Below are 41,587 nucleotides of genomic sequence, written 5' to 3' on the forward strand. Positions count from 1 at the left end.
CGGACATGAATGAGAGTGCTGGCGAGAGCAATCAAAGAGGTAGGGAAAGGCTTGCTAAAATTTGAATTTCCAACACGCAGCCCCCATTGTGGCACAAGCCGCTACGCCGGCACTGCCACTCCCAAAACCGCATGCATAGGCTTCTCACCTTCATTTTGCTACCGCTCTTCGCTCTGCCGTCAGCAGTAGCTGCTTCCTCCGTTTTAGTGGATCTTGAAAGCAGTCAGATAATCCTCTCTGATAGGCCAAGAACACCCGAAAATGCTTCCAGCATGCTTCCATTAATGACGGTCTATACGACTCTGGAGCTTCTGAAAAATGGGACGATTGAAAATAAGCTCTTTGAGTCAGTCAAAAATCCTTGGGGCGGCCCGGATCTAACTCTTGCAGATCTATTACAGGGACTTCTGATGACTGGAGATCCTGAGGCCGTGGAAGCGGTTCGTCAAACTCTCAAATTGTCAGAAAAAGACTTTTCCCATCAACTGAACCAAACAGCCAATGCACTGGGTATGTTCGCCACGGAATTCACTTTTCCATGCAACGAAAATACTCCGTGTATCAGCACCGCTCAAGATATGGCGCTACTGGCAGAAAGTCTCTACACACACCATGCAATATCGCGTATTTGGGGAGCATCGCATAGTCTTACCCTGCCTGATGGCAAAATACTTCACACGGAAAATTTTTTCCTTGAAAAAAGTCCAGCCATAACAGGAGTTTATGTTTCACCTAAGAGGAAACATATCGCATCAAGTGCTGCAGTTCTTTCAGAAAATCCTAAAGGCTCAGATGGCCGCTTGCGCCGACTGTTAGTAGTATCACTCAATAACAACGATCGAGATTCGCTACGTCAGGAAATTTCCTCTTTACTACTTCGCGGCTACCGTGACTACGAAACACTAAAACTCTATTCAGATGGTGATTTTGTCGCAAACGTCCCCATATATAAGGGGGAGGAAACGGATGTTCGTGCGGTTGTACCACAAACCGTCTTCATCACAATGACTACTGAGCAAATGCTTACTGCGGGAGCTAAAGCTTTGGAAGTTCGAGTGCGTTACGCCTCTCCTCTGATTGCTCCAATTAAAGCTGGTCAATACGTCGGCACCCTTGAAATACATGCTGGACTGAAGCTTGCTCAAACGATTCCGTTGGTTGCTCAGTCCGATGTAGATGAAGGAAATTTTTGGAAAAGGTTTCGAGATACTGTTCGTATTGCGTTGTCCCAAGAGATCCTGCATCAATAAAGGAATTGAAATGTCTGAAAAAATTCAAGAAAAATCAGAGTATAAGATTGAACATTTAGAGGCTGAAGATGCTGAAAAGGTAGCAATGACAGCCGAAAAGAAAACCCTTGAAAAGGCCTGTGAAGATGCCGCCCCGCTTGAGGGAGCTGTTGACGAAGCCTCATCTGTAATGAAGTTCCCAATGGACTTCCCTATCAAGGTGATGGGACTGGCTGCACCCACTTTTCCAAAGGTAGTCGCCGATATTGCCCGTCTTCACTGTGATGATTTTGATGATTCCAAAACGACGGTTGAATACTCTCGCACTCGCAAATATATGTCGGTGACTGTGGAAGTAATCGCCCGCTCAAAGGAGCAGCTTGATGATCTTTACCGCGCTTATACCTCTAACCCAATGGTTAAGATCGTTCTCTAACTTAATCGACAGATGACGCCTCCCCAACCTTTGTCACCTCCATCCGAACAGCCGCCTTCCCCCGCCTATCCTGGCAGACTCGGTGCGTGGCTTGCTTTTACGCGTCCAAAGACATGGCTTCTGGCCGTAGCTCCAGTTTTAGCTGCATTAGCACTAGCTTGGGCAGAAGCACATGCTTTTTCCCCTGTCGTTGCTCTGCTAACACTGACTATTGCCGTCCTGATGCAGGCAATCTCAAATATGGAGAATGATCTCGGCTACAGCAAACGAAAAGCAGAAACGGGCAATCGACGAGGACTTCCTCGAGCTACAACCATGGGGTGGATTAGCAACCATGCAGCCGAATGGGCAATTCGAATGGCGGCAGTTCTTGCACTGATCAATACAGCAGCGCTCATTTATTTTGGCGGCTGGCCCTTTGCTCTTGTTGGTGTAGCCTCCCTAACCGCAGCCTATTGTTATATGGGAGGTCCGAAGCCAATTGCCTATACCCCATTTGGAGAGGTTTTGGTTCTTCTCTTTTTTGGCCTTACTGCTGTCTGCGGTACGTACTATCTACAAACATCAGAACTGACAATCAACTGCATCCTGCTTGGCGCTGCATTAGGCACTATCGCGTCTGGCGTGCTGGCCGTCAATAATTTTCGAGATAGAGAGCATGACGAAAGCGTAGGTCGTCGTACGCTGGCGGTCCTAATTGGAGAGAAGAGTTTTCTGAGGCTCTTTGATGCTTTACTTCTTATCCCATATGCACTTGTCGCACTGATGGTTGTCACCGATATCAGCCGTTGGCCCTATTTTCTGGTTATTCTGAGCTTGCCGCTTGCAATGCGCGTATCTCAACAAATCCGCCGCAGCCAACATGAAGCTCTTAATGAAGTAATGTTTGGCTGCGTTCAGCTTGAAGCGCGCTTTGCTCTACTCTTTGCAATCGGCGCCTCTACACAGGCTGTACTAATGAGCCTCACGCTATCTAATATGCTCAATTAAGTTTCTGGCTATTCCTATCGAACTGTAAACTAAAAGAAGCACCCGCTATCCTTTTACGTCTTCAAGCGGGCACTTCATTTTCAAACTCAAACGTTCTACTTATTCATCTGAAGGTTTTGCTTGCTGCAAATCCTTCATACGGTGATCAATCTCTTCTCGAGTAGCAATTGAGAAACAAGTTACTACTTTCTGCACTCCCGAAACTTTAGCCGCAGTTTGCGCTGCAGTCTGAGCTTCTTCACGCGTCACTACCCCCATCAGATAGACGATTCCGCGTTCTACAGCAACTTTCATTTGATTGAGCGAAATAGTACTGTTACCAATAATTGAGGTACGAACCTTAGTAGCAAGCACCGTATCGGACAGCCGAGTCGAAACGGATGAAGGATCCATAACTGCAATCTCGTTGATAACACCCTGAACGTCAAGGCTTTTCACCGCGATTTCTTCAGCCTTTCTGCGATCTTCAAGGGAGGTAGCTTCACCGGAAAGAAGAACTCGTCCTTCATAAGCTGTGACATTGATGTGATAGGGCTTGTTTTTTAACGCCTGAGATACATCATACGCAATACGTTTTTCAACGACCTCGTCACTCACAATGGTTCCTGTCGTGCGACGATCAGTCATAACGGTAGTAGTAGTCACGGCAGCTCCCCCAATTACTAAAGGAGCAATGCAACCGCTCACCAGGAGCGTTGCTGCGGACAGCACTGTCGCAACTACAGTACAACGAAAGATAGTAAGAGAATTCATGAAGTGCCCTGAAAAAAAGAATGTTCTCTGAGTCTAGTCGCCTAACAAGTGACAAGTCATAGCTCACTATGAAGTTCCAGATCTCTTACAGGCATTTTTATGGGGAAACCGGGTTCGGTTGCTGCAACCGTTCGTAAAACTGGTTCGACACGATTCCAAAAAGCGGCAAATCACGGTCGAGATAACAGAATTTTGTGCGACCGCCAACGTACGGTATCCTCTTGTAACCACCGCTGGAGAACTCCACGTATCTTCGCTCGATTGGCAGAAAGAAGAACCTTAGCTACATGCATTGATGGGAGCACAGGTAACGGTACCCATTCCACTGATGGATCTCGGAAACGCTCAAGAAACTCTGAATCCGTCGAAAGAGAGGAAGCGATCATTAATACCCCAAGTCGTTCTTCTAACGAAGTTGCATGGGTTACCAGCATACCCAGGCGATCGCTGAGAGCACAAATCGCAGAATAATTGCTGAGCTCACGCTGCCAAAGTGGATTTTGATCGCAGATGCGAAGTAATAAGTCAGCATTCACAACATGCACATCAACGGATGTCATGCACCAATGCCGACGCACCATTCGATCTTGTACATAAAGTGTTTCACAACTTCCGCAAAGAGCCCTCGGTCCACTAAGCGATACAAGGAGCGGGTCCGCGTGTAGTGGATCCATTAATGCACGGGCGACGATTCCGCGCCGAACAAGCATTAATGGTCGGAAAAAACCTGGAGACTCATAGAGAACCTCACCTCGCGTGTAATGCATCTCATGCCCCAAATTATTGAGCACTCCGATCATTGGGCGTGAGAGTCGAGGAGCAAACCAAGGGAGAAGAGAGGAAGCAGCAGGCATAAATAATGACAGCTTTTTTGCTGTCGTATATGTGGATAAAATATGTTGTTAACTTTTTTGTTTTATGAAGGAAATGTGGATAACTAGCGCTTGCCCACAACTACATGAAAAGTTGCTCAACATCTATCCCTCGTTTTCCACAGAAGATTCAGAAGGCTGTCCACAAATAAATACATGCTTGATCTAATTGAAAAGTATAGCAAAGAACAAGTTATCCACAGAAGGTGCAGTTCCCTACTACAAACAACTACTTATTAAATATAAAGAATAAGAAAAGATAGGGAAGAATCTTGATGATAAGGACCTATCACTAAAAGTATCTTAAATATTTATATATGCAATACATAAATACTAGAATGAAAATCGATAAGTCGTGGATTATTTGTGTGTAAGCTGTGTATTTTACTGGTGTTTGTTGTGGGTTATTAGTGCTAACTATTTAATTTCATTGATATTTTCGTTATGTATGCCAAACGGTACCAAGACACTAGGGATCTTTGTATGAGTGCTCTCAAGATTGCGTGCTTGGTCGTCAAAAAAGATATGCGGTCTTATAGCTTCAAGAATTGGTGTCTTATCCAACCCATCGAGAAGAAAGAGCTCCGCCGCACTCATACCAAAAGTTTTGAGAGTTGTAATCAATCGTTCTTCACTCTGAGCTCCACGTGAAGTGACGATAGAAATGCGAATAGCGGGTTTGAAGTAAGGATCGGATTTGCCGCGTCGCTGTGAATCAAGCCTTTGAAATTTAGACAACTTAGCGAAAAGATCCATAAGAGGTCCAGGTGCATGAGGGGTTTGAGCTTTTTCGAGTTCAAGTTTTTGGAAGGCCTTGAGCCCCTCTTTTTGATATTCACGCTCAGCCTCGTCGTCGGCAAGCACACCGTCAAAGTCAAATGCGATGCGAAGCGTCTTGTCATCTTCATCAGCATCCAGCATTTGACCAGGAAGAACAAGTCCTCCAGGGAGGCCAGCTTCAATGGCATGTGTCACGTTCTGGGCATTGGCAGACAGAAATAACGACACCTTAAAGGCCGAGATGTAAGGCAGTGTAGATTGGCCTGAAGTAAACGCTCCAGCATCAATTGGAAGGTTGTAATGCCGACATGAGTTAAAAAAGCGCCTTGCAGTCACAGGGGAGTTGCGGGAAAGCGCTACAACGCGAAATGGTTCTAGATCTGGGAAAAAGGCATTCAATCCTATGAGACGTTTTACGAAAGGAAATGCGACACCAGGCTGCAATGGATCGTCACAGTGCTCAACTTGGTAATCTTTGAAGGCTTCATAGCCTTCTTTTTCAAAAAGTTGATGCTCTTTCTCCAAATCGAACAATGCTCGGGATGAAACAGCTACGACGAGTTGATCGGCAGTAATTGACATGGTGGGATCCTATCGTTCACAGAAGAAAAAAGCGCTGGGGGGACTTAACTCCCTAGCGCTTTGAAGATTATGCGTCGATGTTGCCAAAGAGCGCATTACTTTCGATAAAGGCTCGACGAGGTTCAACTACATCGCCCATCAACATCGAGAATATTGCGTCAGCATTAGCAGCATCCTCGATTCGAACTCGTAGCATGCGCCGCACTGCCGGATCCATCGTTGTATCTCGTAGCTGCTCAGGTGTCATCTCGCCCAGCCCTTTGTAACGTTGCCGGATGAGCCCCTTCTCTGCTTGGCGCATTAGCCAGCCAACTGCTTCTGCAAAATTTTTAACAGGCTCTCTTTCTCCGCCTCGTTCAATTTCAGCTCCTTCTTGAATCACTCCCTGAAGCATCAAGGAACTTTCGCGGAGTTTTTGATAGTCGGCAGAGAGAAGAAATTCCGGCAGAAGCGTTGTTGTTTTAATGTTCCCATGGCGAGTGCGATGAATTTTTAGAACATGTTTTTCTTCATCTTCATTCCAATAAGCTTCAATTTTGACATTCGGGTCCCGCATCTCTTTTTCAAGACGCTCGGCGCTTTGTTGAGCTGCAAATGTGTTTTCGAGAGAAAGTTCTACACCAGCAGCGATAGCAAGAAGAACCGCCCGGTCAATAGCTCCGCCGAGACGAGATATGACTGCATTGGCTTGCAAGTATTCCCCAACCAGCGTCTCGAGTGCCGTGCCGCGAATGGGTTCCTTTGCATTTGTGCTTGGATACAGAGCCGCACCAGAGAGAGCTAAGTCCTTAAGATAAGCGTTCATCTCAGCTTCATCTTTCAGGAAACGTCCTTTATCTTTGCTGTTTTTCTGTACTTTGTAGAGCGGGGGCTGAGCAATATAGACGTAGCCGTTTTCAATTAGCTCAGGCATTTGGCGGAAAAACAGTGTGAGGAGCAACGTGCGGATATGAGCTCCGTCAACGTCCGCATCAGTCATGATGATGATGCGGTGATAACGGAGTTTTTCAATATCGAACAGTTTGCCGATGTTGGTACCAAGAGCAAGCGTAAGCATGCGAATCTGCTCGGAATCCAGAAGTTTATCCTGAGCAGCTTTTTCCACATTAAGAACTTTACCGCGCAAAGGCAAAATTGCCTGATATTGTGAGTTACGCCCTTGCTTAGCAGAGCCGCCGGCTGAGTCCCCTTCTACCAGGAAAAGCTCGGAGTATGCAGGATTCTTTTCGCGACAGTCAGCGAGTTTGCCGGGAAGTCCGCCACCCATACCTGTTTTGCGAGTAAGGTCGCGTGCCTTTCGTGCAGCTTCACGTGCTCGAGCTGCCGTAATAATTTTTTCGCAGATCAGTTTGGCATCAGCAGGATTTTGTTCGAGGTAGAGCTCCAGCTCACGGGAAACAACATCCTCAACAGCAGGTCGTACTTCGCTCGAAACTAACTTGTCTTTGGTTTGAGAGCTGAACTTAGGCTGTGGGATTTTCACGGAAAGAACGCATGTGAGTCCCTCTCGCATATCGTCGCCATCGGGGTCCACTTTAGATTTTTTCGCCAGTTCGTTTTTTGCGATGTAATTTTTCAAAACGCGTGTCATGGCCCCACGCAAGCCAGTGACATGCGTTCCTCCGTCGCGTTGCGGAATATTATTTGTATAGGCTGTGAGACTTTCGTTGTAGCTATCCTGCCACTGCATAGCGACTTCAACTTCGACAGGGGAACCGTTGGACAGTACAGTTTCCTTGGCGTGGAAAATCTTCGGGTGGAGAACCGTGCGAGACTGATTTTTATACTCGACATAGGCGATCAAGCCCTTGTCCGTCTTGAGTTGAGCCTCATGCGAAGTTCGTAGATCTTTGAGTGTTATAAAAACACCAGAATTTAGGAAAGAGAGTTCTCGCAGCCGCGAGAGTAATGTCTCATAGCTGAACTCTGTGACCTGTTCGAAAATCTCGAGATCAGGAAGGAAATGTACTTCTGTACCGCGCCGATTAGTAGGCCCAAGAAGAGCCATAGGCGAAATGCGCACATTTTTTCCTGTGGCCGGATCAATGGCATTTTCAATGAGACGGTTAACAACTTTTCCGCGTCGGAATTCGAGCGTACGAGCTTCGCCATCGCGGCGAACCACGAGGCGAAGCCAGGTTGAAAGAGCGTTTACACAGGACACGCCAACACCGTGCAACCCGCCAGAGATCTTGTAGCCGTTGTTGTCGAATTTACCACCGGCATGAAGTTCGGTCAGCGCGATTTCTGCGGCACTTCTCTTTGGATCGTGCTTATCATCCCACTTAATTGCTGTTGGAATTCCACGGCCATCGTCTGTAACTGAAATGGAATTATCCGTGTGAATTGTTACTTCAATATGTGAAGCAAAACCAGCCAATGCTTCGTCGATAGAGTTATCAACAACTTCATAAACAAGGTGATGAAGTCCAGAACCGTCAGCCGTATCGCCGATGTACATGCCTGGACGTTTGCGGACGGCCTCTAGTCCCTCAAGAATCTGAATGCTTGCGGCGTTATAGGCGTTTGGATTCTGGTCGGGTTGCACTTCGTCGAGCGACTGCACCTGCGGCAATGGCTGCGGGGCTTGATTAGACGAATTTTCCGCTTCGGTCATGAAATACGTTCCTTGCGGCTGGATGCGTTAAGCATCCGCGCCGTTGTTGAAAAAATCATCCGTTCACTCCTTATTCATTAGGAGTGGTGTTTCATCATCAGATACGCATCGGCATGATGAGATAACGGAAGCTCGAAGATTCCGGCATCGTCACGAGCACGCTTTTTGGCGTCGCAGCGAAGTGGAAGTTAACTTCAGAGTTTTTGAGATTATTGAGGAGCTCGATCATGTAAAGAAGATTGAAGCCGATATCGAGATCGTCCCACTCCCAGTTGACAGCGAGCTTTTGACTTGCTTCTTCTTGTTCCGCATTACTACCCTGAACTGTGAGAGAGCCTTTAGTGAAAAGCCAGCGAATGCCGTGGAATCGTTCATTAGTCAGAATCTGTACGCGGCGAAGAGCAAGAAGTAGCTCCTCGCGGTTGATTGACACACATTGTGGGTTGGTATCAAGTGTGGGCATTACTCGCTGATAATCTGGGAATTTACCTTCAATAAGCTTGCTAACAAATTCAATTCCTGCAAAATTGAATCCAATTTGTGTATCGCCAACGTTGACAGTAACCGGCGTATCGTCTTCAGGGAGAATGCGAAGTAATTCACGGACAGTTTTACGTGGAACAATCGCCTCAATCTTTGTTTCCTGATTGAGACCATCGATTTCAGCTTCACAGTATGCAAGTCGATGTGTGTCTGTTGCGACAGCAATGAGTTTTGCTCCTTCCACTACGAAAAGTACCCCCATCAGGAAGTAGCGAATATCTTTTGGAGCCATTGCAAAGGCTGTCATCGTGAGCAGATAACGAAGCGTCTTAGCGGGCAACGTAAAGGTGGTTGTCCACGGCATGATCTTCAATACCGGAAAGTCTTGAGCCGGGAGTGTTTGCATGGAGAAATGACCCCCTGAAGTAGTGAGGTCAGCAAGACCGCCGTCATCAATATCCACATCGAGTGTGTCTAGTGGGCGAAGAGCTCCGAGGATTTCAGAAAACTTTTGTGCGTTGAGGGTGATGTTTCCTTCGCAGCCCTCCACACCCACAGGTGCACTCGTTCGGATTTGAATATCGAGGTCAGTCGTCGAAAATGTAACGTCAACACCTTTTTGTTCGATAAGGATATTACTTACAACAGGTAAGGACTGATTTCGTTCGACAATGCCGGCAACAGAGCGTACGGGTTTGATCAGAGCTTCAACTGGGCTGGAAATCAATTTCATGATGCTGTTCGATGGAATTTGAAATTAAAAAGGCTGCGTCAGCCGCGGATCATCTGTTCAAGTACATGAATTTCATGGTTTAGTTCAGCATCGTTCTGGCGCTCTTGAGTAATTTTACGGACTGCATGCATTACGGTGGTATGGTCGCGGCCACCAAAGTTCTCTCCAATTTCCGGCAGACTGTGCTGAGTGAGTTCTTTAGTGAGGTACATGGCAATTTGGCGTGGACGAGCTATGTTGGCAGGACGACGCTTGGAGTGCATATCGGCCACTTTGATTTTGTAGTAATCCGCAACAGTTTTTTGAATATTCTCAATTGTGATTAAGCTGTTGACAACTTGGAATTGTTCACGCAATACCCGCTTAGCAATATCAATCGTGATTTCTCTCGATGATGTTGCTTGGAATTGCTGATAGGCGACGACTTGCTGCAGTGCTCCTTCAAGCTCACGGACATTGGATTTCAGACGTTTTGCAATGTAGGCAGCAACTTCATCAGGAAGATCGACTCCCATTGTTTTAGCTTTGTTGAGAAGAATCGCCGTGCGCATTTCAAATTCAGGCGGTTCAATAGCGACAGAGAGACCCTGCGACAAGCGAGATATGAGACGAGGTTCAATATCTTTGAGTCCACGGGTGTAGGTATCAGACGTTATTACAAGCTGTTTGTTGTGTGGGACTAATGCTTCAAAAGCTCGGAAGAACTGCCCTTGTGATCCCTTTGCTCCAGACAGAGACTGTACGTCGTCAATGAGAAGCAGGTCGAGACTACGATATCGTTCATCAAATTTTTCAAGGCTCGCGTGTGTTTTATTAGTTGATTCACGCACAGCCGATGTGTATTCATTAATGAAATCCTGTGCGGAGACACAGCGAACTCGAGCTTTTGGATGTAAATCCAAGTAGCGATGCCCAATTGCTTGCATCAAGTGGGTTTTACCAAGACCAACGCCTCCGTAAATGTAGAGCGGGTTGTACTGTGTTCCAGTGGTCGTGGCAACATGTTCGGCAGCCGCAACAGCCAACTGATTGGCGTTACCGTTGACGTAGTTTTCAAACGTGAGTCCTGGCAGCAGTCCCGTTTCTTCTCGCCGTTTGATCTCAGTTTCAGACGGGGGATGTGATGTACCTGATTCTTCCCTTTGAACTGGCTTGACCTGTGCAGGCACTAGCGATACAGCTACGGCACTGCCATGGATACGTGTTGCAACTGCGGAAATACTTTTCTGATAGGCACCACGAATGTAGGTGATCTTGGTAGCGGGCGCTTCGAGCGTCAGAATGCCATCTTTCTCATTCCAATATGTGGGCTTGAGAACTTCAAACCAAGTGGTGTAGATCTTGGGGGTGTTCTGCGTTAACCGCTTAAGACTCTCGAGACACTGTTGCCAGAACGCTTGCATAACCGAAATAGGAGCGGAGATATTGAGGCGCCAGGAAGGCTCCTCACAAGGGAAAGCGTTCCATTTTAGCGTTTTTTCCACAGCTCTTCCACAGTGAACAATGAATCCCTGTAGTTGTTCTGGTTAATTATATGTTTTTTAAGGATAAAGTTATCCACAACAACTTCAGTGGTTAATATAAAATCATCTTTATCCACATTAATTTGTGAATAATAAAACCTACTGTTGCAGTTAAACTTATAGAAGTGAATGTTCACATATATGGAATATGCACAAGGTACAGTGGAATGAGACATGAGACCTACTATAGGTAGTGTCAAATAGGGGGGTCTTCCTAAATTCAGTGGTCCCATGCATTGATTTTGAGCAGAAATCCCATGATGTCTATATTTCTTTTTCCTTCCCATGAATTGACAACTCATAGGGAAATGATGTGTAATAGCGAGCTTTTCTAGGCTTCCTCTAACCCCGCCCCATATCTAGGGGCCGTTGGAGACAAAGAGGAATGCGCAGAAGCGCTGCGTTTCTTCGCAGCTCTGAATTCTTCTGCCGCAGAAATACGGTTTCTCACCGGTCTGCAGGCTCTCCCCCGACATTAAGGAATAATCATGGCTACTAAGCGTACCTACCAGCCCTCCAAGACCAAGCGCGCTCGCACGCACGGTTTTCTTGTCCGCAGCCGCACGAAGGGCGGCCGTCGTGTCCTTGCTCGCCGTCGTGCTAAGGGCCGTCACGTTCTCGCCCTCTAATCGATCGGCCCACGGCTGATTGCCGTCGTGTCCGGAAGCCAGGCGAAGAACTTCAGACTCCCTCGAGCTTTTCGTATCATAAGTACAGAAGATTTCGGGGTGATATTGAGGACGCGGAACGAACATTCGTTTCGCGTCCATTCCGCATGTTTTGTCGCCGGCTGTCTTGAAAATGAGCAGACCGGGGTTGTGCGTATCGGGGTCACCGTTGGAAAGAAGAACGCGCCGCTGTCTGTTGACCGTGCCATAGTTAAACGTCAGCTGCGGGAAATATTTCGTCTCCACCTACCGATGCTGCGGCAAGTTCTTCCTGACGGTGTCGGTTTGGATGTTTCACTGAGGCTTAAAGTACCGCTGAAGGGGCTGAGTCCCAAGTCCAGAACGGATCTGAAACGGCGGTTGCGTGCTGATGCGGATGGACTGCTTAACGAGGTGGTACGCCGTAGTAAACGACGCACTCAAGCCAAGGCGGAGCAACAAGCATGAATCCAGTCAAGGCTCTGATGTTGGGGACGATTCGTCTTTATCAGTTAACGCTTTCTCCATGGGTGGGACGGGAATGCCGTTACTTGCCTACCTGCTCGAATTATGCGATTGAAGCTATTAAGCTTCACGGGGCAGTTAAAGGGGGATGGCTCATGTTGATGAGACTTGCGCGTTGCCACCCTCTGGGCGGTAGAGGGTATGATCCTGTGCCGAAGACTTTTCGTTGGTGCTGTTGGTGCAGAGATTGTTCGGAGACCTCCTCTGTAACACGCAATGCGCGCAGAATTTTCAAACTTTAATCAATACGCAAGAGAGCTTTATGGGTAGAGAAGTACAGCGCGCCCTGCTTTGGGTGATCCTTTTCGGCTCGCTTTTTATGCTATGGGACAACTATCAGGTTTGGAAGGGCGGAGAGTCCTTCTTCGGATCTGCCAAGCAGGAAGCAATTGAAGCCGATCGGTCTGCCGCTGCAGGCGTCCCCACCGCCACAGTTGCTAAAACTGCTCCGGTCTTGGATGATGCTACTGCGGTAAAGGAACCCATCGTTGTAACGACGGACCGCATGAAGGTTACATTTGACCGAATGGGGGCTCGAATTGTTGGTTCCGAAATGCTTCTCTTCCCGCAACAAGCCGATTGGACTGAAGTGGGTCTTGCCGGTATGGTGCTTGGTCGGGAACCCTCCCCCAACCTTGGCAATGTGAAGCTTTTTGATGTTGAAGGGGGGCATGCCTATCTGGCTCAAACTGGACTTGTGGGCGGAGACTATCCAACTCACAATGATGAGTTCAAACTCGTGAGTCAGGATCTGACGCTTGGTGACAAGGAATCGATGAAGGTGGTTTTTGAGGCGGATAAGGGCGGCCTTAAAGTCACGAAGACCTTCACGTTCAAGCGCGGCTACTATGGCATTGATGTTGATACGGCTGTAACGAACACGACTGATAAAGCTGTCACTCCTCAGATCTACTATCAGCTAACTCGTGATTCCTCGAAGCCCGCGGGCGAAAGCTCGATGTATTCAACCTTTACTGGCCCTGCCTTCTACACGGACGAAGAGAATTTTCAGAAGTTGAGCTTCTCGGAAATCCGCGATAAAGATGCCAAGTATGTTGAAGACACCAACAATGGTTGGTTGGCAATGGTGCAGCACCATTTCGTGAGCGCATGGGTTCCTCCTCAGGGAGAAGTGCGTCATAACTATACGCGTGCTCTTGGCCACGATCTTTTTGCTGTCGGTACATTGATCAGCCTGAAGGAAATCGCCCCGGGTGCAACACAAACGAACCACGCAGTTCTTTATTCTGGCCCTCAGGAACAAGCTCGTCTGGAGCAGCTTGCTCCTGGACTTGAGCTTGTGGTTGACTACGGTTGGCTCACGTTCCTTGCTAAGCCCATTTATTGGCTTCTGGATTTCCTATATGGAATTGTCGGAAACTGGGGGTGGGCCATCGTACTTCTTACCTGTATTGTCAAAGCTGTCCTCTATCCGATTTCTGCTGCTGGCTACCGGTCAATGGCCCGCATGAAGGAAGTCACTCCTCGTTTAAAGGCGTTGCAGGAAAAGTACAAAGACGACAAACAGCGTTTGAACCAAGCCATGATGGAGCTGTATAAAACCGAAAAGATCAATCCGGTCGGTGGGTGCCTGCCAATCATGCTTCAGATTCCCGTGTTTCTGGCTCTTTATTGGGTGCTCCAGGGCTCTGTGGAGCTGCGCGGCGCCGAATGGATCCTATGGGTTCACGATTTGGCAATGCCCGATCCTTGGTTTGTCCTTCCGGCCCTCATGGCCGCAACGATGTTCTTGCAAATCTTGCTTAACCCGAAGCCTACAGACCCAATGCAGGCGAAAGTGATGTACATCATGCCGGTTGTTTTCTCGGTTATGTTTTTCATCTTTGCTGCGGGTTTAGTGCTCTACTGGCTCACCAACAATATTTTGTCGATTGCTCAGCAGTGGTGGATCAACAAGACGATTGCTGAAGAGCGTGCACAGCGTCTTGCTAAGCGCTGAGGCAAAGGACCTGTTCTTCCAAATAAGTCCTCTGAAACAACGATAAAAAAGGCCGGGATCAGATCTTCCAATAAAGAAATGACCCGGCCTTCTTTTTTCTTAGTGCTTACGCTTCGTCCAGATTGATGCGGCAAAAAGAAGCGGCCACATCCAAACACTCAAAAACCAAAGCAGAATAAGGCGCAGCGATAATGGTTGCTTTTCTGCCTTCCAGGTTTTTAAGTAAACAAGAATGGCTCCAATAACTGCCCATAACAAGAAAGTACAGTAAATGAGAGCCCGTATCTTGTAAGTGCTACCAAAAACGGCTGCTGTTAGTGCTGCCGCAGGTACAGAAAGCACGACTGCAATACAAGCACCCGCTAGAGCAGGGCCAAAAAACTGATTCGGTTGATTGTGTGGTCCTTGAAACGACATAGATATGAAATAAAGCAGTTGAAAGATATCCGCGTAAGCGTAACACTCAACTGACTGCGAACTCCGCTCAATATTTGCTATTCACTCAGTCATGCTCTTCAACGACAAGACCCCAATCATCGCTATTGCAACTGCGCCAGGTCGTGGCGGCATCGGAGTAATTCGCCTCTCTTTTGAGGCTGACTTGGCCGATCCTATTCTTGCAGCGCTTTTTCCTCAACGCAGTATCGAACCTCGCCGAGTTCAATTACTTCCTTTTTTAGATGAAAACAATGCACTGCTTGATCATGCAGTTGTGCTTTATTTCTCTGCGCCAGCGAGCTATACAGGCGAATCTGTTTTGGAAATCCAGGCTCACGGCGGCCCGGTCCTACTAAAACTTATTTTGCGGGCTGCGTTAACCAAGCTTGCGTTCTGTGGATTGAGGATTGCTGAACCAGGGGAATTCACTAAACGCGCTTTCCTTAATGGCCGTATGGATCTTACTCAGGCAGAAGCCGTAAGCGGTTTGATCGATGCGGCAAGTGAGGCAGCTGCACATGCGGCAGCACGATCACTTTCTGGAGATTTTTCCAGAGAAGTTCATGAAGCAGGAGATCTTCTTGATGAAGCTCGAGCTTTGTCTGAAGCTTCGCTCGACTTTCCTGAGGAAGATCTTGAAGATCTCAAAGAAAAGCAGATTTTCACTCGTGCTCGAGAAGCTCAGATAAAGCTGGAGGGACTTCTTGCAAATGCACGCCGTGGGGTAGTTCTAGCTGATGGCATTACTGTTGCCTTGGTGGGAGCCCCTAATGTTGGCAAATCCAGTTTGTTGAATGCGCTTGCGGGTGATGAGGTGGCTATTGTTACGGAAATTGCTGGAACCACCCGAGACCGCATTGAACATTGGACAGCTTTTGACGGTATACCGTTGCGCATTGTTGATACGGCAGGAATGCGTGAAACAAACGATATTGTTGAGCAGAAAGGTATTGAGCGAACACTGAAAGCCATATCAGAGGCTGATATCGTGCTGCATCTCGTTGATGCTTCCGGACGCATTCCGGATGATGAAGCGCTTCTTACACGAGTGAGAGAGTACGCACGTCCTGGAACTCCGCTTCTCATCGTGGCCAACAAGATTGACAGTATTTCTTTAGAGCGCAGAAATGAGTACTGCGACGATGCCAGCATAGTTCCTATTTCAGCGAAGACTCATGAGGGCCTAGAGGCTCTCAAGGCGAGGGTCTTGGAGTACGTTGATATGACTGGTGGCACGGAAGGTGTATTTCTTGCACGAGAACGTCATCTGGAATGCCTACGTATGGCTTCAGCTCATCTTTCAAAAGCACTTGAAATGAGTACATCTCCCTTCTGTATGATGGAGATTTTTGCCGAAGAGCTGCGTCTTGCAGGACGTGCATTAGGCGAACTTCTCGGCGAAACCGACGCAGAGGATTTGCTTGGCATTATTTTCAGCCGTTTCTGCATTGGTAAATAAGTTACTTCTCTTTTTATGGGCGGTTCCCCATGGACTATCCCGAAAATTTTGATGTCATTGTGATCGGTTGCGGTCATGCTGGAGCGGAGGCTGCACTTGCATCCGCTCGCATGGGTTGTAGCACGTTGTTGGTTACTCATAATCTTGATACTGTCGGCCAGCTTTCCTGTAACCCATCGATTGGGGGAATTGGCAAAGGGCACCTTGTTAAGGAATTAGATGCTCTGGGCGGAGCCATGGGGCAGGTGACTGATGAGTCTGGTATTCAATTTCGTATCCTCAATCGTTCAAAAGGTGCGGCGGTTCATGCATCTCGAGCCCAGATTGATCGTCAGCTGTATCGACGAGCAATGCGAAAACGGATTGAATCTCAGGAAAACCTTAAAGTTTTCCAAATGGCCGTCGATGATCTATTAGTGGAAAATGGCTGTGCTAGAGGCGTTGTCACGAATACAGGCATTCGATTTCATTCCAAGACTGTAGTGCTATCTGCGGGAACATTTCTCAACGGTCTTGTACACATTGGGCTTGAACACTTTACTGCTGGTCGCATGGGGGATCCCGCAAGTGTGCGGTTGGGGGAACGATTGAAGGAGTTAGGGCTTCCTCAAGGTCGTCTAAAGACAGGAACTCCATGCCGTATTGATGCTCGCACCATTGACTTCTCTCGTTGTGAAATACAGTGGGGAGATCTTAATCCCACCCCTTCTTTTTCCTTGATGCAGCCGACTGCCACTCATCCGGAACAAATGCCGTGCTGGATTACGCACACGACCCGTGAGATGCATGAGTTGATTCTTGCGAATCTAGACCGTTCGCCAATGTATGCAGGCGTTATCCAAGGTATCGGTCCGCGTTACTGTCCTTCTATAGAAGATAAAGTGAAGCGCTTTGCGGAGAAGGACAGTCATCAGGTGTTTCTTGAACCTGAAGGGATCCATGTCCGTGAGTACTATCCAAACGGCATCTCCACAAGTCTGCCTTTTGATGTGCAATTGAAGATGGTACATATGATGCCGGGGCTTGAAAAAGCACATTTAACTCGACCAGGTTATGCCATCGAATATGACTACTATGACCCTCGGGAATTAAAACGGTCCTTTGAATCTAAAGTAATGGAAGGCCTGTTCTGTGCCGGACAAATCAACGGAACAACGGGATACGAAGAAGCTGCAGCACAGGGTCTTTTGGCTGGTGCTAATGCAGCGCTTTATGCGCGTGGCGATGATGCTTGGACACCGAGACGAGATGAAGCGTATTTGGGCGTTATGGCTGACGACTTAACGACAAAAGGCGTTACGGAGCCGTACCGTATGTTTACAAGTCGTGCCGAGTATCGCTTAAATCTTCGGGAAGATAATGCTGATACCCGTCTCACTCTTATTGGGCGTAAGTTGGGGTTGGTTGATGATGCTCGTTGGGAGTTTTTCTGTCGTAAGACAGAACGCATTGAACGAGCAATGGAGGCATTGCGTGAAACTTGGGTAAATCCCAAACTGATTGAACGGGCTGAAGCAGAACGCGTACTCGGCGTTGCCATCGAACGTGAATATTCTTTACGCAGTCTTCTCGCACGACCAAACGTGACAATGGAGAGCCTCATGACATTGAAGCGCACGGATGGTTCGCTTGCTCATGATTTCTCCGAACTCAATGAGGAAGAACAATCTCGGGTTGAAGTAGAAGTGAAATATGCTGGTTATATTGATCGGCAAAAAGATGAAATCCAGAAGACTCTTGCAAATGAAACGCTAGTTATTCCACGAGAAATGGACTATGACCAAGTGATGGGGCTTTCATTCGAGGTACGCCAAAAACTAAAAGCGGCTCAACCTGAGACTGTAGGGCAGGCTTCTCGTATTTCTGGTGTAACTCCTGCTGCGGTGGCACTTCTTTTAGTTCATCTCAAACGTCGGCATTACTATGTTCGCGATAAAGGGACGCAACATCCAACTGTCGAGTCTCCGGAGTGATCACATGTCAGCTACCGTCATTGACCGCTCAGTTCTTACTGCAGGACTAACTCAGCTGGGACTTACATCGAACCTAGACGTACTCAAGGGCTTTGAGAGCTACGCTGAATTACTTCTTAAATGGAATAAGGTTTACAACCTTACCGCAATCCGCAACCCTGAAGAGGTGCTTACTCATCACCTTCTGGATTCAGCAACGCTTGTTCCAGCTCTGCAGCGTTTTGTACCGGGAGTTGATACAGTGCTTGATGTTGGTTGTGGAGGTGGGCTGCCAAGCGTACCGTTAGCTTTACTACTGCCGCACGTCTCTGTGATGGGGGTTGATGCCGTTGGTAAAAAAGCAGCTTTTGTAAATCAAGTAGCCATTGAACTGGGGCTCAAGAATCTTACGGCCCGTCATGCTCGTGTTGAGAAGATGGTCGGAACATGGAAAGCGATCACAAGCCGCGCTTTTGCGTCACTGGCTGACTTTACGCACCTAACGATGCATCTTCTTGCTTCAGACGGACGTTGGCTAGCTATGAAAGGAGTGGTTCCTGAGGATGAAATAGCTGCTCTTCCCTCAAATGTCAAAGTGCTTGCTATAGAGAAGCTGGTTGTGCCTGGTCTTGAAGAGGAACGCCATCTCATCGTTCTTGGTAAGGAGTAGCTGATATGGATTTGACAGCTATGCTCGGAGCATCTTTTGTGGGGGCTTTTCTATATGCATTCACAACGCTGCTTCCTGTCATTAACCCGTTTAGCGGAGCGATGTTCTTTGTGACGTTGACAGGACATCTCTCTGATGCTGATCGATCTTATGTAGCGGGTCGCATTGCATTGTTTTCTTTGATTATTTTGATGGTTTGTCTGTTTGCTGGACATATCATTCTTGGCTTTTTTGGTATTTCCGTTGGAGTACTTCGCTGTGCAGGCGGTATTGTGCTTTTTGCCGCAGGCTGGAATGCCTTGAACGCACCAGCACAAGATGGAACCTCAAGTCCAAAGATGGAGCTGCCTCGTTCAAGACTGAAGGCTATGGCTTTTTATCCATTCACTTTGCCGCTTACTACGGGACCAGGAGCGATTGCAGTAACAGTTGCTATTGGCACAACACTGCCGTACAACTTTTCCAATCTGGCCGGCACAATTCTTGCAATTCTTGCTGTAGTCGCTGTGATTTGGCTCTGCTTCCGCTATGGGGACAGAGTCAGTCGAGCTGTTGGAGCTGCAGGAGCAGATGCTTTAGCTCGTATTTTTGCCTTCATTTTGATTTGCCTTGGTGTGGCAGTCTTTTGGCAGGGCTTTACTGAGCTTTGGCTCAACTTAGGGAAATGAACGGTCCTATAAAAAGACCGTTTGAGCAAGTTGGCTACAATTAGGCGTTCTTTTTTATTTAGACTTATCCATGGCACACATCTTTTGCATTGCCAACCAGAAAGGCGGCGTCGGCAAAACGACAACAGCGGTTAATCTTGCTGCTGCTCTCGCATTGCGTGGACAGCGTGTTCTTTTCGTTGATCTTGATCCTCAAGGCAATGGCACCATGGGGTGTGGAATCGACAAGCATGATGTGGAGTGTTCGGTTTATCAGCTACTGTTAGGACTGAAGTCTTTCAAGGATGTTGTTCGACATAGTGAATCTGGCGGATTTGATGTGTTGCCAGCAAATCGTGAACTCTCAGGAGCAGAGATAGAGCTGATTAGTGTGCGTGAACGAGACCAGCGTCTAAAAAAGACTTTGGCACCGCTATTGACAAACTATGATTTTGTCCTCATCGATTGTCCGCCCAGTCTTTCAATGCTCACAATGAATGCTCTTTGTTGTGCTGAAGGCGTGATTGTGCCTATGCAGTGCGAATATTTTGCATTGGAGGGGCTTACAGATCTCGTAGGATCTATTCGCCGAGTACACGCAGAAAAAAATCCAGGACTCAAGATTATTTCAATTTTGCGTGTGATGTTTGATCCTCGGCTCACACTGCAGCAACAAGTGAGTGAACAACTTAAAAATTATTTTGGCGATAAGGTTTTTAATACGATTATTCCAAGGAATGTTCGACTTGCCGAAGCGCCTAGCTATGGGAAACCGGGAGTTGTTTACGAATCATCTAGCCGCGGAGCACTAGCTTACAAAGCTTTTGCTGATGAGCTTCTAAAGCGCCTTGGCGCTCCTGTATGAGGTTTGCTATGCCTAAGAAAAAAGGCGGTCTTGGTCGCGGATTAGATGTGTTTTTTGGCGATGACGATCATCCCGGCATCCTTGAGGATGATAGAAGTGCCAAGTTCATTGAAGTTCCCATCACGGAAGTTCGTGCCGGTCGCTATCAACCGCGCACGCAGATGGATGAAGCGGCTTTGACTGATCTAGCGGCATCTATCCGTGAACAAGGCGTCCTGAGTCCTATTCTTGTGCGTCCACTTGAGGCTGGCGGGTATGAAGTGCTGGCCGGAGAGCGTCGTCTGAGAGCAGCCAAAATTGCCGGGATGGAAACTGTTCCAGTAATTCTTAGATCGGTAAGTGATGAAAATGCCTTGGTTATAGGACTTATCGAGAATATTCAGAGGGAAAATCTCAATCCGATTGAGGAAGCTCAGGGACTGCAGCGGCTGATTGATGAGTTTGCTTTTACGCATGAAGCCGCCGCTAAGGCGGTAGGACGTTCTCGTCCAGCCGCAAGCAATCTGCTTCGGCTTTTGACGCTCGCCGATGAAGTGAAGCGCATGGTCATGGAGGGCGAACTCGAAATGGGACATGCTCGTGCACTTTTGGGATTGGAAGGTGCGGAGCAGGCTGCCGCAGCAAAGCAGGTTGCTGCAAAACATCTTTCAGTTCGTCAAACTGAAGATCTGGTTCGCCGGTTGCTCGAAGGAGTGCAGCCTAAAAAGAAGGTAGTTATCAAGACCCGGGACAATGAACGACTTGAAGAGACCTTGGCAGACACACTTGGTGCCGTAGTAAAACTTTCTGCAAATCAGAAAGGTAAGGGGCGAATCGTGATCGAATTCTCAAGTCTTGATCAACTTCAGGGCATTGTCGATCGAATTCAAAAATAAAACCGATAATTACCTATATATAAGTATATAATCTAATACTTCAGTGGATTGTGACTGAATACTTCAAGATTTACAATCCGTGCCAGTCATTTTCCCTCAAGCCTCTGCAAGAGAATGTTCGCCCTTTCTGATATGATGCGCGTCGTTCTCGCGCAGTATGTTGTTACATTGATTGCAGCGCTTTTCTGTACTGCAGTTTTTGGAACAGATCCCGGACTCTCGGCGTTCCTAGGCGGCTTCTATTACGCAGCTGCAACAACGCTTCATGCATTGATTCTGCTAGGTGTCAAGAAGCTCGGATGCGGCGTTGGTGCCAATGTCGTTACTCTTCTGTTCGGGGAATTTGTGAAGGTGCTTTGCGTAATCCTGCTGCTGTTTATTACGGCGCAGCTCTATGCGAACCTGAACTGGCCCGCTTTGATTATTTCGCTGATGGCGGTGGCGAACAGCTACTTCATCCTGTTGTTTAAAAAACGCTAAGGATAGGTCCTCATGTCAATCGAGAACCCCAGTGCAACTGAATATATTCAGCACCATATGCAGCACTTGCAGTCGCTGCATCAGCAGGTGATTGTTGACTTTTCTGTCTTCAATTACGACACGCTTTTCTTCTCCATTCTGTCTCTGCTTGTTGTCTTTTTTGTTCTTCGACTCGGCGCAAAAAAAGCTACGTCCGGTGTCCCAGGCAAAATGCAGTGCGCCGTTGAAATGCTCGTGGAAATGGTCAACAACCAGGCTAAGAGCATTGTGCATGGTGATCGCACCTATATTGCTCCTCTGGCGCTGACAGTGTTTTGCTGGGTCACGATCATGAACTGCATTGACTTGATCCCAGTAGACTTCTTCCCGTGGCTTGCGGGTCTGGTCGGTATTAACCACCTTCGTCCACTTCCTACGGCTGATCTGAACGGTACGCTCGGTCTTTCGTTTGGTGTGCTTTGCCTTCTGTTTTATTACGGCATCAAGGTTAAGGGGTTCTCGGGCTTCATTATTGAGCTCTTCACAGCTCCTTTTGGTAAATTCCCGCTTCTGTGGCCAGTGAATCTGCTCATGAACATTATTGAGTATTTGGCCAAGTTCGTTTCTTTGGGTATGCGACTCTTCGGCAATATGTATGCTGGTGAGCTCGTATTCTTCCTCATTGCGCTTCTCGGCGGCTATATGCTCGAGTTTGGCCTTTTCGGCGGCGCTGCAGCTGGTATTGGACAAGTCATCGCCGGTTTGGTCTGGTGGCTCTTCCATGTGCTGATTGTTCTGTTGCAGGCGTTCATTTTCATGATGCTGACCTTGGTCTATATCGGCCAGGCACACAGTAGCCATTAACAAACAATCTCTTCGACACTTCCTTTTTTCTACTCCCTTTTTGTAAATTCTTAGGAGTTCTTTCAAATGACCAATGTCGCTCTCGTTGCCATCGCCTGCGGTATCATCATCGGCCTCGGCGCCCTCGGTGCTTGCTTGGGTATCGCTCTGATGGGTTCGAAGTACCTTGAAGCCTCTGCTCGTCAGCCCGAACTTATGGAACCGCTCCAGACGAAGATGTTCCTTCTGGCTGGCCTGATCGACGCGGCCTTCCTGATTGGCGTTGGTATCGCCATGATGTTCGCTTTTGCCAACCCCTTCGTCGGCTAATCCCTAGCCCTGGCGCAAAACGTCTTTTCTTTCAATGACGCTGTCCGCAGTGCCGCACTTGCACAAACGCGGCGCTGCAGACTTAATGGGGTTCAACAATGAACATTAATGCCTCTCTGTTTGTACAGATGGTCGTGTTCTTGCTTGGTGCTTGGGTCACCATGAAGTACATTTGGCCACCGCTGATTCACGCGATTGAAGAGCGGCAAAAGAAGATTGCTGACGGCCTTGCCGCGGCGAATAAGGGTGAAAAAGCTCTTGCTGTTGCTACCGAGCAGGGGCAGGCCATTGAGGCTGCTGCTCGTGCCCGCGCTTCGACCATCGTGGCCGACGGCGAAAAACGTGCTCTGGCAATTGTGGAAGATGCGAAAGCTCAGGCTCAGGTCGAAGCTGACCGCATTATCGAATCTGCCAAGGCGGAAGCCGATGTGCAGGTTCAGCGTGCGCGCGATCAGCTCCGCGACCAGGTTGCTGATTTGGCCGTTCAGGGTGCTGAACAGATTCTCGCCCGCGAGGTCGATAAGACTGTTCATGCTCAGCTGCTTGATCAACTGAAGGCGAAGCTCTAACTATGGCGGAACTTTCTACGATAGCGCGCCCTTACGCTGTAGGTCTCATGGAAGCCCTGCAGGAGCGTAAAGCCAGCGCACAGGATATGTCTGCGGTGCTTGATGCAGTTTCTCGTCTTGCAGAAACTGCTGTCGACCCTCAGATCGGTCAGCTCGAGGGAGATCCCGGACTTACCGATGACCAGTTCTACGACATCTTTGCGAGCGTCGTGGGTGCGGATCAGCCGGATGAAGTCAAGAATTTGCTTCGCGTGGTGATTCAAAATGGCCGCGTTGATGCGCTGCCGGAAATCGCGCGTCAATTCCGCATCCTGAAGAACGAGTCCGAAGGCGTCGCTGACGCTTTGATCGAGACCGCCTTCCCGCTCAGCGATGCTGAGCTTAAGGATCTGCTGGAAGCGCTAGCGAAGAAGTTCCCAGGAGTGAAGCTTCACCCGGTCGTTTCAGTCGAGAAAGCTTTGATTGGCGGCGTGCGTGTGCACGTTGGCGACAAGCTCCTCGATGCCTCGATCCTCGCGCGTCTCAATCAGATGAAGACGGCGCTTACCGCATAAAATTCGGAGCTGTAAGATGCAACTCAATCCCAGTGAAATCAGCGAATTGCTGAAGAAGCGTATCGAAGGCCTCGGCGTTTCCGCTGATCTTCGCACTCAGGGCACGGTGGTTTCGTTGTCCGACGGCATTGCCCGCATTCATGGTCTGAGCGACGTGATGCAGGGTGAAATGCTGGAATTCCCCGGCGAAGTCTATGGCCTCGCCCTAAACCTTGAACGTGACTCCGTCGGCGCCGTTATTCTCGGCGAATACGAAGGCATTTCTGAAGGCGATACGGTGAAGACCACCGGTCGTATTTTGTCTGTACCCGTTGGTGAAGAACTGATTGGTCGCGTTGTCAATGCTCTCGGCCAGCCGATTGATGGCAAAGGGCCGATCAATGCCAAGGCTTTTGACGTCGTTGAAAAGGTTGCGCCGGGTGTGATCGACCGTAAGTCAGTTTCACAGCCTGTTCAGACTGGTCTTAAGTCCATCGACTCGATGGTGCCGATTGGCCGCGGTCAGCGTGAATTGATCATCGGCGACCGCCAGACCGGCAAGACTGCCGTTGCGATCGACACGATCATCAATCAGAAAGGCAAAGATCTGATCTGCGTGTACGTAGCTATCGGTCAGAAGGCCTCTACGATTGCGAATGTCGTAGCCAAGCTCGAAGAGCACGGTGCAATGGATTACACCATTGTTGTTGCTGCGACGGCTTCCGAGTCTGCAGCCATGCAGTACCTCGCTCCGTATGCTGGCGCTACGATGGGCGAATATTTCCGCGATCGTGGTCAAGATTCTTTGATCGTGTATGACGACTTGACGAAGCAGGCTTGGGCCTATCGTCAAATCTCTCTGTTGCTCCGCCGTCCGCCAGGACGCGAAGCTTACCCTGGCGACGTGTTCTATCTGCATAGCCGTCTGCTGGAACGCGCAGCCCGCGTGAACGCCGAATACGTCGAAAAGTTTACAAAGGGTGAGATTAAGGGGAAGACGGGGTCGATGACGGCGCTGCCGATCATTGAAACGCAGGCTGGTGACGTGACTGCGTTCGTTCCGACGAACGTGATTTCGATTACCGATGGTCAGATCTTCCTTGAAACTGACTTGTTCAACGCTGGTATTCGTCCGGCTATCAATCCTGGCATCTCGGTGTCTCGCGTTGGTGGTGCTGCTCAGACCAAGGTCATTAAGAAGCTTGGCGGCGGCGTCCGTCTGGCGTTGGCTCAGTATCGTGCTTTGGCTGCCTTTGCTCAGTTTGCTTCTGATCTTGATGAAGTAACCCGCAAGCAGCTCGAACGTGGCCGCATGGTTACGGAATTGATGAAGCAGCCCCAGTATCAGCCTCTGCAGGTTTGGGAAGAGGCGCTCGTTCTGTATGCAGTCAATAACGGCTATTACGATGACGTGGCTGTTGCCGACGCCATGCGTGTAGAACGTGCCATGCGTGAGTACCTGAAGGCTCACTACGCTGATCTCGTCAACTCCATTGAAAGCCGTAAGGAACTCTCGAAGGAAGACGAAGCCAGCTTGAAGGGTGCGATCGCCGAGTTCAAAAAGAACGGCGCCATCTAACGTCATATCCAAGAGGACCCAATTCCATGCCCAGTACTAAGGAAATTCGCGGAAAGATCAAGAGCGTGCAGAACACGCGCAAGATCACCAAGGCGATGGAGATGGTTGCGGCCTCGAAGATGCGCAAGGCGCAGGATCGGATGCATGCGGCCCGTCCGTACGGAGACAAGATTCGAGTGATTTGCTCGCATCTCGCTCGTGCGAATGTTACCGACTATAGCCATCCGTTCTTGACGAGCCCGGAAGGCGCCAAGAAGGTGGGCATCATTCTGGTGTCCACCGACAAGGGTCTTGCCGGCGCCCTCAACACCAACATTCAGCGCATGCTTCTGCAGCGTTTCCGTGATTGGTCTGCTGAGGGTGTGCAGGTAGAAGCCTCGGCTCTTGGTAACAAGGGTCTCGGCTTCCTCCAGCGTATCGGTGTCCCGGTGATCAGCCAGGCGGTGCAACTTGGCGACCGTCCGAGCCTTGATCGACTCATTGGAGCGATCCAGGTTCAGATTGAAGCCTTTAAGGAGCATAAGGTCGATAAGGTTTATCTCTGCTACACGCGTTTTGTTAACGCCATGAAGCAGATTCCAGTCATCGAACAGCTCCTGCCGCTGACGGATGAACACCTTTCCGCCGACGAGCCTCAGCGCAAATTCTCGTGGGACTACATCTACGAGCCTGACGCCCAAACCGTTCTCGACGAGCTGCTTCGCCGCTACGTCGAGGCTTTGATTTATCAGGCAGTTGCAGAAAATATGGCTTCTGAACAAAGTGCCCGTATGGTAGCTATGAAGGCTGCTTCGGACAACGCCAAGAAGCTCATTGACGACTTGCAGCTCGTCTACAACAAGACTCGCCAGGCCGGCATTACGAAGGAAATCACCGAAATTGTCGGTGGTGCCGCCGCGGTGTCTTAATCGAATTGAATGAATCGATATAACTGAGGAAATCCCATGAGTATCGGACAGATCGTACAGGTGATCGGCGCGGTCGTGGACATTGAGTTCCCGCGCGATGCGATGCCTAAGATTTACGAGGCTCTCGTTCTGAAAAATGACGAAGCCGACAGTCTCGCCGAAAACGGCCTTACGTTCGAAGTTGAGCAACAGCTTGGCGACGGCGTCGTGCGTACCATTGCAATGGGTACGTCAGAAGGCTTGCGCCGCGGCATGAAGGTTGAAACCACCGGCAGAGAAATTTCTGTGCCGGTTGGCCCGAAGACCCTTGGTCGCATTATGGACGTGCTCGGCCGCCCGATTGATGACTGCGGTCCGATCGGTTCGGAAGAGATCCGTCCGATTCATAATGTGGCTCCGAAGTTTGATGAGCTTTCACCGTCCGTCGATCTTCTCGAAACCGGCATCAAGGTGATTGATCTTATCTGCCCGTTCGCTAAGGGTGGTAAGGTCGGCCTGTTTGGTGGCGCCGGTGTGGGCAAAACCGTCAACATGATGGAGCTCATTAATAATATTGCTAAGCAATACGGTGGCTACTCCGTGTTTGCCGGCGTCGGTGAACGTACGCGTGAGGGTAATGACTTCTACCACGAAATGGGAGAGTCCAAAGTTCTCGACAAGGTCGCCATGGTGTTCGGTCAGATGAACGAACCCCCGGGAAACCGTCTGCGCGTTGCACTGACTGGCCTGACGATGGCAGAAGCTTTCCGTGATGAAGGTCGCGACATTCTGCTCTTTATCGACAACATCTATCGTTACACCCTCGCCGGTACTGAAGTTTCCGCTCTGCTCGGCCGTATGCCGTCTGCGGTGGGTTATCAGCCGACATTGGCTGAAGAAATGGGCAAGCTTCAGGAACGTATCGCTTCCACGAAGACAGGTTCCATTACCTCGATTCAGGCTGTGTATGTCCCTGCTGACGACTTGACTGACCCGTCGCCGGCCACGACCTTTGGTCACTTGGATGCTACAGTGGTGCTTTCGCGTGATATCGCTGCTCTTGGTATCTATCCGGCCGTTGACCCGCTCGACTCTACCTCCCGCCAAGTTGACCCGAACATCATCGGTCTTGAGCACTACACGGTTGCTCGCCGCGTTCAGGAGACTCTGCAGCGCTATAAGGAACTTCGCGACATTATTGCGATTCTGGGTATGGACGAACTGGCTCCGGAAGATAAGCTCGTTGTTCAGCGTGCTCGTAAGATTCAAAACTACCTCTCGCAGCCATTCCACGTTGCTGAAGTGTTTACTGGTGCTCCCGGTAAGTACGTTCCGCTGAAGGAAACGATTCGCGGCTTTAAGATGATTGTTGACGGCGAATGCGACGAACTGCCTGAACAGGCGTTCTACATGGTCGGTACGATCGACGAAGCCTTTGAGAAGGCTAAGACCCTCAAGTAATGCTTAGCCGCGGCTGCATTTACATATTGCCGCCGCGGCAAGCGCCCGACAAACGGAGCAACTTATATGGCTACCATTAAAGTCGACGTCGTCAGCGCCGAAGAACATATCTTCTCCGGTGAGGCCGAACTCGTCTCGCTGCCCGGAACGTCTGGCGAACTTGGCATCATGCCCGGACATCTTCCGCTGATCACACTTATCCGCCCTGGTTTCGTGCGAGTGCACGTTCCTGGTGAGCAGGAACCTGAGCAGATCTTTGTTGCGGGTGGCGTCCTGGAGGTCCAGCCTGAGCAGGTCACCGTTCTCTCGGACACGGCTGTTCGTAGCAAGGATCTTGATGAGGCCCGCGCCAAGGAAGCTTTGGCTGCTGCTGAAGCCGCCCGTGCTTCTGCTACCGGCAGCATTGAAATCGCTCGTATTGAAGCGGAGATCGCTGCCTTGGCTGCCGAGCTTGCTGTTATTCGCAAACTGCGTAGCAAGCTCTGATCGTTCACAGCGCCGACACAGCAATGAGCGGAGATGTTCTGTACGAACCTCCGCTCATTTTTTGTTAGTCTGCGGTAGGATTCTCAGAAACGCTTGCCCGCGCTTTTGAGCCGCGGCATTAAAGGAATTCAAGGAGAACACAATGAGCGCCGTTAAGATCCTCGTAACTACGGACGGGTCTAATCTCAGCGATAAAGCCGTCGATACAGCTATTGAGCTGGCTGAACAGGTTGGAGGTTCCGTGGTTGGTATGACCGTCGTGCTTTCAGCAGCACCTGCCGGCGGCTTTACTGAAGAAGAACCCATCGTCAAGGAACGTCTTGAGGCGATCTCGCACAAGGCTGCTGAAAAGCAGGTGCCTTGCGAAGTTGTGGTCGAGCACGCCGAGACGGTGTCTCAGGGGGTGCTTGCTTGCGCAGCCCGAGTCAATGCCACCTATATCGTGATGGCGAGCCGCGGTCTAGGGACTTTTGGAGCTTTGCTGTTAGGCAGCGAAACTCAGAAAGTGCTTAGTCAGGCAGATCGTCCGGTGTTGGTCGTTCGCTGATTATCCATTCAATGGTCCCGACCGCTGAAACGAGAAAAGCCGCGCATTGATGCGCGGTTTTTTCTTTATATAGTTCTAGTCCCCACGAATCTCACTTTCCTATAAGCAAAATGACTCTTCATAACGACACTTTCCTGCGCGCATTAATGCGCGAACATACGGATTTCACGCCTGTCTGGCTCATGCGTCAGGCTGGTCGCTATCTGCCTGAGTATTGCGCAACTCGAAGCAAGGCAGGGAGTTTCATGGGATTGGCGAAGAATCCGGATTACGCCACAGAGGTGACTTTGCAGCCGATAGATCGTTACGGTATTGATGCTGCCATTCTTTTTTCCGATATTCTGACTGTGCCCGACGCAATGGGGTTAGGTCTTTCCTTTGTTCAGGGAGAAGGCCCCGTCTTTGCGCATCCGGTTCAGGATGAGGCAGCTGTTAAAGCGCTGGCTGTTCCTGATATTGAAGACAAATTGGGTTACGTTACAGCAGCTGTTCGTAGCATTCGTCGAGCACTTGACAATCGCGTGCCGTTGATTGGTTTCTCAGGATCTCCATTTACGCTTGCTTGCTACATGGTGGAAGGACGTGGTAGTAGAGATTTCCGCACAGCAAAAACAATGATGTTCCGGCGTCCAGATCTTTTCGAGAGAATCCTCGACATCAACGCCGATGCAGTTGCTGATTACCTCAATGCTCAGATTGCTGCTGGTGCGCAGGCTGTCCAAATTTTCGATACCTGGGGCGGAATGCTAGCGGATGGGGATTTCCAAAGGTTTTCTCTGGTAGCAACAAAGAAAGTAGTCTCCCGTCTTACACGTGAAGCTGATGGTGCCAAAGTGCCTGTTATTGTCTTCACTAAGGGGGGTGGTGAATGGATTGAGGAAATTGCAGCTTGTGGGTGCGATGCTGTTGGTCTCGACTGGACGACAAACCTTGCACGAGCTCGCCGCGTTACAGAAGATCGTGTGGCCCTGCAAGGGAATATGGATCCTCTAGCGCTGTTTGGCGATGAAAAAACCATTCGTAGTGAGGTGCGTCGAGTGATTGATGCTTTCGGTCCGGTTGGCATGGGGGGACATGTATTTAATCTGGGGCACGGTATCAATCAGTTCACGCCAATAGAAAATGTTCAGATTCTCGTTGATGAGGTTCATGAATATAGTCGCCACCAACATATCTAACAGAATAGTTATTCACAGGCGCGACGCCGAATAGTAATGCCGATAAAAGACCCGCTACAAATTAGCGGGTCTTTTTGATGGCTTGCTTATTCCTGAACGAGTAGCGAAGATGTGAGTAGTGCGTGTCTTTTGGTGTATGCATGCTAATAATCCAGAAATCTGAAAAGCACAGTTCTTAAATAAAATCCACAAAGTTATCCACAAGTTTAGGACTGGAGGGTAAGGCTATAAAACTCTCGTAGAATGCACTTTTATTGGTGACCAAGGCGGCTGAATAAGACGCTCATACCCGTTGGAGGCATCTTCTGGTGGCAATAAAGATAGGACTCTTTGCAAAAGTTTTAGTAGATGTTCCAGGTCTGCCACCGCTTGACTATCGCATACCTGATGATCTGCTGGTCGCTGTCGGTGATCTGGTCGTCGTACCTTTAGGGAGTCGTCGTGTTGTCGGGGTTGTGGCGACGTTGGCCAATGCTGCCGATTGTGAGGATAAGCGCTTGAAATGTATTTCTGCAGTGCTTCATGCTACGGCTCCCTTGAATGCTGAGTGGCTAGCGCTTACCAAGTTCGCGGCAATTTATTACTTACGCGGCTGGGGTGAAGTTGCGTTGCCGGCAATACCAACAGCATTGCGTCGGATGCCAACACCTCAGCAGGAGAAACGTATCGCAAAAATTCGGGATGCAATGCCTATACCGGATACGAGTCAGGAATCTGCGATAGAGGTACCAACACTCAATGCAGAGCAACGTGCTGCTGTTAGCGCGGTGCTTAGTATGTCTGGTTTTCAAGCCTGGCTGCTTTTCGGCGTTACGGGATCTGGAAAAACTGAGGTTTATCTCCATCTCATTAAGTCCATTCTTGAGAGGGATCCCGAATCTCAAGTACTGCTTCTCGTTCCCGAAATTAATCTGACTCCCCAGTTAGTAGGCCGAGTTAAACGTCGTTTTCCCCATGAAGCAGTTGCAGCCTTAAATAGTGAATATACGGATAATCAACGTGCCAGTGCATGGTTGGGGGTTAAGGAAGGGCGTTCAAGAATTTTGGTTGGTACTCGTATGGCGATTTTCGCCGAGTTCCGAAAGTTGGCGCTTATTCTTGTTGATGAAGAACACGATCTTTCCTATAAGGCTAGTGATGGGCTGCGCTACAGCGCTCGAGATCTTGCTGTTTGGAGGGCATCGAAACTTGAATGCCCAGTCGTATTGGGATCGGCTACTCCCTCGCTAGAAAGTTGGTGCCGCATGAAGACTGGCGGCTATAAATTGCTGTCATTGACTCATCGAGCAGTAAATCGAGCAGAGCTTCCGGAAGTGAAGCTCATATCTCCGCCGATAAAAGGGTCGACACGAATGGTGTCTGATGCGGCAGCAACAGCAATAGAGGCGTGCCTAACTTCCGGTCGTCAAGTATTGGTTTTTCTCAATCGTCGTGGTTACGCTCCCGTGTTGAGCTGTCCTGCATGCGGGTGGGTGAGTGCTTGTCCGCATTGCTCTGTTTTTATGGTTTATCACAAGCGCGAAAAGGCACTGATTTGCCATCATTGCGGAGCGCGTCATTCTGTGCCGGAAGCTTGTCCTTCATGTGGCAATGTTGACATTTTGCCTCGTGGGACAGGAACAGAACGCATAGAGGAAGAGTTGGGACTGCTTTTCCCGGAACGCACAGTGCTACGTATTGATCGTGATAGTGCGGCGAAAAAACATGTTGCAGAAGAAGCCTTTCAAAAAGTACACCGTGGAGAAGTGGACATTTTGGTGGGAACGCAGATGGTCGCGAAAGGACACGACTTCCAAAGAGTTGGTCTTGTTGTCGTGCTTAATCCAGATGCTCAGATATTAAGTCCTTCGGTTCGTGCGAAAGAACGTCTTTTTTTCACACTCATGCAAGTCGCAGGGCGTGCAGGGCGAGCCGGTGACCGCGGTGAGGTGCTTATCCAGACAAGATTCCCTGAGGAGCCGCTGTTTGCCGCACTGGCGGCACAGGATTATCCAATGTTCGCAGACGAGACATTGGAAGAGCGCCGCGAAAGTGGATGCGTTCCCTTTGTGTACCAAGCCCTTCTAACAGTAGAAGCAGAACATCTCTCCGAAGCTATTAGTTTTTTGGAGCAGGCAGCAACAATTGCTTCGCAATTAGCACCTCCAGAAGTATTTATTTATGACCCAGTTCCCATGGCACTGGTAAAGGTTATGAACCGTGAGCGAGCGCAGCTTCTTGTGGAAAGCTCCGTGCGGCCAATCCTTCATCGTTTTCTCACAGTCTGGAATCAAGCGTTAAAGACAGTGCCGCGATCGTCTTCGGCATCCGTGTGTTTGGAGGTAGATCCTTCGGAAACTTGATATAATTCCGACCTCCTCCGCGTGGTGAAATGGATATCATGCAGCCCTCCGAAGGCTGCGGTACAGGTTCGATTCCTGTCGCGGGGACCAAACTTATGTCCCGAGCCGTTCTTAGCGGTTCGGGATTTTTTATTTTTCAATGATTTAGATGGAAACTGCGTTCTTAGCGGTTCGTGCAAGTGCGCCCACATCCGCAGTTTATAAGTACACTCATAAGTACATTTTTGGTTGATGTCCTATTCATCATTCTGTGAGGTACTAAAAATGCCTAGAAGAGCGCAGGACCTAACGCCGTTGGGAATTCAAAAGGAACTGAAGGCATTTGCCGCAAGCGGTAAGAAGACAAAAGCACTCACGGACGGTAAGACGCCCTGCCTGCGGCTTGAGTTGACTATTGGAGCTTCTGGCGTCAATGCTCGGTGGACTTATAAAAAGCAAAAGACCAATACGGCGGATGGATTTAACCTTGGCTTAGGTGCCTACCCAGGAGTGACGCTAAGGGATGCTCGGTGTAAGGCTGAAGCAATTGCAGAACAGATTGCCGCAGGCTTGAATCCTAAGGAAGAGCGAGAACGGCAGGCTCAATCCGAAATTGAGGCTAAGGCCCTTGCCGAAGCTGAAATGCGCTGGCGTACTCCATTCCGTATCGTGGCCGACGAATGGATCGAGGTAAAGGAAAAAGAAGGATTGTGGGCGCATGATGCTCGCGGCGCCGATAAAGCACGTTCATATCTGCGCAATTGGATTCTGCCGGTGCTGGGTGATATGGCGATAAATGATGTCGATCGCTCGGCGTGCATTCGGCTTGTCCATTATCGGGACATGGGGACGCGTCAAGATACGGACGCAAAGTGCCGCCGCCTCGTCAATCAGATTTGTATTTACGCCCACGAGAAGGGATACCGACAATCTGATGAAGCACCGGCGAATAAGAATGATCCTGTCTTTAAAGAGGCGTGCAAACCGTTGGTGAGGTGCAGGAAAGAGAAGGGGCATTTCGGCGCCCTGCCGCCAGAGGGTATGCCCGAATTCATGGCTCAATTGAAACGAATGCCAGGGGTTGGGGCGCGTGCTTTGGAATTCATGATTCTTACAGCGGGCCGTCAAGATTCCATTTACCACGAAATCCTAGGCAAGCAGGTTCTCGGGCTTCGATGGGAGCATCTGGATTTAGAACGCGGCATCTGGCATCAACCGTTAGAGAGCAACAAGATGAAGCGTCCTGAAGGGGTTGATTTGGTGCTCTCTTCTTATGCAATACAACTACTCAGAACGCTGCCTCGAAGCGCGGAGGTTCCTTTCGTGTTTGCAGACCTCCGGCGTTCTAAGCCGCGGTCCATAAGTAAAGCGACAATGGCGAAAACCATTAACGATATGAATAAGGTCCGAGAGCGTGCGGGGCTCCCTCTTTGGCTTGATCCTCAAAAATCAAAGAAAGAAGGTAAGCCTCGTCACGTGACACCGCACGGAATGCGCGCCTGCTTAAGGACCTGGACGGAGCTTACTGCTCATGGAAACTATGCGCGGTTCAATCCGAACATTGTTGAGCGGTGCTTAGATCATGCGGCGAAAGATCGGTTCGGCGGCGCCTACTATCGGCAAGGGCTTTCCGCCGATGATGAGGCGCATGAGCGCGAAATTATGGAGGCATGGGGTCGGTACTGCATTGAAGGCAAATGGCCGGATGAGGACTGAGAACTTGCTGATGCCGCCAATGCTGAAACCTCGTTTAAGCATGATGCTTAGCGGGGTTTTTTATTGCCTGAATCTCTTATATACACATATCTAATATATCTAAATATCTACTACATATATATGTAACCTTATAGTTATTACAACCTTACCTATCCACTATCTAACTTTCATAATTCCCATGAATACAGGGGCAGAGCCAGGCAAATTGATTTTATCGTGGGAATTTTGGGAATTTTGGGAATTTTTCGGAAACATATTGCAACTGATATTGGCACAACATGGAAAGATAGAAATTGCCTGATCCTGCTTTACACAACGTTTGGCGGGCTCTCTTTGGCGTCGGAGGCCGCGACTGGTAAGAATTAACCGAACGCGCGGGATGGGAAGGTGTGGAGCGTCGTTCGCTAATTTTTTAGCGATCCCCTCTCGGCTTCAGTGGGATAGATAGCTCATGGCGTCGTGACCTCTGCTTGCATCCGGTCCGCGCGCGTACAAAAGCACTCAGTAGATGTTTTCCCTGAATTCGCCCTTTTTGGCGAGCTTGATTTTTCGGGAATTTTTCGATGTGCTGTGAGGCTCATGAAAGGCTCATGGCTGTAGGCAAGAAGGCAGCCCTTGCTGGAAGCTAACATCAGAGCCTTTAGCGCAAATTTGAGCAAAAGTGGTCGGAGCCATTTACAAGGCCATACCTTTGCGGCTAACGAAATGAACGCCGAGCGAACGCCGAGATAGTACGGAAGATCGATGCTTTGATAGTGGGAGTTTTTCACTCAATCCGCGCGCACGCGCGCGCGCGAGGGACTAGAGTCAACGCCAAACCCATACCCCTACGGACTTCCGCGGACTTTCGCTAAGATGTGTATTCATGAGGTGCGCACGCCCTGGGAGTAGCTACCCAGGCGCTCGGCTGAGATTCATCCCGCCCGCTGAGGGCGCGCCTCTCCACATTCTCAATGCGCTGCGCGGGGTGAAGGGATGGAACGTCGTGGGAAAGTACGCTGAGGCTTTTTTTAAGCAAGCTAATGACTCGGGAGAACAAAATACGATTTCGCCTTTTGATCGATTGACGCTTGAAGATGCGAAAACCTGGCTTAATCGCGACAAGTGGACGGTGAGGGAGGCAGCATCTTTGCTTTGTGGAATCGATCCCAGCGCTTTGGCGATAACCGACTATTACCCTTGGCCCGAAGACTTAAGTGATGACGCGAGAAAGATGGTGCGTGAAGGCAAACGTGTTCTAGAGTATTTAGAGAATGCCATTGATCGGAATCCTTCGAATTCGGCTGTATGTTTCCCTACATTGAATGGTTTCGCCACCAAATACCGTGACGACGGCAATTTTTATAACGATAGAAGTGAATTTAAGTTTTCTCTCCGTGCCTATTTTGTAAGTGCATTGTCTATTGCTAACAATGATGGGATGGGTATCAATATCCCTTGCTTCGGAATTTTTCATGATGAAGAGAAAGAAACCGAAGCGGTTACGTTGCGCGGCGTAACGAGTACGGTTTACGAGCCTATTCTGCCTGAGCTGTTCTCCTTGCTAAGGAATCGAAGCATTTTGCAATCGAAAGATTTGAATGTTTCTGAATGGCCGAGAACTTCAATTGATGAGGGTGAGGATTGCGAGTGTGTTGCTGATAGAACCAAGACTATCCCGACATATGATGATTGGAGGCAGCTTGTCGAGCAGACGCCGGCACCTGATGTCGATGAAGTCCTTAATGCCTGTATGCCTGTGGCACCTGAGGCGGTTAAATCGGTGTTGGTTGCATCAACGGCGTGCATACCATCTGGCGCCCCATTGACGATTGATCACATCCGGGCATTACTTGATCAGGAACATCCGCGCTATCAACCTGAGCTGGCGGCGGCTGTTGAGACGTGGTGTTCATTTGAAGTTGATCCTATGGTGAAGGACCGCACGCCTAAGGATGAAATTAAATCGCGGCTTAAGGATTGGGATAAAGGCAAACCGCTTAGTACGACGGCGTTGGAACGTATAGCTATAGTCGTGAATTGGGAGAAGACGCCTGCTAAAAATTAAGGGTTCAGAGACATACCCTTATGTTGATTAGGCACTCATTGAAAAGGTGAGTGCCTTTTTTATTGTCAAAATAATAAAAAGGTGCTTTCCTTTTATGGTGATGCAAAAGGTGAGTGCGTTCCTTTTTTATTGGTTTATTTTGGTAAGGTTTCTTCAGTCCTTCCGAGTGCGTAAGGATTGCTACGGAATCCGGCACGAGGGTTCTAGACAATGAAAAGGCTTTTCCATGGAACATAAAGTTTCTGCCCACATTCAGGCCGAACCGACTGAAATCCCTGATTCGATGAAAGCGGATCTTGATCGATTTGCAGGCCGCTTTGTACTTAGCGCTGCAGATGGCTGTAAAGCCCTCGGCATCAGCAAAACGAAGTGGTTTGAACTTCGCAAGGCAGACCCTACATTTCCCCGCCCGTTTCGTATTGGCGCAGCCGTTCGTTATCGCGTAACTGATTTGGTCGCCTGGATGAATGCTCAGGCAAAGGTAGAAGAGGTGGCGTAATGAAACCTCGTTCAATTCCTACTGCCGACGATACGGTTATTCATCATGTGCAGATTGCAGACGGTATTTGCCGCCTTTCGTTGTTTTCTTGGGCGCGGGCAAATGGGCTTAAGTATGTCGGCGTGACACGTTCGTTTCATCGCCTGATGTTGCGCATTCCCAGCCTCTCCGAGCACGTTGAGAGCGTGCGCCGTGCAAACATTTATGGCGGTCCGATCTTCAAAGACTACTTGCTAGACGCTGTAGCTTGCCTTGTTTGGCTCTATTGGCGTGAGAACGGCAGGCGCCTTCCCTGGGTTTTATTAGAGGAGACGGCTCATGCTTAATCACAAACCAAAAGAGGCCGTTGTTAGTGCTTTCGTTCGTGTCCGTGGAAAGTCTGCGAACAATAGCGCCTCTGAATCCGGCCTCGGACATGAGCATAACGCACAGGCTTATTGCATCCTGGCTAATCGATCCGCTAATATGTCCGTGCCTTGCCGCAAGTCGGTAAGGCGCGAGTGTGGAAGCTCGCTTAGTTCTAGGCGGATGACCGCCGCGCTGCGTTTTGCTCGCGGCGTTTTCTTTGGCGGTTATCTCATGGCCTACGCGTCTCTTACGGGCGGGGCCGTGCTTGAGGCTTTGCGCCTGCCGTTTCCTAGAACACGGTCTTCCAACTTGCACGGCACCGCTCGCCACACTTTGGAAGGTGTGAAGCGGCTCCCTCAATTTGTTCTAGGAGCCTAGGCTATGAATTCTCATGCCATACAAGGCGGCAAAGTATCTGCCGTAAATACCTTCAATTCCCGTTGTGCCGAAGCTCTGGCGCAACACACCTTCAAATCTTCCGATTTTCTCAAGGGAAGCGATTTCGCCGCAAATCGACCGTTCGGCTTCATTCTTAACGCACTGAGTTCCAATGACCCAGAGGGCGTGGGCGCAATCGATAGCGACCTGCGTACGCTTGTTAATGATGTCGCTGACGGCATGAATTACATAGCTTCCGTTCTGGAAGCCCCAGCCGACGCAAGCCAAAAGGTTGATTCCCTCTCCCCAGAACAATCCCGCGGGCTCGGCGCAATTGTCGGATTGCTTGCCGATACGCTCTTGCTAGTTTCGGCCGCAAGCGTTCAGCGTGAAGACGCGCGGGCACACCTGCTAAAAAATCGGGGGTGAAAACATGAAAAATGAATATGAATGCCGACACGGGGAACCGCGTCAAGGCAGGGGGCAGGCCGTCCCTAAAGAGCCTCAATCAAGCGCCATTGACCTTAACGGAATCAAAGGGTTTGCATTGGTTGATTGCATCAACGCGTGTTTCTCAGGAGACCTCTCCGCCATTGTTTCGATAGCTCCGAGCCTGAGGCGTCTTGATGTTCAAGTCTCTGCGTTGCGTGCTGTGCTGATGCAGTTCAGCGCCCAAAGAAGCGCCAAAGCGGCCGCCATATCGACCGCAGAAACGCATGTGTGCGCGCTCATGCAGGAGCTTAAGGACATTGCCGACGCTCTCCATGCGGTACACGCCGTAGCCGAGTTCTCTTTGCGAAAGGGGGCTCGGTGATGACACAAAAGCTCTATTCAACTCCGATTGATGCCTGCACTGCCGCGGGCGTTGAGTATCCCTGTCGTGGCTTATTGCCTGGTCCGTGGAATGTCTCTAAGGCTTTCGACGGCAAGCGTTGGAAGCAAGGTGCCGGACGCGTCCGCATGTTCTCTGATGGGACCGGCGGCGTCGTTTGGAACTGGATCACGGGTGAGGCCGTGTTTTGGTTTGACGATGCAGGGAAGAAACTCACGAAAGCCGAACGGGATTCACTGATGAGGCGTGCCGCAATTGAGCGTCGCAAGTGGGATGAGGAACAGGCGCGCCGTTGGGCGGAGGTTGCAGCCTTTGCGTCGCAGTTGCTGAAACAGGCGGCGCCGGTGATTGAGCATCCTTACTTAAATCGAAAGCACGTCAAGGCCGTTTCTGGCTTGTTCGTGATGGATGCCGTCGACATTCAGCGTGAGTTCGATCGTTTCTATCAGGAGACGCCGCGCCGACTTATGGACTGCAAGACGAATCGCCCCATGACGGGATCAGTGCTGATGGTGCCGCTTTATCGCAGTGTGCATGCCACCGTGCCGAGTTCGATTGAATGTATCTCAGAAAACGGGGGTAAATACGCGCTCCCTGAGGCACAAGCCAAAGGCGCCTTTTGGCTTCCTGAGAGCGTTCGCCTCTCGAATCAATCCGTTGGGCGTATCGGTATTGCTGAGGGCATAGCGACAGCATTAAGCATTTCTCAAGTGCTCGGCTTTCCGTGTGTTGCCGCTCGCTACTGCGGAAATTTGAGTGCGGTAGCGCAGACGCTGCGCAATTACTTCCCTGGCGCTCATATCGAGGTCTGCGGCGATCGGGGAAACGGCGAAGAAGATGCTCGATGTGCGGCAGAAGCGGTAGGCGGCAAGCTCCGCATTCCCTCATTTAGCAGTGTCTTGATTCAGAAATTTAAGGCCATAACTGGCGGTAATCAACCGACCGATTGGAACGATCTTTTTATTGCTGCGGAGGAACTATGACTGCCGTAACTATGCAAGAAAAAACCTCGGCGCCGGTGAGCGTCGAGGTCACAAAAGATATTGTTGTAGCGAACATTGTAAAGCCTGCTTCGACCAAAGAAAAGCCAAAGAGCGCGGGCGTACAGGCGTTCGAGGAGGCGGGAGAAGTCAATCAACCAACCGGTTTGATAGAGAACGAAGACGGCTCTAAGGCTTTCATGCTTGCTAATGGTGATGCTTATTCATTCGGCCCGTTAGGCGTTTTCTTCACTCGGCGGGAAGGCTCTCCGATGCCGGTTTGCGGACCTCTTGAAGTGGTTGCAAAGGTGCGTTCGTCAGAGGGGGATGATTGGCGGCTTGCGCTGAAATGGATTGATCAAGATGGCAATTTCCGGCAAGGCACAATTCCGTGCTCGGTATTGATGAAAAGCCCTGCTCAGGTGGTTGCATATCTGGCCGACAATGGGCTTGAAATTCGTCATGCCATTAATTCTCAAGGGGGGAGCGCCTTTATCGTCAACTTTCTTAATCGCTTCCCAGTGCGAGCGCGTGTGTTGGGTGTTGATCATCATGGCTGGGTGAATCATGGTGAAGCGTTCTCGATTCCTCGCCTGGGAATCATGGGCAAGAGTGAGACAAACGGGATTATCTATACGGGAGATCCGAAGAGCGAGCCTGTCTATGAGGAAAGGGGGACGCTGACTGACTGGAAAGAAAAGATCGGTACGCCCGCTATGTTCTCAAGCCGGATAGGGTTCGCAATCTGCCTCGGCTTCGCGGCGCCGCTTTTGGAATTCACAAGCGAAGAATCTGGCGGCTTTCATTTCTACGGAGAATCCTCCAAAGGAAAAAGCACTTGCGCCCGTGCGTTGTGCTCGCTTTGGGGGCCGGCTAATGAACGAGGAGAAATGGGAACCTGGCGTACTACCGACAACGGGCTTGAAAGCGCCGCCTCTGCGCATACGCATCTACCGTTGATTCTGGATGAGATTGGGCAGGCATCCCCCGCGTTGCTTCAGTCGATTATCTACATGCTCGGTAATGAACGCGGGAAAGGCCGTGCAACAAAGGGTTTGGAGGCGCGGCGCGTACTGACCTGGCGGCTTCTGTTCCTTTCCACCGGAGAGGAGACCATAGAAGACTATGCGGCAAAAGCTCCTGGGAAAAAAGGCTCGCCCAAGGAAGGCGTAAAAATGCGCATGGCTGATATCCCTGCGGCGGCAGGCGGTCCCGAATTCGGCGTGTTTGATGGTGAATTTGATCCGACGAAAACAAAGGATGAGCGTTTAACGCTTGCCGCTCAATACGCCAATCAGATCAATACCGCGACAAAGTCAGAAGCCTATGGCACGGCGGGACCGGCGTTCATTCGGGCGTTGATTGCTCATATTGCGGCTATTGGTGTGTCGCAGTTTGAAAGCAACTTGCGGGAGCAGATGAGCGATTGGGTGAATAAGCACTGCGGGACGAAAGATACTCAAATCGTTCGCGTTGCTAGACGCTGCGCATTGATTGCGAAAGCGGGTGAGCTAGCTATTCGCTTTGGTGTTCTGCCCTGGCCGGCGGGCATGGCCTCAGAGTTTGCGGCCAAGTGCTTCAAAGCATGGCGCGCCGAATACAAGACCGCAGAAATGCAGGATCGCGAGCGCGTTCTATTCGTCGTGGAGAAGATCAGTGCGAACCGTGGGCGTTTTGCGCTTCAGCGGCCTGGCAGTGAAACACTGATTCAGGCGGCTTCGGCCCTTCCCTGTATGGGTGTGTTGAAAGTAACCATTGAAGATATCCCCACCGAAGCATTTATCAACCGCACATTGTTTGATGCTGAGTTATGTCCGGTCGGGGATGTGCCAAAGGTTGTGCTTAGTGCATTAGCTAAACAAGGACTGCTGAAACAAAACGATCGAAGTCATCCATACATGTTCAAAGCATCTGGCCCGCAGGGGAAGATGATTGCCCCGCATCTGTCAGGAGCTCGATGCGTTTATATGGTGATGCCGGTTGTTGAATCTTCGGGCAATAGTGCTTAAAGCCATCTGATCAGCCCGTCGCGGGGAATGTTCCTGCGGCGGGTTTTCATATGTTTATGAAATTTAAAGAAATTCCCGAAATTCCCAAGAATTCCCAAAGGCAAATTGCCTGCGAAGCCTACTCGCAGTAAGCATTCCCAAAATTCCCAAAATTCCCACGATGAAATCGCTTCGCCAGGTCTGTTCAGACAAGGGGATGCATATGACTGAAGAACAAAAGATGAAGCCTCCTAGTGGCTTGGAACGGCAGGAAGCCGTTCAAGAGGCTTATGAGGAGCGAGCGGCAATACTTGAATTCGACGCCGGCATGAGCCGAGAGGAAGCCGAAAAGGAGGCCCGCAAACTAACCGGCTATGAAGGTTGGTGAGGCAAATTCCATCTAATCAGCCCGTCGCGGGGAATGTTCCTGCGGCGGGTTTTCATATGTTTATGAAATTTAAAGAAATTCCCGAAATTCCCAAGAATTCCCAAAGGCAAATTGCCTGCGAAGCCTACTCGCAGTAAGCATTCCCAAAATTCCCAAAATTCCCACGATGAAATCGCTTCGCT

The 41,587-nt window shown here is 49.7% G+C and carries 40 protein-coding genes and 1 tRNA gene (1 of these 41 running past the window's edge); 34 read left to right on the forward strand and 7 right to left on the reverse strand.

Features of this window, described 5'->3' with window-relative positions; genetic code table 11:
* Positions 1–7: the beginning of a biotin--[acetyl-CoA-carboxylase] ligase gene (locus DES29_RS01420; RefSeq protein ID WP_113854339.1), read on the reverse strand. It extends 806 nt beyond the left edge of the window; 7 of the gene's 813 nt are visible here — the first part of the coding sequence; it begins with the start codon at positions 5–7; the stop codon falls past the left edge of the window.
* Between the two features lie 124 nt (positions 8–131).
* On the opposite strand from DES29_RS01420, the gene DES29_RS01425 reads away from it, so the two are divergent.
* Genes DES29_RS01425 through menA form a run of 3 tightly spaced genes read left to right on the forward strand, consistent with a single transcriptional unit; the run spans position 132 to position 2,655 of the window.
* Positions 132–1,250 (forward strand): D-alanyl-D-alanine carboxypeptidase family protein, encoded by a 1,119-nt coding sequence (locus DES29_RS01425; RefSeq protein ID WP_081636829.1) that lies wholly within the window; start codon positions 132–134, stop codon positions 1,248–1,250.
* Positions 1,251–1,260: 10 nt separating this feature from the next.
* The gene (locus DES29_RS01430; RefSeq protein WP_016475304.1) at positions 1,261–1,665 is read left to right on the forward strand and encodes a YbeD family protein; all 405 of its coding nucleotides are present in this window, start codon (positions 1,261–1,263) and stop codon (positions 1,663–1,665) included.
* Positions 1,666–1,677: 12 nt separating this feature from the next.
* On the forward strand, positions 1,678–2,655 hold the full coding sequence (gene menA / locus DES29_RS01435) for a 1,4-dihydroxy-2-naphthoate octaprenyltransferase (protein WP_113854340.1): 978 nt from the start codon (positions 1,678–1,680) through the stop codon (positions 2,653–2,655).
* A 99-nt stretch (positions 2,656–2,754) separates the two neighbouring features.
* Here menA and DES29_RS01440 read toward each other — a convergent pair whose 3' ends face one another.
* From DES29_RS01440 to dnaA, 5 genes are all read right to left on the reverse strand, one after another.
* Positions 2,755–3,408 carry a BON domain-containing protein gene (locus tag DES29_RS01440; protein ID WP_016475306.1) on the reverse strand — a complete coding sequence of 218 codons (654 nt, stop codon included), beginning with the start codon at positions 3,406–3,408 and terminating at the stop codon, positions 2,755–2,757.
* A 1,289-nt stretch (positions 3,409–4,697) separates the two neighbouring features.
* Positions 4,698–5,642 carry a 5'-nucleotidase gene (locus tag DES29_RS01445; RefSeq protein WP_016475308.1) on the reverse strand — a complete coding sequence of 315 codons (945 nt, stop codon included), beginning with the start codon at positions 5,640–5,642 and terminating at the stop codon, positions 4,698–4,700.
* Between the two features lie 67 nt (positions 5,643–5,709).
* Positions 5,710–8,259, reverse strand: coding sequence for a DNA gyrase subunit B (locus DES29_RS01450; protein WP_021995799.1), 2,550 nt, complete (start codon positions 8,257–8,259; stop codon positions 5,710–5,712).
* 97 nt (positions 8,260–8,356) lie between these two features.
* Entirely contained in the window at positions 8,357–9,475 is a 1,119-nt protein-coding gene (gene dnaN, locus DES29_RS01455; RefSeq protein ID WP_016475310.1) for a DNA polymerase III subunit beta, read from the reverse strand.
* A 38-nt stretch (positions 9,476–9,513) separates the two neighbouring features.
* Positions 9,514–10,878: a chromosomal replication initiator protein DnaA gene (dnaA, locus tag DES29_RS01460; RefSeq protein WP_005429163.1), complete on the reverse strand. Its 1,365-nt coding sequence runs from the start codon at positions 10,876–10,878 to the stop codon at positions 9,514–9,516.
* A gap of 608 nt (positions 10,879–11,486) precedes the next feature.
* Here dnaA and rpmH point away from each other — a divergent pair.
* The 28 genes from rpmH (at position 11,487) to DES29_RS01610 (ending at position 37,646) form a co-directional block, all read left to right on the forward strand.
* Positions 11,487–11,627, forward strand: coding sequence for a 50S ribosomal protein L34 (gene rpmH, locus DES29_RS01465; protein WP_005429158.1), 141 nt, complete (start codon positions 11,487–11,489; stop codon positions 11,625–11,627).
* Between the two features lie 27 nt (positions 11,628–11,654).
* A complete protein-coding gene (locus tag DES29_RS01470) occupies positions 11,655–12,113 on the forward strand; it encodes a ribonuclease P protein component (protein ID WP_081453999.1) in 459 nt (152 codons plus the stop codon).
* A 17-nt stretch (positions 12,114–12,130) separates the two neighbouring features.
* Positions 12,131–12,412: a membrane protein insertion efficiency factor YidD gene (gene yidD, locus DES29_RS01475; protein WP_236578975.1), complete on the forward strand. Its 282-nt coding sequence runs from the start codon at positions 12,131–12,133 to the stop codon at positions 12,410–12,412.
* A 20-nt stretch (positions 12,413–12,432) separates the two neighbouring features.
* On the forward strand, positions 12,433–14,130 hold the full coding sequence (yidC, locus tag DES29_RS01480; RefSeq protein ID WP_016475315.1) for a membrane protein insertase YidC: 1,698 nt from the start codon (positions 12,433–12,435) through the stop codon (positions 14,128–14,130).
* A gap of 508 nt (positions 14,131–14,638) precedes the next feature.
* On the forward strand, positions 14,639–16,027 hold the full coding sequence (mnmE, locus tag DES29_RS01490) for a tRNA uridine-5-carboxymethylaminomethyl(34) synthesis GTPase MnmE (protein ID WP_016475316.1): 1,389 nt from the start codon (positions 14,639–14,641) through the stop codon (positions 16,025–16,027).
* A gap of 29 nt (positions 16,028–16,056) precedes the next feature.
* Positions 16,057–18,000, forward strand: coding sequence for a tRNA uridine-5-carboxymethylaminomethyl(34) synthesis enzyme MnmG (mnmG, locus tag DES29_RS01495; RefSeq protein WP_016475317.1), 1,944 nt, complete (start codon positions 16,057–16,059; stop codon positions 17,998–18,000).
* Between the two features lie 4 nt (positions 18,001–18,004).
* The gene (gene rsmG / locus DES29_RS01500) at positions 18,005–18,649 is read left to right on the forward strand and encodes a 16S rRNA (guanine(527)-N(7))-methyltransferase RsmG (RefSeq protein ID WP_016475318.1); all 645 of its coding nucleotides are present in this window, start codon (positions 18,005–18,007) and stop codon (positions 18,647–18,649) included.
* A gap of 5 nt (positions 18,650–18,654) precedes the next feature.
* A complete protein-coding gene (locus DES29_RS01505; RefSeq protein ID WP_016475319.1) occupies positions 18,655–19,317 on the forward strand; it encodes a MarC family protein in 663 nt (220 codons plus the stop codon).
* 70 nt (positions 19,318–19,387) lie between these two features.
* Entirely contained in the window at positions 19,388–20,161 is a 774-nt protein-coding gene (locus tag DES29_RS01510; protein ID WP_021994658.1) for a ParA family protein, read from the forward strand.
* Positions 20,162–20,169: 8 nt separating this feature from the next.
* The gene (locus tag DES29_RS01515; protein ID WP_016475320.1) at positions 20,170–21,036 is read left to right on the forward strand and encodes a ParB/RepB/Spo0J family partition protein; all 867 of its coding nucleotides are present in this window, start codon (positions 20,170–20,172) and stop codon (positions 21,034–21,036) included.
* 114 nt (positions 21,037–21,150) lie between these two features.
* Complete coding sequence (locus DES29_RS01520; RefSeq protein WP_005429142.1) at positions 21,151–21,516, forward strand: ATP synthase subunit I; 366 nt, start codon at positions 21,151–21,153, stop codon at positions 21,514–21,516.
* Between the two features lie 12 nt (positions 21,517–21,528).
* Positions 21,529–22,359 (forward strand): F0F1 ATP synthase subunit A, encoded by an 831-nt coding sequence (gene atpB / locus DES29_RS01525; RefSeq protein WP_016475321.1) that lies wholly within the window; start codon positions 21,529–21,531, stop codon positions 22,357–22,359.
* A 66-nt stretch (positions 22,360–22,425) separates the two neighbouring features.
* A complete protein-coding gene (gene atpE / locus DES29_RS01530; RefSeq protein WP_005429137.1) occupies positions 22,426–22,668 on the forward strand; it encodes a F0F1 ATP synthase subunit C in 243 nt (80 codons plus the stop codon).
* Between the two features lie 98 nt (positions 22,669–22,766).
* Positions 22,767–23,237, forward strand: a complete 471-nt coding sequence (locus DES29_RS01535; RefSeq protein ID WP_005429135.1) for a F0F1 ATP synthase subunit B — start codon at positions 22,767–22,769, stop codon at positions 23,235–23,237.
* Between the two features lie 2 nt (positions 23,238–23,239).
* Entirely contained in the window at positions 23,240–23,791 is a 552-nt protein-coding gene (locus DES29_RS01540; RefSeq protein WP_005429133.1) for a F0F1 ATP synthase subunit delta, read from the forward strand.
* Between the two features lie 16 nt (positions 23,792–23,807).
* Positions 23,808–25,349: a F0F1 ATP synthase subunit alpha gene (gene atpA, locus DES29_RS01545; RefSeq protein WP_005429126.1), complete on the forward strand. Its 1,542-nt coding sequence runs from the start codon at positions 23,808–23,810 to the stop codon at positions 25,347–25,349.
* 26 nt (positions 25,350–25,375) lie between these two features.
* Positions 25,376–26,257 (forward strand): F0F1 ATP synthase subunit gamma, encoded by an 882-nt coding sequence (gene atpG / locus DES29_RS01550; protein ID WP_005429118.1) that lies wholly within the window; start codon positions 25,376–25,378, stop codon positions 26,255–26,257.
* 36 nt (positions 26,258–26,293) lie between these two features.
* Positions 26,294–27,697 carry a F0F1 ATP synthase subunit beta gene (atpD, locus tag DES29_RS01555; RefSeq protein WP_005429117.1) on the forward strand — a complete coding sequence of 468 codons (1,404 nt, stop codon included), beginning with the start codon at positions 26,294–26,296 and terminating at the stop codon, positions 27,695–27,697.
* A gap of 66 nt (positions 27,698–27,763) precedes the next feature.
* Positions 27,764–28,183 carry a F0F1 ATP synthase subunit epsilon gene (locus DES29_RS01560; RefSeq protein WP_005429116.1) on the forward strand — a complete coding sequence of 140 codons (420 nt, stop codon included), beginning with the start codon at positions 27,764–27,766 and terminating at the stop codon, positions 28,181–28,183.
* 142 nt (positions 28,184–28,325) lie between these two features.
* Positions 28,326–28,730, forward strand: coding sequence for a universal stress protein (locus tag DES29_RS01565; protein WP_005429115.1), 405 nt, complete (start codon positions 28,326–28,328; stop codon positions 28,728–28,730).
* Positions 28,731–28,840: 110 nt separating this feature from the next.
* Complete coding sequence (gene hemE, locus DES29_RS01570; protein WP_016475322.1) at positions 28,841–29,908, forward strand: uroporphyrinogen decarboxylase; 1,068 nt, start codon at positions 28,841–28,843, stop codon at positions 29,906–29,908.
* A gap of 308 nt (positions 29,909–30,216) precedes the next feature.
* On the forward strand, positions 30,217–32,250 hold the full coding sequence (gene priA / locus DES29_RS01575; RefSeq protein WP_021994796.1) for a replication restart helicase PriA: 2,034 nt from the start codon (positions 30,217–30,219) through the stop codon (positions 32,248–32,250).
* 15 nt (positions 32,251–32,265) lie between these two features.
* Positions 32,266–32,340 (forward strand) — tRNA-Arg (locus DES29_RS01580).
* A 141-nt stretch (positions 32,341–32,481) separates the two neighbouring features.
* Entirely contained in the window at positions 32,482–33,945 is a 1,464-nt protein-coding gene (locus tag DES29_RS01585; protein ID WP_113854341.1) for a tyrosine-type recombinase/integrase, read from the forward strand.
* A gap of 985 nt (positions 33,946–34,930) precedes the next feature.
* Complete coding sequence (locus tag DES29_RS01590) at positions 34,931–35,992, forward strand: hypothetical protein (RefSeq protein ID WP_147145837.1); 1,062 nt, start codon at positions 34,931–34,933, stop codon at positions 35,990–35,992.
* 226 nt (positions 35,993–36,218) lie between these two features.
* On the forward strand, positions 36,219–36,491 hold the full coding sequence (locus DES29_RS01595; protein WP_021995200.1) for a helix-turn-helix transcriptional regulator: 273 nt from the start codon (positions 36,219–36,221) through the stop codon (positions 36,489–36,491).
* On the forward strand, positions 36,491–36,817 hold the full coding sequence (locus tag DES29_RS01600; protein WP_113854343.1) for a hypothetical protein: 327 nt from the start codon (positions 36,491–36,493) through the stop codon (positions 36,815–36,817). The genes DES29_RS01595 and DES29_RS01600 overlap by 1 nt, the downstream gene beginning before the upstream one ends.
* Before the next feature lie 403 nt (positions 36,818–37,220).
* Positions 37,221–37,646 carry a hypothetical protein gene (locus DES29_RS01610; protein WP_113854345.1) on the forward strand — a complete coding sequence of 142 codons (426 nt, stop codon included), beginning with the start codon at positions 37,221–37,223 and terminating at the stop codon, positions 37,644–37,646.
* 145 nt (positions 37,647–37,791) lie between these two features.
* Here the strand turns inward: DES29_RS01610 and DES29_RS12330 are convergent, their stop codons facing one another.
* Entirely contained in the window at positions 37,792–38,037 is a 246-nt protein-coding gene (locus DES29_RS12330; protein WP_147145840.1) for a hypothetical protein, read from the reverse strand.
* Between DES29_RS12330 and DES29_RS01620 the strand changes: the two genes are divergently transcribed.
* The 3 genes from DES29_RS01620 to DES29_RS12425 all read left to right on the forward strand — a co-directional run bounded on the left by DES29_RS01620 (position 38,031) and on the right by DES29_RS12425 (position 41,405).
* The gene (locus DES29_RS01620) at positions 38,031–39,032 is read left to right on the forward strand and encodes a toprim domain-containing protein (protein WP_113854348.1); all 1,002 of its coding nucleotides are present in this window, start codon (positions 38,031–38,033) and stop codon (positions 39,030–39,032) included. The two genes, DES29_RS12330 and DES29_RS01620, sit on opposite strands and share 7 nt — an antisense overlap.
* Complete coding sequence (locus tag DES29_RS01625) at positions 39,029–41,038, forward strand: DUF927 domain-containing protein (protein WP_113854350.1); 2,010 nt, start codon at positions 39,029–39,031, stop codon at positions 41,036–41,038. Before DES29_RS01620 ends, DES29_RS01625 begins: the two co-directional genes overlap by 4 nt.
* Positions 41,039–41,240: 202 nt before the next feature.
* Positions 41,241–41,405, forward strand: coding sequence for a hypothetical protein (locus DES29_RS12425; protein ID WP_170126109.1), 165 nt, complete (start codon positions 41,241–41,243; stop codon positions 41,403–41,405).
* Positions 41,406–41,587 lie beyond the last annotated feature (182 nt).

The sequence above is a fragment of the Sutterella wadsworthensis genome, from assembly GCF_003315195.1.
GTDB classification, from domain to species: domain Bacteria; phylum Pseudomonadota; class Gammaproteobacteria; order Burkholderiales; family Burkholderiaceae_F; genus Sutterella; species Sutterella wadsworthensis.

Excerpts from the sequence above, each read along its gene's own strand:
- DES29_RS01425 (WP_081636829.1), top strand. The coding sequence starts at position 132 with ATGCATAGGCTTCTCACCTTCATTTTGCTACCGCTCTTCGCTCTGCCG.
- DES29_RS01430 (WP_016475304.1), top strand. The coding sequence starts at position 1,261 with ATGTCTGAAAAAATTCAAGAAAAATCAGAGTATAAGATTGAACATTTA.
- menA (WP_113854340.1), top strand. The coding sequence starts at position 1,678 with ATGACGCCTCCCCAACCTTTGTCACCTCCATCCGAACAGCCGCCTTCC.
- DES29_RS01440 (WP_016475306.1), bottom strand. The coding sequence starts at position 3,408 with ATGAATTCTCTTACTATCTTTCGTTGTACTGTAGTTGCGACAGTGCTG.
- DES29_RS01445 (WP_016475308.1), bottom strand. The coding sequence starts at position 5,642 with ATGTCAATTACTGCCGATCAACTCGTCGTAGCTGTTTCATCCCGAGCA.
- DES29_RS01450 (WP_021995799.1), bottom strand. The coding sequence starts at position 8,259 with ATGACCGAAGCGGAAAATTCGTCTAATCAAGCCCCGCAGCCATTGCCG.
- dnaN (WP_016475310.1), bottom strand. The coding sequence starts at position 9,475 with ATGAAATTGATTTCCAGCCCAGTTGAAGCTCTGATCAAACCCGTACGC.
- dnaA (WP_005429163.1), bottom strand. The coding sequence starts at position 10,878 with ATGCAAGCGTTCTGGCAACAGTGTCTCGAGAGTCTTAAGCGGTTAACG.
- rpmH (WP_005429158.1), top strand. The coding sequence starts at position 11,487 with ATGGCTACTAAGCGTACCTACCAGCCCTCCAAGACCAAGCGCGCTCGC.
- yidD (WP_236578975.1), top strand. The coding sequence starts at position 12,131 with ATGTTGGGGACGATTCGTCTTTATCAGTTAACGCTTTCTCCATGGGTG.
- yidC (WP_016475315.1), top strand. The coding sequence starts at position 12,433 with ATGGGTAGAGAAGTACAGCGCGCCCTGCTTTGGGTGATCCTTTTCGGC.
- mnmE (WP_016475316.1), top strand. The coding sequence starts at position 14,639 with ATGCTCTTCAACGACAAGACCCCAATCATCGCTATTGCAACTGCGCCA.
- mnmG (WP_016475317.1), top strand. The coding sequence starts at position 16,057 with ATGGACTATCCCGAAAATTTTGATGTCATTGTGATCGGTTGCGGTCAT.
- rsmG (WP_016475318.1), top strand. The coding sequence starts at position 18,005 with ATGTCAGCTACCGTCATTGACCGCTCAGTTCTTACTGCAGGACTAACT.
- DES29_RS01505 (WP_016475319.1), top strand. The coding sequence starts at position 18,655 with ATGGATTTGACAGCTATGCTCGGAGCATCTTTTGTGGGGGCTTTTCTA.
- DES29_RS01510 (WP_021994658.1), top strand. The coding sequence starts at position 19,388 with ATGGCACACATCTTTTGCATTGCCAACCAGAAAGGCGGCGTCGGCAAA.
- DES29_RS01515 (WP_016475320.1), top strand. The coding sequence starts at position 20,170 with ATGCCTAAGAAAAAAGGCGGTCTTGGTCGCGGATTAGATGTGTTTTTT.
- DES29_RS01520 (WP_005429142.1), top strand. The coding sequence starts at position 21,151 with ATGTTCGCCCTTTCTGATATGATGCGCGTCGTTCTCGCGCAGTATGTT.
- atpB (WP_016475321.1), top strand. The coding sequence starts at position 21,529 with ATGTCAATCGAGAACCCCAGTGCAACTGAATATATTCAGCACCATATG.
- atpE (WP_005429137.1), top strand. The coding sequence starts at position 22,426 with ATGACCAATGTCGCTCTCGTTGCCATCGCCTGCGGTATCATCATCGGC.
- DES29_RS01535 (WP_005429135.1), top strand. The coding sequence starts at position 22,767 with ATGAACATTAATGCCTCTCTGTTTGTACAGATGGTCGTGTTCTTGCTT.
- DES29_RS01540 (WP_005429133.1), top strand. The coding sequence starts at position 23,240 with ATGGCGGAACTTTCTACGATAGCGCGCCCTTACGCTGTAGGTCTCATG.
- atpA (WP_005429126.1), top strand. The coding sequence starts at position 23,808 with ATGCAACTCAATCCCAGTGAAATCAGCGAATTGCTGAAGAAGCGTATC.
- atpG (WP_005429118.1), top strand. The coding sequence starts at position 25,376 with ATGCCCAGTACTAAGGAAATTCGCGGAAAGATCAAGAGCGTGCAGAAC.
- atpD (WP_005429117.1), top strand. The coding sequence starts at position 26,294 with ATGAGTATCGGACAGATCGTACAGGTGATCGGCGCGGTCGTGGACATT.
- DES29_RS01560 (WP_005429116.1), top strand. The coding sequence starts at position 27,764 with ATGGCTACCATTAAAGTCGACGTCGTCAGCGCCGAAGAACATATCTTC.
- DES29_RS01565 (WP_005429115.1), top strand. The coding sequence starts at position 28,326 with ATGAGCGCCGTTAAGATCCTCGTAACTACGGACGGGTCTAATCTCAGC.
- hemE (WP_016475322.1), top strand. The coding sequence starts at position 28,841 with ATGACTCTTCATAACGACACTTTCCTGCGCGCATTAATGCGCGAACAT.
- DES29_RS01585 (WP_113854341.1), top strand. The coding sequence starts at position 32,482 with ATGTCCTATTCATCATTCTGTGAGGTACTAAAAATGCCTAGAAGAGCG.
- DES29_RS01595 (WP_021995200.1), top strand. The coding sequence starts at position 36,219 with ATGGAACATAAAGTTTCTGCCCACATTCAGGCCGAACCGACTGAAATC.
- DES29_RS01600 (WP_113854343.1), top strand. The coding sequence starts at position 36,491 with ATGAAACCTCGTTCAATTCCTACTGCCGACGATACGGTTATTCATCAT.
- DES29_RS01610 (WP_113854345.1), top strand. The coding sequence starts at position 37,221 with ATGAATTCTCATGCCATACAAGGCGGCAAAGTATCTGCCGTAAATACC.
- DES29_RS01620 (WP_113854348.1), top strand. The coding sequence starts at position 38,031 with ATGACACAAAAGCTCTATTCAACTCCGATTGATGCCTGCACTGCCGCG.
- DES29_RS01625 (WP_113854350.1), top strand. The coding sequence starts at position 39,029 with ATGACTGCCGTAACTATGCAAGAAAAAACCTCGGCGCCGGTGAGCGTC.
- DES29_RS12425 (WP_170126109.1), top strand. The coding sequence starts at position 41,241 with ATGACTGAAGAACAAAAGATGAAGCCTCCTAGTGGCTTGGAACGGCAG.